General features: G+C 71.8%; 45 protein-coding genes, 2 pseudogenes and 1 riboswitch (1 of these 48 running past the window's edge). Of the genes and pseudogenes, 22 read left to right on the forward strand and 25 right to left on the reverse strand.

The window, feature by feature from the left end; translation table 11 throughout:
- Positions 1-2,322, reverse strand: the 5' portion of a protein-coding gene (locus tag LUTJ29_RS17355) for a two-component regulator propeller domain-containing protein (protein ID WP_343122691.1). 1,251 nt of this gene lie to the left of the window's left edge; only the first 2,322 of its 3,573 coding nucleotides appear in the window; its start codon is at positions 2,320-2,322; its stop codon lies beyond the left edge, outside the window.
- Positions 2,323-2,490: 168 nt separating this feature from the next.
- On the opposite strand from LUTJ29_RS17355, the gene LUTJ29_RS17360 reads away from it, so the two are divergent.
- The 3 genes from LUTJ29_RS17360 to LUTJ29_RS0112370 are packed head-to-tail and all read left to right on the forward strand — an operon-like array spanning position 2,491 to position 4,326.
- Positions 2,491-3,186 carry a YceI family protein gene (locus LUTJ29_RS17360; protein WP_051322988.1) on the forward strand — a complete coding sequence of 232 codons (696 nt, stop codon included), beginning with the start codon at positions 2,491-2,493 and terminating at the stop codon, positions 3,184-3,186.
- A complete protein-coding gene (locus LUTJ29_RS0112365; protein WP_027072785.1) occupies positions 3,183-3,773 on the forward strand; it encodes a cytochrome b in 591 nt (196 codons plus the stop codon). Before LUTJ29_RS17360 ends, LUTJ29_RS0112365 begins: the two co-directional genes overlap by 4 nt.
- The gene (locus tag LUTJ29_RS0112370; protein ID WP_027072786.1) at positions 3,763-4,326 is read left to right on the forward strand and encodes a YceI family protein; all 564 of its coding nucleotides are present in this window, start codon (positions 3,763-3,765) and stop codon (positions 4,324-4,326) included. The genes LUTJ29_RS0112365 and LUTJ29_RS0112370 overlap by 11 nt, the downstream gene beginning before the upstream one ends.
- Before the next feature lie 24 nt (positions 4,327-4,350).
- Here the strand turns inward: LUTJ29_RS0112370 and LUTJ29_RS0112375 are convergent, their stop codons facing one another.
- Entirely contained in the window at positions 4,351-4,578 is a 228-nt protein-coding gene (locus LUTJ29_RS0112375; protein WP_027072787.1) for a glutaredoxin family protein, read from the reverse strand.
- A gap of 104 nt (positions 4,579-4,682) precedes the next feature.
- Here LUTJ29_RS0112375 and LUTJ29_RS0112380 point away from each other — a divergent pair, with 104 nt between their 5' ends.
- Positions 4,683-6,065 carry an L-serine ammonia-lyase gene (locus tag LUTJ29_RS0112380; protein ID WP_027072788.1) on the forward strand — a complete coding sequence of 461 codons (1,383 nt, stop codon included), beginning with the start codon at positions 4,683-4,685 and terminating at the stop codon, positions 6,063-6,065.
- Between the two features lie 51 nt (positions 6,066-6,116).
- Here the strand turns inward: LUTJ29_RS0112380 and LUTJ29_RS0112385 are convergent, their stop codons facing one another.
- From LUTJ29_RS0112385 to LUTJ29_RS0112395, 3 genes are read right to left on the reverse strand one after another with little or no spacing between them, the layout of a single operon-like run.
- Positions 6,117-7,208, reverse strand: coding sequence for a homoserine dehydrogenase (locus LUTJ29_RS0112385; protein ID WP_027072789.1), 1,092 nt, complete (start codon positions 7,206-7,208; stop codon positions 6,117-6,119).
- Complete coding sequence (locus LUTJ29_RS17365) at positions 7,205-8,437, reverse strand: O-succinylhomoserine (thiol)-lyase (RefSeq protein WP_051322989.1); 1,233 nt, start codon at positions 8,435-8,437, stop codon at positions 7,205-7,207. Before LUTJ29_RS17365 ends, LUTJ29_RS0112385 begins: the two co-directional genes overlap by 4 nt.
- Positions 8,434-9,486 carry a homoserine O-succinyltransferase gene (locus tag LUTJ29_RS0112395; protein ID WP_027072790.1) on the reverse strand — a complete coding sequence of 351 codons (1,053 nt, stop codon included), beginning with the start codon at positions 9,484-9,486 and terminating at the stop codon, positions 8,434-8,436. The genes LUTJ29_RS17365 and LUTJ29_RS0112395 overlap by 4 nt, the downstream gene beginning before the upstream one ends.
- A gap of 99 nt (positions 9,487-9,585) precedes the next feature.
- A riboswitch (SAM riboswitch) is annotated at positions 9,586-9,712 on the reverse strand.
- Between the two features lie 93 nt (positions 9,713-9,805).
- Here LUTJ29_RS0112395 and LUTJ29_RS0112400 point away from each other — a divergent pair.
- From LUTJ29_RS0112400 to LUTJ29_RS0112420, 5 genes are all read left to right on the forward strand, one after another.
- Positions 9,806-10,894 carry a hypothetical protein gene (locus tag LUTJ29_RS0112400; protein WP_027072791.1) on the forward strand — a complete coding sequence of 363 codons (1,089 nt, stop codon included), beginning with the start codon at positions 9,806-9,808 and terminating at the stop codon, positions 10,892-10,894.
- Entirely contained in the window at positions 10,891-11,796 is a 906-nt protein-coding gene (locus tag LUTJ29_RS17370) for a M23 family metallopeptidase (protein ID WP_051322990.1), read from the forward strand. The genes LUTJ29_RS0112400 and LUTJ29_RS17370 overlap by 4 nt, the downstream gene beginning before the upstream one ends.
- A 102-nt stretch (positions 11,797-11,898) precedes the next feature.
- Positions 11,899-13,500, forward strand: coding sequence for a peptide chain release factor 3 (locus tag LUTJ29_RS0112410; protein ID WP_027072792.1), 1,602 nt, complete (start codon positions 11,899-11,901; stop codon positions 13,498-13,500).
- Positions 13,501-13,654: 154 nt separating this feature from the next.
- Positions 13,655-14,293: a hemolysin III family protein gene (locus LUTJ29_RS0112415; protein WP_027072793.1), complete on the forward strand. Its 639-nt coding sequence runs from the start codon at positions 13,655-13,657 to the stop codon at positions 14,291-14,293.
- A 76-nt stretch (positions 14,294-14,369) separates the two neighbouring features.
- Entirely contained in the window at positions 14,370-16,334 is a 1,965-nt protein-coding gene (locus LUTJ29_RS0112420; protein WP_051322991.1) for an AsmA family protein, read from the forward strand.
- 15 nt (positions 16,335-16,349) lie between these two features.
- On the opposite strand, the gene LUTJ29_RS0112425 is transcribed toward LUTJ29_RS0112420, so the two are convergent.
- Genes LUTJ29_RS0112425 through mtgA form a run of 3 tightly spaced genes read right to left on the reverse strand, consistent with a single transcriptional unit; the run spans position 16,350 to position 18,562 of the window.
- Entirely contained in the window at positions 16,350-16,778 is a 429-nt protein-coding gene (locus LUTJ29_RS0112425) for a CBS domain-containing protein (RefSeq protein ID WP_027072795.1), read from the reverse strand.
- Positions 16,738-17,766: a glycosyltransferase family 2 protein gene (locus tag LUTJ29_RS0112430; protein WP_027072796.1), complete on the reverse strand. Its 1,029-nt coding sequence runs from the start codon at positions 17,764-17,766 to the stop codon at positions 16,738-16,740. Before LUTJ29_RS0112430 ends, LUTJ29_RS0112425 begins: the two co-directional genes overlap by 41 nt.
- A 49-nt stretch (positions 17,767-17,815) precedes the next feature.
- The gene (gene mtgA, locus LUTJ29_RS0112435; protein ID WP_232221217.1) at positions 17,816-18,562 is read right to left on the reverse strand and encodes a monofunctional biosynthetic peptidoglycan transglycosylase; all 747 of its coding nucleotides are present in this window, start codon (positions 18,560-18,562) and stop codon (positions 17,816-17,818) included.
- Between the two features lie 86 nt (positions 18,563-18,648).
- Here mtgA and LUTJ29_RS0112440 point away from each other — a divergent pair, with 86 nt between their 5' ends.
- The 3 genes from LUTJ29_RS0112440 to LUTJ29_RS0112450 all read left to right on the forward strand — a co-directional run bounded on the left by LUTJ29_RS0112440 (position 18,649) and on the right by LUTJ29_RS0112450 (position 23,626).
- Positions 18,649-19,557 (forward strand): Hsp33 family molecular chaperone HslO, encoded by a 909-nt coding sequence (locus LUTJ29_RS0112440; protein ID WP_027072798.1) that lies wholly within the window; start codon positions 18,649-18,651, stop codon positions 19,555-19,557.
- Between the two features lie 113 nt (positions 19,558-19,670).
- The gene (locus tag LUTJ29_RS0112445) at positions 19,671-20,525 is read left to right on the forward strand and encodes a hypothetical protein (protein WP_043741368.1); all 855 of its coding nucleotides are present in this window, start codon (positions 19,671-19,673) and stop codon (positions 20,523-20,525) included.
- A gap of 236 nt (positions 20,526-20,761) precedes the next feature.
- On the forward strand, positions 20,762-23,626 hold the full coding sequence (locus LUTJ29_RS0112450) for a TonB-dependent receptor (protein WP_027072800.1): 2,865 nt from the start codon (positions 20,762-20,764) through the stop codon (positions 23,624-23,626).
- A 67-nt stretch (positions 23,627-23,693) separates the two neighbouring features.
- Here the strand turns inward: LUTJ29_RS0112450 and LUTJ29_RS0112455 are convergent, their stop codons facing one another.
- The gene (locus LUTJ29_RS0112455; RefSeq protein ID WP_198012682.1) at positions 23,694-24,881 is read right to left on the reverse strand and encodes an ISL3 family transposase; all 1,188 of its coding nucleotides are present in this window, start codon (positions 24,879-24,881) and stop codon (positions 23,694-23,696) included.
- Positions 24,882-25,073: 192 nt separating this feature from the next.
- Here LUTJ29_RS0112455 and LUTJ29_RS0112460 point away from each other — a divergent pair, with 192 nt between their 5' ends.
- On the forward strand, positions 25,074-26,687 hold the full coding sequence (locus LUTJ29_RS0112460) for a sulfotransferase (protein ID WP_051322992.1): 1,614 nt from the start codon (positions 25,074-25,076) through the stop codon (positions 26,685-26,687).
- A 25-nt stretch (positions 26,688-26,712) separates the two neighbouring features.
- Here LUTJ29_RS0112460 and LUTJ29_RS0112465 read toward each other — a convergent pair whose 3' ends face one another.
- From LUTJ29_RS0112465 to LUTJ29_RS0112475, 3 genes are all read right to left on the reverse strand, one after another.
- Entirely contained in the window at positions 26,713-27,060 is a 348-nt protein-coding gene (locus LUTJ29_RS0112465; RefSeq protein ID WP_144774138.1) for a hypothetical protein, read from the reverse strand.
- A gap of 127 nt (positions 27,061-27,187) precedes the next feature.
- The gene (locus tag LUTJ29_RS17375; protein ID WP_051322993.1) at positions 27,188-29,014 is read right to left on the reverse strand and encodes a tetratricopeptide repeat protein; all 1,827 of its coding nucleotides are present in this window, start codon (positions 29,012-29,014) and stop codon (positions 27,188-27,190) included.
- A 22-nt stretch (positions 29,015-29,036) separates the two neighbouring features.
- Positions 29,037-29,513 (reverse strand): hypothetical protein, encoded by a 477-nt coding sequence (locus LUTJ29_RS0112475; protein ID WP_027072804.1) that lies wholly within the window; start codon positions 29,511-29,513, stop codon positions 29,037-29,039.
- A 33-nt stretch (positions 29,514-29,546) separates the two neighbouring features.
- On the opposite strand from LUTJ29_RS0112475, the gene LUTJ29_RS0112480 reads away from it, so the two are divergent.
- Positions 29,547-31,079 carry a sulfotransferase gene (locus LUTJ29_RS0112480; protein WP_084524870.1) on the forward strand — a complete coding sequence of 511 codons (1,533 nt, stop codon included), beginning with the start codon at positions 29,547-29,549 and terminating at the stop codon, positions 31,077-31,079.
- A 14-nt stretch (positions 31,080-31,093) separates the two neighbouring features.
- On the opposite strand, the gene LUTJ29_RS0112485 is transcribed toward LUTJ29_RS0112480, so the two are convergent.
- On the reverse strand, positions 31,094-32,380 hold the full coding sequence (locus LUTJ29_RS0112485; protein WP_027072806.1) for an aspartyl/asparaginyl beta-hydroxylase domain-containing protein: 1,287 nt from the start codon (positions 32,378-32,380) through the stop codon (positions 31,094-31,096).
- Positions 32,381-32,877: 497 nt separating this feature from the next.
- On the opposite strand from LUTJ29_RS0112485, the gene LUTJ29_RS0112490 reads away from it, so the two are divergent.
- Entirely contained in the window at positions 32,878-35,904 is a 3,027-nt protein-coding gene (locus LUTJ29_RS0112490; RefSeq protein WP_027072807.1) for a TonB-dependent receptor, read from the forward strand.
- 87 nt (positions 35,905-35,991) lie between these two features.
- Here the strand turns inward: LUTJ29_RS0112490 and LUTJ29_RS0112495 are convergent, their stop codons facing one another.
- Both LUTJ29_RS0112495 and LUTJ29_RS0112500 read right to left on the reverse strand, forming a co-directional pair.
- Entirely contained in the window at positions 35,992-36,738 is a 747-nt protein-coding gene (locus LUTJ29_RS0112495) for a helix-turn-helix transcriptional regulator (RefSeq protein ID WP_027072808.1), read from the reverse strand.
- Between the two features lie 40 nt (positions 36,739-36,778).
- On the reverse strand, positions 36,779-37,420 hold the full coding sequence (locus LUTJ29_RS0112500; protein WP_043741371.1) for a TetR/AcrR family transcriptional regulator: 642 nt from the start codon (positions 37,418-37,420) through the stop codon (positions 36,779-36,781).
- 158 nt (positions 37,421-37,578) lie between these two features.
- Here LUTJ29_RS0112500 and LUTJ29_RS0112505 point away from each other — a divergent pair, with 158 nt between their 5' ends.
- Together LUTJ29_RS0112505 and LUTJ29_RS0112510 are read left to right on the forward strand one after the other, a co-directional pair.
- Entirely contained in the window at positions 37,579-40,056 is a 2,478-nt protein-coding gene (locus tag LUTJ29_RS0112505; protein ID WP_027072810.1) for an acyl-CoA dehydrogenase, read from the forward strand.
- Positions 40,057-40,165: 109 nt separating this feature from the next.
- Positions 40,166-40,636, forward strand: coding sequence for a hotdog fold domain-containing protein (locus tag LUTJ29_RS0112510; protein WP_027072811.1), 471 nt, complete (start codon positions 40,166-40,168; stop codon positions 40,634-40,636).
- A 182-nt stretch (positions 40,637-40,818) separates the two neighbouring features.
- Here LUTJ29_RS0112510 and LUTJ29_RS0112515 read toward each other — a convergent pair whose 3' ends face one another.
- On the reverse strand, positions 40,819-42,198 hold the full coding sequence (locus LUTJ29_RS0112515) for an MFS transporter (RefSeq protein WP_027072812.1): 1,380 nt from the start codon (positions 42,196-42,198) through the stop codon (positions 40,819-40,821).
- A gap of 74 nt (positions 42,199-42,272) precedes the next feature.
- On the opposite strand from LUTJ29_RS0112515, the gene LUTJ29_RS0112520 reads away from it, so the two are divergent.
- Positions 42,273-43,883: a choline dehydrogenase gene (locus tag LUTJ29_RS0112520; protein ID WP_027072813.1), complete on the forward strand. Its 1,611-nt coding sequence runs from the start codon at positions 42,273-42,275 to the stop codon at positions 43,881-43,883.
- A gap of 22 nt (positions 43,884-43,905) precedes the next feature.
- Here LUTJ29_RS0112520 and LUTJ29_RS0112525 read toward each other — a convergent pair whose 3' ends face one another.
- Positions 43,906-45,798, reverse strand: coding sequence for a M48 family metallopeptidase (locus LUTJ29_RS0112525; protein WP_027072814.1), 1,893 nt, complete (start codon positions 45,796-45,798; stop codon positions 43,906-43,908).
- Between the two features lie 135 nt (positions 45,799-45,933).
- A complete protein-coding gene (locus LUTJ29_RS0112530) occupies positions 45,934-46,536 on the reverse strand; it encodes a LemA family protein (protein WP_027072815.1) in 603 nt (200 codons plus the stop codon).
- 133 nt (positions 46,537-46,669) lie between these two features.
- Here LUTJ29_RS0112530 and LUTJ29_RS0112535 point away from each other — a divergent pair, with 133 nt between their 5' ends.
- On the forward strand, positions 46,670-48,010 hold the full coding sequence (locus tag LUTJ29_RS0112535; protein ID WP_156911576.1) for a serine hydrolase domain-containing protein: 1,341 nt from the start codon (positions 46,670-46,672) through the stop codon (positions 48,008-48,010).
- A 567-nt stretch (positions 48,011-48,577) separates the two neighbouring features.
- Here the strand turns inward: LUTJ29_RS0112535 and LUTJ29_RS18860 are convergent.
- The 7 genes and pseudogenes from LUTJ29_RS18860 to LUTJ29_RS0112565 all read right to left on the reverse strand — a co-directional run.
- Positions 48,578-48,661, reverse strand: a pseudogene (locus tag LUTJ29_RS18860) (histidine biosynthesis protein HisIE); the annotation flags it as partial.
- A 66-nt stretch (positions 48,662-48,727) separates the two neighbouring features.
- Positions 48,728-48,808, reverse strand: a pseudogene (locus LUTJ29_RS18865) (histidine biosynthesis protein HisIE); the annotation flags it as partial.
- A gap of 957 nt (positions 48,809-49,765) precedes the next feature.
- Positions 49,766-50,161, reverse strand: coding sequence for a glycine cleavage system protein GcvH (gene gcvH / locus LUTJ29_RS0112545; RefSeq protein ID WP_027072818.1), 396 nt, complete (start codon positions 50,159-50,161; stop codon positions 49,766-49,768).
- 91 nt (positions 50,162-50,252) lie between these two features.
- Positions 50,253-51,344, reverse strand: a complete 1,092-nt coding sequence (gcvT, locus tag LUTJ29_RS0112550; RefSeq protein WP_027072819.1) for a glycine cleavage system aminomethyltransferase GcvT — start codon at positions 51,342-51,344, stop codon at positions 50,253-50,255.
- A gap of 28 nt (positions 51,345-51,372) precedes the next feature.
- A complete protein-coding gene (locus LUTJ29_RS17385) occupies positions 51,373-52,356 on the reverse strand; it encodes a cation diffusion facilitator family transporter (RefSeq protein ID WP_051322995.1) in 984 nt (327 codons plus the stop codon).
- Between the two features lie 109 nt (positions 52,357-52,465).
- The gene (locus LUTJ29_RS0112560) at positions 52,466-52,927 is read right to left on the reverse strand and encodes an NfeD family protein (RefSeq protein ID WP_027072820.1); all 462 of its coding nucleotides are present in this window, start codon (positions 52,925-52,927) and stop codon (positions 52,466-52,468) included.
- Between the two features lie 9 nt (positions 52,928-52,936).
- Positions 52,937-53,917: an SPFH domain-containing protein gene (locus LUTJ29_RS0112565; RefSeq protein ID WP_027072821.1), complete on the reverse strand. Its 981-nt coding sequence runs from the start codon at positions 53,915-53,917 to the stop codon at positions 52,937-52,939.
- Positions 53,918-54,083: 166 nt separating this feature from the next.
- On the opposite strand from LUTJ29_RS0112565, the gene LUTJ29_RS17390 reads away from it, so the two are divergent.
- From LUTJ29_RS17390 to LUTJ29_RS0112580, 3 genes are read left to right on the forward strand one after another with little or no spacing between them, the layout of a single operon-like run.
- The gene (locus tag LUTJ29_RS17390) at positions 54,084-54,680 is read left to right on the forward strand and encodes a sigma-70 family RNA polymerase sigma factor (protein ID WP_051322996.1); all 597 of its coding nucleotides are present in this window, start codon (positions 54,084-54,086) and stop codon (positions 54,678-54,680) included.
- Positions 54,673-55,230, forward strand: a complete 558-nt coding sequence (locus LUTJ29_RS0112575; RefSeq protein WP_027072822.1) for a hypothetical protein — start codon at positions 54,673-54,675, stop codon at positions 55,228-55,230. Before LUTJ29_RS17390 ends, LUTJ29_RS0112575 begins: the two co-directional genes overlap by 8 nt.
- A gap of 41 nt (positions 55,231-55,271) precedes the next feature.
- Complete coding sequence (locus LUTJ29_RS0112580) at positions 55,272-56,366, forward strand: PDZ domain-containing protein (protein ID WP_027072823.1); 1,095 nt, start codon at positions 55,272-55,274, stop codon at positions 56,364-56,366.
- The last annotated feature ends 28 nt before the right edge of the window (positions 56,367-56,394 follow it).

Below are 56,394 nucleotides of genomic sequence, written 5' to 3' on the forward strand. Positions count from 1 at the left end.
CCACCACGGCTCGCGCACCCGCAGCGCCAGCCGCTGCGGCGGCGTCCAGTCGCCGTCGGCGGTGCGCGCCTGCACCTGCAGCACATAACCTCCGTGCGCCAGGCGCGGGAACAGGCGCTCGCCGACCGAGCCGACCTCGACCCAGTCCGGGTCGTAGCCCTCGAGCAGGAAGCGGTAGCGATGCGCATGGGCGTCGGTAAACGAGAGCAGGCGCGCCGAGACCCGCAGGTCGCGGTCGTCGTGCTCCAGGACCACCGGCGCGTCGGGCGCGAAGTCGATCTCCCGGTCGCCGCGGCGCGCGCCCACCGATTCGATCTCCAGCACCGGCGTGCGCACGCCTTCCTGCACCTGGCGCGGATGGAACAGCACCAGGCCGTCCGCGGTGCCGACCGCGACATAGCCGCGCGCCGAGGGCTCGAAGGGGTACTCGCTGAACTGCTGGCTCGGCAGGCCGTCGAGCACCGTATAGAGGCGCAAGCGGTCCTGTTCGGGGTCGTAGCGCACCAGTCCGCGCGGCGTGCTCAGCCACACCACGCCCTGCCCGTCGACGACCACGCCGCCGGGCGCCACCGCAGGCAGGCCGTGGCGCGCATCGACGGTGCGCTCGGCCACCAGCGCCGCGCCGGTCCAGCGATAGGCCATCAGCACGCCGTTGCCGGCGACCCAGGCCAGGTCGCGATCGCCGAAGCCGAACGCGAACACCTGCCACTCCGGGCCGCCCGGCACCGGCTGGAAACGCTGCTCGCCTTCGTTCCACATCAGCAGTCCGGTGCGGGTCGCGAGCCACAGCGCGCCATCCGGGCCGCGCGACATCTGGCGCAGCGCGTTGTTGGCGGGGAAGCCCTCGGCGCCGCCGGCTTCCAGCACCTGGAGCACGCGCCCGTCCGCCGCGCGCCGCTGCAGCATGTCGTTCGCGCCCAGCCAGACGCTGCCGTCGGGCTCGCCGACGAGGTAGGCGACGATGCCGCCCGGCGCCGCGTCCACCGCGTCGCCGCGGTGCCAGCGCGCGACCTCGCCGGTGCGGGGGACCCAGCGCGTGACCATGCCGTGGCAGCCGATCCACACGCTGCGGTCCTCCATCTCCCGCACGACGTAGGGCAGGCGTTCCCCGCACACGCCGGCGAGGCGGTGCTCGAGCCGCGCGGCATGCGGGTCGAGCCAGTCGAGGACGCCGCCCGTGCCCACGAGCCAGAACCCGCCGTCGCGGGCCGGCGTGGCGCTGTAGACGAACGCGTTCGCGGACGAGGCCGGGTCGTCCAGCACCCGCCGCAGCACGGTGAAGTTGCGCCAGTTCGCGGGCAGGTGCCACAGGCCCATCTCGGAACTGGCGAACCACAGGCCGCCCTCGTGGTCCTCCAGCGCCGCGGACCAGGCCGGCCGCACCAGGCCGCGGCTGGTGCTGCTGTACAGCGGGACGTCGTGGACCACGCCGCCGCGCTCCACCGACAGGCCGCTGCGCGTGTCCAGCCAGTGCGCGCCCTGCCGGTCCTGCACCAGCATGCCCAGCGGCGGCTGCCCGAGCACCGGGTCGCGCCAGGGCGCCGGCTCCACCCGTCCGCTGCCGGCTCGATGCACGAAGGCGCCGGCGACCGTGGCGATCCACATGTCGCCGTCGTGGTCCAGCACCAGCGCGTTGACCGCCGGCGCCGGCTCCAGCTCCGGCATCACGCGTTCGAAGTCGCGTCCGGTCCAGCGCGCGACGCCGTTGTAGGTGCCGACCCACAACCGGCCCTCGCGGTCGGTGCGCAGCCAGGTCACCGACGCGGACGGCAGGCTGCGCGGGTCGCCCGGCTCGGGCATGAAGCGGGTCACCTGGCCCTCGCCGTCGAGCCGGTGCAGGCCGCCGTCGGCGGTGCCGAACCAGATCGCGCCGTCCGGGGTCTGCGCCAGCGACCAGACGTCGTCGCTGCCGATCCCCGGGTGGGTGTCGCGGCCATAGTGGGTGAAGTCGCGGCGGCGTGCATCGAGCACCGACAGCCCGCCGTTCTGGGTCCCCACCCATACGCGGTCCCGGTCGTCGACCAGCACCGTCCAGACATGGTTGTCGCGCAGGCCGTCGCCCACGCGCCAGATGCGGTAACCCACGCCGTCGTAGCGCGCCAGGCCGTCGCGGGTGGCGATCCAGAGGTAGCCCTTGCGGTCCTCGGCCAGCGCGTTGATGCGGTTGGACGGCAGCCCGTCGTAGACGCTGATCTGGCGCGGCATCGGCAGCGGCGCTGCGTCCGCGGCGACGGGCGCCTCGACCGCCGGCGCCGGCGGCGCCCAGAGCGCCAGCGCGACGGACAGCGCGCATGCGCATGCTGTGGTGACGAGTCCCCGCACCCGGCCTCCCGGTCTGTCGTGCCTGTCCCTGGCGCGCGCGGCACGTGGCCCGGCATCCTCGCAACGCAGCGTGGCCGGCGCAAGCCTGCCGGGCCGGCCTAGAATGGCGCGGTGCAGCCGTCCGCCGCCATCGCACCCGCCCGACCGCGTCCGCGCCCGCGCCCGCCGATGGCATGGTGGCTGCTGCTGGCGCTGTCCGCGCTGCCGGCCTGGGCCGGCCCGCCGGCCTGGTCGCTGGATCCGGTCCACACCCGGGTGCTGGTGGCGGTCGACCATGCCGGGTTCTCCACCGCCCTGGGCACGCTCTCGGGCGCCACCGGCGTCCTCCATTACGAACCGGGGGACTGGGCCGGCGCACGGGTCGAGGTCGAGATCCCGCTGCAGCGCCTGGACTTTGGCGACGCGGCCTGGAACCGGGCCGTGCTCGGACGCGGCCTGCTCGACGCCGAGGGGCATCCCGTGGCGCGGTTCCGCTCCACGCGCGTGGAGCCGGTCGACGAACGCCATGCGCGGGTGGCGGGACTGCTGCAGCTGCGCGGCGTGGAGCGCGAGGTGGTGCTCGACGTGCGCATGAACGCGGCCAGGCGCCATCCGATGCCGCCGTTCCGGCGCACGGTCGGCTTCTCGGCCAGCGCGGCGTTGAACCGCTCGGACTTCGGCGTCGACGCCTGGCCGTCGATGATCGGCGACCGGGTCGAACTGCGCATCGAGGCCGAAGCCACGCGCAGCCGGGGCGGCCGCGACGACGCGCCCGACGCCCCCGGTCCCGCGCAGGCTGCGGACGCCACCTCAAGCGACGACGCCAGTCCCGCTTCCCCCTCCTCCGATCCCGATCCCGATCTCGATCCCGAACCCGGACCATGACCCTGAAGAACACACCCGAACGCTGGGGCGCGGTCAGCCAGGCCCTGCACTGGCTGGTCGTGCTGCTGATCCTGGCCGTGGCCACCGTGGGCCTGGTCATGGACGAGCTGCCGCGGACGCCGAAGTACTTCTGGGTGTACACCGCGCACAAGTCGCTGGGCATCACCGTGCTCGCGCTGATGCTGCTGCGGCTGGGCTGGCGCCTGTACGCCGGCGGCGTGCCGCCCGTCGCGGGTACGCCGCGCTGGCAGGCGACGGTGGCCTCGGCCACGCACTGGTTGCTGTATGCGCTGGCGCTGGCGATGCCGCTGTCGGGCTGGCTCTACGACTCGGCCAGCGGCCTGCGGCCGTTCCGCTGGTTCGGGCTGTTCACCATGCCCAAGCTCACCGGCCCGAATGAATGGCTGGCCGACCGCGCGCGCGACGCGCATGAACTGCTGTTCCTGCTGCTGGTCGCACTGGTGGTGCTGCACGCCGCCGCGGCGCTGTGGCACCACCTGATCGTGCGCGACGAAACCCTGGCGCGGATGCTGCCCCGACGCCGCACGCGCACCCCCGAACCCGAGGACCCGGACCATGACGCCTAGGCTCACCACCCCCGCCGCCGTCGCCGCCATGCTGGTGGCGATGATGGCCGCCCCCGCCCGCGCCGCCGACTACGTGCAGGCGCCGGGCTCCTCGCTCGCCTTCGCCACGAAGTACGACGGCGAGGTGTTCAGCGGCCGCTTCGGCGGATTCGACACGAAGCTGCGCTTCGACCCCGAGCGGCTCGACGACGCGCGCCTCGAGGTGACGATCCAGCTCGCCGGCACCTCGACCGGCAACGCCGACCGCGACTCCACGCTGGCCGGCAGCGACTTCTTCAACGTCGGCAGGTTCTCCCGCGCGACGTACGTGGCCGAACGCTTCCGCGCCGTGGACGACGGGTACGTGGCCGACGGCACCCTCACCCTGCGCGGGGTGAGCCGGCCGGTCGCGCTCCACTTCACCTGGACGCCGGGCAACCCGGCGCTGCTGTCGGGGCGGGCGACGGTGAAGCGACTGGAGTTCGGCGTCGGCGGCGGGGACTGGGCCGATACCGCGCTCATCCCCGACGAGGTCGCGATCAGCACCCGGGTGTTCCTGCATCCCGCGCCCTGATCGGGGACCAAGGGCGGCGTGCGTTCAGCGGGCCCAGTCGCGCACGGTCCCGGGGTCGAACGGCCAGTCCAGCTCCCGCCCGGTCTCGACCTGGCGCAACACCGGCACCCGCGTGCCGTAGCGCGCCTCCAGTGCGTCGTCGCCGTCGATGAACACGCTGCGCGGCTCCGGGAACCGGGCCCGCGCCAGCAGCTCCAGGGCCTGGTCGCACAGGTGGCAGTCGTCGCGCTGGTAGAGGATGTAGCGGTCCATGGCCGTTCGTCGCACGGGGCCGGCGAGTGTAGCGGCCGCCGGGTCGCGCCGACAGTTGCGACGGCAACCAATACAATGCGGGCCAGGACTCCACGGATTCCGCCATGGCCGTCAGCACCTTCGACATCTACAAGATCGGCATCGGACCGAGTTCCTCGCACACGGTCGGACCGATGCGCGCGGCCGCGCGCTTCGTCCAGCGCCGCCTGGCCGAGCCGGGGCTGCTGCCGCGGGTGGCGCGCATCCGGGCCGAGGTGTTCGGATCGCTGGCGCTGACCGGGCGCGGCCACGGCACCGACAAGGCGCTGCTGCTCGGGCTCGAAGGCCACCAGCCCAACCTCATCGACCCCGACATCATCCCCGCCGCGCTCGAACGCATCCGCGGCGAGCGCCGGGTGGTGCTCGGCGGTACCCATCCGGTCGCGTTCGAGGAAAAGCGCGACCTGGTGATGAACAAGCGCCAGAAGCTGCCGCACCACCCCAACGGCATGCGCTTCACCGCCTACGACGCCGGCGACGCCATGCTGGCCACCCAGGACTACTACTCGGTCGGCGGCGGCTTCGTGGTCAACCAGGACGAGGCCGCGCGCGACCGCATCGTCGCCGACACCACGCCCCTGCCGTACCCGTTCTCCAGCGGCGCGGAACTGCTGCGCCAGGCCGAGGGCAGCGGCCTGGGCATCGCCGGGCTGATGATGGCCAACGAGCGCGTGTGGCGCAGCGACGGGGAGATCGTCGCCGGCCTGCGCGAGCTGTGGGCGGCGATGCAGGCCTGCGTGGCGCGTGGCATCCGCGAGGAAGGCACCCTGCCCGGCGGCCTGCACGTGCCGCGGCGCGCGCCGGCGCTGCACCGCGAGCTCAGCTCCCGCCCGGAGGCCTCGCTGCGCGACCCGCTGACCGTGCTCGACTGGGTGAACCTGTACGCGCTCGCGGTGAACGAGGAGAACGCCGCCGGCGGCCGCGTGGTCACGGCGCCGACCAATGGCGCGGCCGGCATCATCCCGGCGGTGCTGCACTACTACGACCGATTCTGCCCGGCCAGCAGCGAACAGGGCGTGTTCGATTTCCTGCTCACCGCCGCGGCGGTGGGCATCCTCTACAAGGAGAACGCCTCGATCTCCGGCGCCGAGGTCGGCTGCCAGGGCGAGGTCGGTGTGGCCTGCTCGATGGCCGCGGCGGGCCTGACCGCGGCGCTGGGCGGCACGCCCGCGCAGATCGAGAACGCGGCCGAGATCGGCATGGAGCACAACCTCGGCCTGACCTGCGACCCGATCGGCGGCCTGGTCCAGATCCCCTGCATCGAGCGCAACGCGATGGGCGCGGTGAAGGCGATCAACGCCAGCCGCATGGCCCTGCGCGGCGACGGCAGCCACAAGGTCAGCCTCGACAAGGTCATCCGCACCATGCGCGAGACCGGGCGCGACATGCAGGACAAGTACAAGGAAACCAGCCGCGGCGGGCTCGCGGTCAACATCATCGAGTGCTGAACGGGCGCGGGTCCGTGGACCCGCACCCGTGGGGCTGCCCCGCTGCCGCGGTCAGGCGCGCGGCGCGGCGCGGGCGATGCGCAGCACGTCGTCGAGCAGCGCCGCCGCGGTCACTTCCGCGCCCGCGCCCGGGCCCTGGATCACCAGCGGCCGCTCGCGGTAGCGGTCGCTGAAGATGGCCGCCCGGTTCTCGGTGCCATGACCGCTCACCAGCGGATTGGACAGCGGCAGCGCGCGCAGCCCGACCGAGGCGCCGCGCTCGGCATCGAAACGGCCGACGAAGCACAGCCGCGCATCGCTGCGGTGGGCGGTGACGAAGCGCTCGCGCAGCGGCGCATCGAGCGTGGTGAGGCGGGCATCGACTTCCCCGGGCGCTGCATCGCGCAGCGCGTCCGGGACCAGCGAGGACACGCGCACGTCGCGCGCCTCCAGCATCACGCCCGAGGCGCGGGCCAGGATCAGGAGCTTGCGCCGCACGTCCTCGCCCGACAGGTCGACGCGCGGATCCGGCTCGGTGTAGCCGGCATCGCGCGCCTCGCGCACGAGGTCGGAGAACGGGCGGCTGTCGTCGAAGCGCGACAGCAGCCAGCCCAGCGAACCGGAGAGCATGCCTTCCACGGCGTGGATGCGGTCGCCGCCGGCGACCAGTTCGCGCAGCAGCCGCAGCAGCGGCAGGCCCGCGCCGACCGTGGCCGAATCGCCGTAGCGCCCCCCCTCGCGCTGGGCGTCGATGATGGCCTGGGCCCGGGTGGCGTCGGCGCCGGCGCCGAGCTTGTTCGCGGTGACCACGTGGATGCCGCGCTGCAGCCATTCCGGATGCCAGCCAGCGACGGTATCGCTGGCGGTGGCGTCGATCACGATGTCGCCGCGGGCCAGCGCCTCGCCCTCGGCCCAGGGCGGCACGCCCGTGGCGCGCCGCGGCGCCGCGTGCGCCTGCGCCAAGGCGTCCTCGAGCGAGCCGTCGTTGACCACCTGCACGCGCGAATTGCTGAGCCATGCGAACGGCGGCAGTGCGACCCCGCGTTCGGCGAGCTGGCGGTAGCGCGCGACCACGGCGCTGCCGACCACGCCGGTGCCCAGCAGGGCGATGCGGCCGCCGCGCGTGCCGGCGGCCGGGGTCGGGATCCTCGTCACCTTGCTCATGCGTCCACCCGCTGCAGCGCGTGGGCCTCCCCGGCGACGACCCGCGCGACCCGCTCGAGCGCCGCGGCGAGGTCCGCCTGCAGGTCGGCCTGGGCCTCGATGCCGACCGACAGCCGCAGCAGCCCGTCCGGGATGCCGGCCGCGGCGCGGGCCTCGGGCGTCATCGCCGCGTGGGTCATCGAGGCCGGGTGCGCGACCAGGCTCTCGACGCCGCCCAGTGACTCGGCCAGGGTGAAGTACTGCAGGCCGTCGACGAAGGCGCGCACCGCTTCGGTGCCGCCCTCGAGCTCCAGCGACAGCATCGCGCCGAAGCCGGCCTGCTGGCGCGCGGCCAGGGCATGGCCGGGGTGCGATTCCAGCCCCGGGTAATGCACGCGCGCCACCGCCGGATGCGCCTGCAGCTGTTCGGCGATCGCCTGCGCGTTCTCCTGGTGCACGCGCAGGCGCGCATCGAGCGTGCGCAGGCCACGCAGGGTCAGGAAGGCGTCGAACGGCGCGCCGGTGATGCCGAGCGCGTTCGCCCACCACGTCAGCCGCTCGTGCAGCTCGGCGCTGGCCGCCACCACCGCGCCGCCGACCACGTCGCTGTGGCCGTTGATGTACTTGGTGGTCGAGTGCACCACCACGTCGGCGCCGAACGCGATCGGCTTCTGCAGCGCCGGCGACAGGAAGGTGTTGTCGACCACCGCCAGCGCGCCGGCGCGGTGCGCGGCCTCGATCACGAAGCGCAGGTCGGTGATCCGCAGCAGCGGATTGGACGGGGTCTCGATCAGCACCAGCTTCGGCGACTGCGCCAGCGCCGCGGCCAGCGAGCGCGGATCGGTGAGGTCGGCGGTGACCAGGTTGAAATGGCCCTTGGCCGCGAGCGCGTTGAACAGGCGCCAGCTGCCGCCGTAGGCGTCGTGCGGCACCACCAGCGTATCGCCGGCCTCGAGCAGGGCGTGCAGCACCAGGGTGATCGCGCCCATGCCGGTGGCGGTGACCACGCCGCCGGCGCCGCCCTCGAGCCCCGCCAGGGCCTCGCCCAGCAGGTCGCGGGTGGGATTGCCGCTGCGGGTGTAGTCGTAGTCGCGCTTGTTGCCGAAGCCGTCGAAGCTGAAGTTGCTCGACAGCACCAGCGGCGGGGTGACGGCGCCGTGCGCGCGGTCGCAGTCGATCCCGGCGCGCACGGCGCGGGTGGCGGGACGACACCCGCCCGGCGTGGCGGCGGACGTGGGGCTGGCGGTCATGCGGACTCTCCTTGTTGGCGCAGCACGCCGGCGAGAATGGCGTCGATGCGGTCGGTTTCTTTCAGGAAGGCGTCGTGGCCGTAGGGCGAGCGCAGCACCCGCAGCTGGCCACGCGGGCCGAGGCCCTCGAACAGGGCCACCGAATCGGACAGCGGCACAAGGCGGTCACCCTCGACCGCCACCACCACCGTCGGTACCCGGACCTGGACAGGATCGACGCGGTGCAGGTCGATCGATTCGGACAGCCGCAGCCAGGCGGTCACCGGCGTGCGCGCGACGAAACGCGCCCCGGCGACGTCGAGGTAGTCCTCGGCCGCCACCCGCACCCGGCCGTTGGCGACCTGGGCAGGCGCGTCGAAGCGCTCCTCGAACTCCTCGGGCGTGCGGTAGCTGAGCATCGCGAACTGGCGCGCCAGCGACAGGCCCTGCACGTCGGCGCACTGCAACTGCCCCAGCGCCACGGCCTTGCGCTGCAGCGCGCGCCAGGCGGCGGCGTAGGGATGCGCGCGGTGCGCGCCGCTGACCGCGACCAGCGCCGCGAGCCGCTCCGGATGCCGGGCGGCGACCTGCAGCCCCACCAGGGCGCCGTACGAATAGCCCACGAAGGCCTGCAGCCGCCCGATGCCCAGCGCGTCGAGCAGCAGGGCGACGGCGTCGGCCTGGTCGGTGGTGTCGATCGGCGCGTCGAGGCGGCCGTCCGCGCCGACGTAGTCGAAGCCGAGCACGCGCACCTGCGCGGGATCGAGCGTGCGCCCGGCGCGCACCAGGTCGCCGGCCCAGCCGGGTTCGGGGAATTCGGGATTGGCGCTGACGTGGCGGTGGGCGGAGATCCCGCCGGCCACCAGCACCACCGGGGCGCCCTCGGGCCCGGCGAGCTCCCACGCGATCCGCACCCGCGGCGTGCCGCCGTGGCGCAGCGCCAGAGTGGCCTCGAACTCGCCCCGGCGCGCGGCCGCCCCGGCAACGGCCGGCACGGAAGCGGCGGCCTGGGCCGGCGGCGCGGCGGCCTCGACGGGCAGGATGCGGGCGGTGGGATCGGCAAGGCTCATGGCGGTTCCGGTCGGGCGCTGCCAGCGAGTGCATGCGGGGACCGGAAGGGCCGGCAGCGCCGGCCAGATGCCTGTCGACCACCTTGCCGGGGCGACACGCAACCATCTTCCGGTGGACGCACAGGTCCCCGCAGGACTTGGCACCGCGACGGGCACGGCCAGTGGCCGTTCCCATCAGGTTGCCCCGGCGTCTCAGGGCCTGTCCCTCAGCCGGTCTCGATGGATGCCGCGCAGATTGCATGCGCCGCCGGCGTTTGTCAATCGCTTCATGCCGATGAAGCGATATGCGTTCCGGACCAGGCCTGGGCGATAATGGGCCATGCGTACTGCCCTCCCCCTCCTGGCCGCCCTGGTGCTGGCCGCCTGCGCGACGCGCACGATCCCGGTCCAGGCCCCCGGCCCCGCGGCCGCCGCTGGCGCGACCACCGTCGCCGAGACCTTCCTGACCATCGAGAACCCCGGCGACGAGCTGGACTCGCTGGCCACCTGGCCGACCGAGGACGGCCGGGTGTGGCTGGTCGCGAGCGCCAAGAACGTGCACCAGCTGGTGGTGTTCGACGCCGACAGCGGCGAGCTGCTGCAGCGCGTCGGCGGGCGCGGCGACGCTCCGGGCCGGTTCCTGCGGCCCAATGGCGTGTTCGTGCACGGCGACCTGCTGCTGGTATCGGAGCGCGACAACCGCCGCGTGCAGATGCTCGCCCTGCCGGGATTCGAGCCGCTCGGCAGCTTCGGCGAGGGCCTGCTGCGCAGCCCCTACGGGGTATGGGCCTACGAGGCCGCGCCGGGCGAACTGCACGTGTACGTCACCGACAGCTTCATGCTCGGCGCCGCCTACGACATCGTTCCGCCGCTGGACGAGCTGGACCGCCGCGTGCGGCGGTTCCGGATCCGGCTCGACGACGGCGGCCATCCCCGGGCCGAGCCGATCGACACGTTCGGCGACACCAGCGAGGCCGCGGCGCTGCGCATGGTCGAATCGCTCGCCGGCGACCCGGTGCACGACCGGCTGCTGGTGGCCGACGAACACCGCGGCCACGGCACCGCGCTGCGCGAATACACGCTCGACGGCCGCTATACCGGCGGCGGTGTCGCGCCGGGCGTGTTCACCGCCGAGCCGGAAGGCCTCGCGCTCTGGGCCTGCACCGCCGAGTCGGGCTACTGGATCGCGGCCGACCAGCTGCACCCGCGCACCGTGTTCCGGGTGTTCGACCGCACCACGCTCGCACCACGCGGCCAGTTCTCCGGCACGGTCACCGGCTGGACCGACGGCGTCGCCCTGCACGCCAGCCCCACCGCGCGCTTCCCCGCCGGCGCGCTGTACGCGGTCCACCACGACCGCGCCGTGGCCGCGTTCGACCTGCGCGACATCGTGGCCGCGCTGCAGCTGGATCCGGCCTGCCTGGAATGAAGCCCGCGCGGGCCGGCGCTGTCGCCCTGGCGCTGCTGGCCGCCGCGGCCCCGGCAGGGGCGCAGTCGCTGCGCTGGTCCGACTTCCGCGACCCGCGACCGGGCGTCGCGTCATCGACCCCGGCCGGCACAGGTCCTCGCGCCGGGGGCTTCACGACGTCCGGGGGCGCGCGGCTGCGCCTCGTGCAGCGGGACGACGGGGTGGAAGCCTGGGTCGACAATCCGCTTGCCGGGCCGGTCGAGGCGATGCTGCACGCCGACGAAGCGGTGCCGGGCAGCGATCCCCCCCTGCCCGCCCGCGGCACCGTGCCCGCGCAGTCGGGGGCGCTGCTGGCGCGCCTGCCGCACGCCCGCCCAAGGCTGCGGCTGGAGGCGGTCCCGGGCAGCCCCAACGCGCGACCCCGCGACGTGGAGTACGGCTGGCCACTGCGGACCGGCAGCCTGCGCATCCAGCAGGCCTGGGGCGGCAGGTACAGCCATGCCGACGATGCCAACCGGTACGCGGTGGACCTGGCCGCGCCGGCCGGCACCCCCGTCCTGGCGGCGCGCGAAGGGGTGGTGATGCAGGCCGAGGGCGGTTTCCCGGACGTCGCGGCGGGCGGCGACGAGGCGCCGGGCGATCGCGCCAACTTCGTCCGCGTCCTGCACGACGACGGCACCATGGCCCTGTACGCGCACCTGCAGCGCGGCGGTGTGCTGGTGGAACCGGGCCGGCGCGTGCGCCGCGGCGACGCGATCGGACTGTCGGGCAACAGCGGCCGCAGCACCGCGCCGCACCTGCACTTCGTGGTCCAGGCCAACCGCGGCATGCGCCTGCACTCGCTGCCGTTCCGCATGTTCGGGCCGCAGGGGATCCTGCGCTTCCGCGAAACGCCACCGGACGACGCGCCGCCCTCCCCTTGAGGACCCGGCGTGCGCGGGCCGCCGCAGGTGGCCCGCATCCCGGAGTCCGTATAATCCGCGGCCTCCCCACACCGTCCCGACGCCACCGCGGCGGGTCAGGCCATGCCCGACGTTTCCACAGAAGCCGCGCGCCGGCGCACCTTCGCCATCATCTCCCACCCCGACGCGGGCAAGACCACGCTGACCGAGAAGCTGCTGCTGTTCGGCGGCGCGATCCAGATGGCCGGGTCGGTGAAGTCGCGCAAGACCGCGCGCCACGCCACCTCCGACTGGATGGCGCTGGAGAAGGAGCGCGGGATCTCGGTCACCTCGTCGGTGATGCAGTTCCCCTACGAGGGCCGCATCATCAACCTGCTTGACACCCCCGGCCACGCCGACTTCGGCGAGGACACCTACCGCGTGCTTACCGCGGTGGACAGCGCGCTGATGGTGATCGACGTAGCCAAGGGCGTGGAGGAACGCACGATCAAGCTCATGGAGGTGTGCCGCATGCGCGACACGCCGATCATGACCTTCATCAACAAGCTCGACCGCGAGGGCAAGGATCCGATCGAGCTGCTGGACGAGGTCGAGAGCGTGCTGAAGATCCAGTGCGCGCCGGTCACCTGGCCGATCGGCATGGGCCAGCGCCTGAAGGGCGTGGTCCACCTGCTCACCGGCGAGGTGCACCTGTACGAACAGGGTCGCAGCTTCACCCGCCAGGACTCGACCATCTTCCCCTCGCTCGACGCCCCCGGCCTGGAGGAGAAGATTGGCAGCGAGATGCTGGCCAGCCTGCGCGACGAGCTGGAACTGGTGCAGGGCGCGGCCGATCCGTTCGACAAGGACAAGTACCTGCGCGGCGAGCAGACCCCGGTGTTCTTCGGCTCGGGCGTGAACAACTTCGGCGTGCAGCCGCTGCTGGACTTCTTCGTCGAGCACGCGCCCTCGCCGCGGCCACGCGCCACCACCAGCCGCGAGGTCCGGCCCGACGAGGAAAAGCTGACCGGATTCGTGTTCAAGATCCAGGCCAACATGGACCCGCAGCACCGCGACCGCGTGGCATTCATGCGCGTGTGCTCGGGCCGCTTCACCGCCGGCATGAAGGCCTTCCACGTGCGCAGCGGCAAGGAGGTCAAGCTGGCCAATGCCCTGACCTTCATGGCCAGCGACCGCGAGATCGCCGCCGAGGCCTGGCCGGGCGATGTCATCGGCATCCACAACCACGGCACCATCGCGATCGGCGACACCTTCACCGAAGGCGAGCAGCTCTCCTTCACCGGCATCCCGAACTTCGCGCCGGAGCTGTTCCGCCGCGCCCGCCTGCGCGATCCGCTCAAGCTCAAGCAGCTGCAGAAGGGCCTGGCCCAGCTCTCGGAGGAAGGCGCGACCCAGTTCTTCCGCCCGCTGATGAGCAACGACCTGATCCTCGGCGCGGTGGGCGTGCTGCAGTTCGACGTGGTCGCCTACCGGCTCAAGGACGAGTACGGCGTCGACGCGATCTTCGAGCCGGTGCAGGTCGCCACCGCCCGCTGGGTGAAGTGCGAGGACGAGAAGACGCTCGTGGAGTTCCGCGACAAGCACGCGATGAACCTGGCCATCGACGCCGCCGGCGAACTGGTCTACCTGGCGCCGACCCGGGTCAACCTGCAGCTGGCCGAGGAACGCTCGCCGGCGGTCCGGTTCCTGGCCACCCGCGAGCACGCGCACGCCGTCGCGGCCTGATCCGGCGGCGGGTCAACCCGCCCGGCGGCCTGAGCACGGATTGAATGCGGATGGCGCGCGCCGCCCGCGCCGGCGCCAATGCGCTAACGTATGGAGCGTGGGCAGTCCCTCCGGCGAGCTTCAGGATCCGCGCCAGCAGGTGCGTGAGCGCCGCCTGGCGCTGCGCCTGGCGCGCGTGCGCGACGAGATCGCCAGCGCCCTGACCCACGGCGTCGGCGCGGCCGCCGCGCTCGCCGGTGGCGCGGTGCTGATCACCTTGGCCGCCATCCACGGCGACGCCTGGCAGCTCGGCGCCGCGATCGTGTTCGGCGTCTCGCTGCTGCTGCTCTACCTGGCCTCCACCCTCTACCACGCCATCCGGCACCCGGTCGCCAAGGGCCGGCTCAAGGTCTTCGACCACTGCGCGATCTACCTGCTGATCGCCGGCACCTACACGCCCTTCACCCTGGTCGGCCTGCGCGGCCGCTGGGGCTGGGGACTGTTCATCGCGATCTGGACCCTGGCCCTGGCGGGCGTCGTCTTCAAGCTGTTCTACACCGGCCGCTTCAAGCGCCTGTCTACCGCGATCTACGTGGCCATGGGCTGGCTGGTGCTGGTGGCGATCAAGCCGGTGATGGCCTCGCTCGATGCCTGGACCTTCGGCTGGCTGATCGCCGGCGGCGTGTTCTACACCCTGGGCACCTACTTCTACCACCGCGAGTCGATTCCCTACGCGCACGCGATCTGGCACCTGTTCTGCATCGCCGGCAGCGTCTGCCACTACGTGGCGGTGATGGCGCAGGTGGTGCCCTGACCACGCCCGCTTCGCGAAACTGAACCTTCGCGCCGCGTTCGCGCGGGGATGACGCCGCGCGCGCAAGCCTAGCGGCATGGCAACCGAACCGGACATGGCCCTTGCCGGGCCGCACCCACGGTTTCGCTGGCGCCGTCCGTCACGGCGCGCGCTCGCGCTGGCGGGTGCGGTGATCGCCGTGGCGGTCGTGGTCCTCGTGCTGCTGTGGGACTGGAACTGGTTCAAGGGCCCGGTCGAACGCATCGTCGAGGCGCGCACCGGGCGCAGCTTCGAGATCGGCGGCGACCTCGACGTCGATCTCGGCCGGATCACCACGGTCACCGCCGGGCGGCTGCGGCTGGGCAACGCCGGCTGGTCGAAGCAGGAGGACATGGCCACGGCCGAGCGGCTGGCGCTGCAGGTCGAAACGTGGCCGCTGATCATCGGCCGCGTGCGACTGGCCGAACTGCGCCTGGACGCACCGGACGTGCGGCTCGAAGCGCACCCGGAAGGCGGACCCGGCAACTGGGACTTCGGTTTCGACGGCGGCGGCGAGCCGCTGCAGCTGCGTCGCCTGTGGGTCACCGACGGCCGCTTGCGCTACGAAGACGCGGGCCGCGACACCGGCATCGACATCCACGTCGCCAGCCGCGAGGCGCGCCGCGAGGACGCCGCGCCGCCGGTCGAGCTCGAGGGCGGGGGCCGCTGGCGAGGCGCCGAATTCAGCCTCGAGGGCCGCGCCGAATCGCCGCTCGAACTGCGCGACAGCGACCGCCCCTACCGCCTCGACCTGCGCGCCCGCGCCGGCGCCACCCGGGCCCGCGCGCGCGGCAGCCTGACCGCGCCGTTCGATTTCCAGACCTTCGACGTCGCGTTCGCGCTGGCCGGGCGCAACCTGGCCGATCTCTACCCGCTGTTCGGCGTGGCCATGCCCGACACCCCGCCCTACGCCTTCGACGGCCGCCTCGAGCGCGAGGGCGCCACCTGGCATTACCGCGGTTTCACGGGCGAGGTCGGGCAGAGCGACCTGGCGGGATCGGCGTCGCTCACCACCGGTGGCGAGCGCCCCGTGCTGGTCGCCGACCTGGTATCCAAGCGCCTGGACTTCGACGACCTGGCCGGCTTCCTCGGCGCCGCGCCCGACGCGGAGGGCGAGGAACTCGACCCGGAACTGGCCCGCCGTGCGCAGGAGCAGCGCGCGCGCGGCAAGGTGCTGCCCGACACGCCCTACGACCTGGCCAAGCTGCGCGCGATGGACGCGGACGTGCGCCTGCGCGCGCAGCGCATCAACGCGCCACGGCTCCCGCTCGACGACATGGACGCGCACCTGGTGCTGGAGAACGGTCTGGCACGACTGGAGCCGGTCAACTTCGGCGTCGCCGGCGGCGAGATCCGCGCCGACGTGCGCATGGACGCACGCAGGGACGCGATCAGCACCCGGCTGCGCGCCCAGGTGCGGGGCATCGAACTGGCGCAGCTGTTCCCGGACGCCGAGCTCACCCGCGACGCCGCCGGACGCCTGGCCGGCAACATCTCGCTCACCGGCGGCGGCAATTCGATCGCGGCGATGCTCGCCAGCGCCGACGGCGACGTCGCGCTCGGCATGGGCCGCGGCGAGATCAGCAACCTGCTGCTGGAACTGGCCGGCCTCGACATCTACGAGTCGCTCAAGTTCATCCTGGGCCGCGACCGCAAGGCGCAGGTCCGCTGCGCCTTCGCCGACTTCGGCGTCGAGTCGGGCACGATGCAGGCACGCGCCCTGGCCTTCGACACCAGCGACACGATCATCGTCGGCCAGGGCCAGGTCGACCTGGCGGGCGAAACGCTGGACCTGGAGCTGCGCCCACGGCCCAAGGACCGCAGCATCCTGGCCCTGCGCTCGCCGCTGCACCTGGGCGGTACCTTCGCCAACCCGAGCTTCCGGCCGGACTTCGCCCGGCTCGGCCTGCGCGGCGCGGTCGCGTTCGCGCTGGGCAGCATCGCGCCGCCCGCCGCCCTGCTGGCAACGCTGGAACTGGGGCCCGGCGAGGACAGCGACTGCGGCGGCCGCTACGCGAAGTAGCCGCCGGCGCGGCGCTCAGCCCGCGATGTAGCGCTGCAGCTGCTCGAGCTCGTGCTGCTGGTCCTCGATCACCGCCTTGACCAGGTCGCCGATCGAGATCATGCCCACCACCTGGCCGCGCTCGAGCACCGGCAGGTGGCGGATGCGCCGCTCGGTCATCAGCTGCATGCACGTCGGCACCACGTGGTCCGGCGTCACCGTGACCACGTCGCGGGTCATGATCTCGCTGACCGGCGTGTCCTTCGAGGAGCGGCCTTCGAGCACGATCTTGCGCGCATAGTCGCGCTCGGACAGGATCCCGCGCACCCGCTGGTCCTCGGTCACCAGCACCGCGCCGATGCCCTTGAGCGCCATCAGCCGGATCGCCTCGATCACCGGCGCCTCCGGCGCCACCGCATAGACCTCAGGACTCTTGCCGTCCAGCAATTGCCGCACCGTACGCATCCCGGCTCCCTCCTGTTGCCTGCGACACCGCCGAGGATACTCCCCCGGGCGCAGGGCGCCAGTCGTCAACCAGGTACAGCGGACGCTGCTTGGACTCCTCGTACAGGCGGCCCAGGTACTCGCCAATCATGCCCAGCGCGACCAGCTGCACGCCGCCCAGGAACAGGATCACGACCATCATCGTCGGCCAGCCGGCGACGCGGTCGCCGTAGAGCAGGGCCTTGAGCGCGATCCAGACCGCGTACACGAAGGCCAGCAGCGCCGCGCCCAGGCCGACGTAGGTCGCCAGCCGGAGGGGCGCGGTCGAGAAGCTGGTGATGCCCTCGAGCGCGAAGTTCCACAGCTTCCAGAAGCTGAACTTGCTGCGCCCGGCCACGCGCGGCTCGCGCCGGTACGGGACCGCGACGCGGTTGTAGCCGATCCAGCCGAACAGGCCCTTCATGAAGCGGTGGCGTTCGCGCAGCTGCGCCAGCGCCGCGAGCGCGCGCGGCGACAGCAGGCGGAAGTCCCCGGTGTCGGTCGGCACCGGGGTGCGCGACAGGCGCTGGATCACGCGGTAGAACAGGTGCGCGGTCAGGCGCTTGAACCAGCCCTCGCCGTCGCGCCGCTCGCGCATGCCGTAGACGTCGTCGTAGCCTTCGCGCCACTTCTCCACGAAGCGCGGGATCAGTTCCGGCGGGTCCTGGCCGTCGGCGTCGAGCAGCACCGCCGCGCCCTCGGACACGTGGTCGAGCCCGGCGGTGAGCGCCGCCTCCTTGCCGAAGTTGCGCGACAGGCGCAGCAGCGCGACGCGCCCATCGCCGCTGGCCAGGCCGCGCATCACCTCCCAGGTGCCGTCGGTGCTGCCGTCGTCGACATACAGGATGCGGCCGTCGACGCCGTCCTCGCGCAGGCCGTCGAGCACCCGCGCCACCCGCGCGTGCAGCAGCGGCAGGGCGTCGGCCTCGTCCCGGGCGGCCACCACGACGGTGAGCAGTTCGCGCTTCATGGGCCGCATCGTATCCGTTCTTCCGGCGCGCGCGGACCCCGCCGCAGGCTCAGTCCAGCGCCTCGACGTAGGCGCTGCCGCCGATCTGGCGCATGTTGCGCTCGATGGCGCGGGTGCGCTGCTGCACGTAGGGACCCGGCCGGGTCGCGCTGTAGCGCCTGGGGCTCGGCAGCACCGCGGCCAGGCGCGCGCACTGGGTCGTGGAGAGCGCGCTGGCGTCGCGGCCGAAGAAGCTGCGCGCCGCGGCCTGGGCCCCGTAGACGCCGTCGCCGAACTCGGCCACGTTGGCGTAGACCTCCAGGATCCGCCGCTTCGGCCACAGCAGCTCCAGCAGCACGGTGTACCAGGACTCCAGCCCCTTGCGCGCCCAGCGCGAGGCCGGGCTGCGTCCCTGCCAGAGGAACAGGTTCTTGGCCAGCTGCTGGCTGATCGTGCTGCCGCCGCGCAGCCGGCCGCCGCGCGCGTTGCGCTCGCGCGCCTGGCGGATGGCCTCGAGGTCGAAGCCCGAATGGGTGGCGAAGTTCTGGTCCTCGGCCGCGATCAGCGCCACCGGCAGGCAGGGCGCCATCGCGTCGAGGCCGCGCCAGTCGTAGGCGATGCGGAAATCGCGCTGCCCGGCGCGCCAGGCGTCGACCTGCCGGATCGCCATGAACGCGGAGAACGGCGGATCGACGAACCGCAGCACCAGCACCTGCATCACGCTGGCCAGCAGCAGCCACGCCGGCAGCCACAGCAGCCGGCGCCACCAGCGCCGGCGGCGTCGGCTCCCGGCCGGCGGCGGCCCGGCTTGCGCCATCATCATCACGTCCCCATCTGTCACTGGCGCCGACGATGGCGCTTCCCTATTCGACCATGCCCCGCGCGAGGGCGCGATCACGTCCCATGACCGACTCCCCCATCGCCGGCGGCGACCGGCTCACCCGCTTCCTGCTCCCCGGCGCCGGCGTGCGCGGGGTCCACGTGCGCCTGGAGCGCAGCTGGCAGCGGATCCGCTCCAACGACGACTACCCGCCCGCGATCGCCGAACTGCTCGGCGAGGCGGTCGTCGCCTCGGCCCTGTTCACCGGCCACGTCAAGGTGGACGGCCGCCTGTCGGTCCAGCTCCAGGGCGGCGGCGCCGTGCGCACGCTGTTCGCCGAGTGCACCGCGTCCGGCACGCTGCGCGCCATCGCCCGCCTCGCCGAGGACGAACCGGTGCCGGCGAGCCGCGACCTGCGCCAGCTCGGGGCGGACGCCGTCCTCGCGATCACGATCGAGAATCCCGGTCTGCACGGGCGCGAGCCGGTGCGCTACCAGGGCCTGGTCCCGCTCGAGTCGGACTCGCTCGCGGGCGCCTTCGAGGACTACTTCCGCCAGTCCGAGCAGTTGCCCACCCGGCTGCTGCTCGCGGCCGGGGAGGAACGCGCCACCGGCCTGATGCTGCAGCGCCTGCCCGGCGACGAGGGCGACGCGGACGGCTGGACCCGGGCCTGCGCCCTGTTCGACACCCTGGGTCCGGCCGAACTGCTGGAGGCGCCCGCCGACGCCCTGCTCCAGCGCCTGTTCCACGAGGACGGGGTGGAACTGCTCGGTGGCCGGGACCTGGCGTTCGGCTGCTCGTGCTCGCGGGACCGGGTGGCGGCGATGCTCGGCGCGCTCGGGCCGGACGAGGCGCGGGCGTCCGTGATCGACGGGGCCGCGCGCGTGCGCTGCGAATTCTGCGGCGAGCGCTACGAGTTCGACCGCGCCCAGGTCGAGGCCCTGCTCGCGGACCAGGCGGCCGCGGTCGAGGCCCCGGCGCGCGTTCAGTAACCATGCAGGATTGTTATGATTGGCGCATTGTTAAATATACATAAATGCGCTAGCCTGCATGCAGGACCGTCCCTGGGGAACTCCGGCCGCACGCAGCGGTCACAAGACCGGCCATGCAACGCACCCTCGCGCGACTGACGACCACCCTGCTCCTGGCCCTCGGGCTGGCGGCGGGCGCGCATGCCCAGGTCAAGCGCGACCAGCAGACCGTGCTCCCCGTGGTCGACAACAGCAGCGGCAGGGTCCAGGCCTATCTCCTGCTCGAGCCGACCACCGAGGGCTCGCTCGCGGGCGCGCGCTGGCGGTCCGGGGATTCCTCCCTGGACGCGACCTTCGGCCTGGAGGCCGGCGATTCGCTCGCCCTGCTTTGCAACCGCCAGACCGGCGTGTTCAGCGCGGTCAGCAGCCTGGTCAACAACTGCCAGCTGGCCTCGCTCGGCGAACGCTCCAGCGGGAATGGCCGCGCCAGCGCCACGGCCGCCTTCAGCCGGCCCGGTGGCAGCTTCGGCCTCACCCTGGGCCAGGGCAGGGACAGCCTGCCGGCCTGGCTGACCCGCGACGGCAGCCGCCAGCGCGACGTCGACCTGAACGACCTGACCGTCTTCGCCCAGAAGAACCTCGGCGATGCCGCCTACGTGAGCATCGCCGGCACGGTGGCCAAGGCCACCCTGATTCCGTTCGCCGAGGCGCCGGCGGAGTTCAGCGACCAGTGGAGCAGCCGCAGCCTGTCGCTGGGCGGCGGCTACGGTGCCTTCAGCGCCAACATCATCGGCCGCGTCATCGAGACCCCGGGGCAGCCCCGCTTCGAGGGCGTGGGCCTTGGCGTCACCTGGCGCACCCCCTGGAGCGGCCAGCTGACCGTCGGGGCCGAAAACGTCCTGACCCGGGGCAAGAGCCCCTTCTCACCGGCCGGCGAGACCGAGGACGAGGGCGCCGTGCCCTACGTCCGCTACGAGCAGGATCTCTGACTGCGCTGAGACCGGGACGGTGGCGCTGGCCATGACGGCCGGCGCCGCACGCTTCCGCCTGTCCCGCCACGGCTCCGGCACCGCCCACGGAGCCAAAAAACGGATGTGTTAACGACACTTTAATTTCTCTCCATGCCCTTGTAGTATCGGGCGCAACCTTGCCGGGCTTGGCGTCTGCGTTGATTCCACCGGGGAGGTTTCCATGGGAAACACCCATTCCACGTTGGAGAGAGAGAATGAGATTGAAGCGAAACAAGCTCCGGGACGCCATTGCGATGTCCCTGGCGGTGAGCGCTGTGACCCTCGCGGGTAGCGGTGCCGCCCTCGCGCAGGAAACCGAAGAAACCCAGCCCCAGCAGAGCGCCACCGTCCTCGACGCGGTGACCGTCACGGGTACCCGCATCAAGAGCCAGACCATGACCGCGGCCAGCCCGGTCGTGGAGATCAGCGCCGAAGAGTTCCGTTTCGCGGGCGCCACCACGGTCGAGGACCTGGTGAACCAGTACCCGCAGCTCGACCTCAGCTTCGACAACTTCATCAACAACGGCGCCGGCACCTACGCCACCGTCGACCTGCGTGGCCTGGGCGTCGAGCGCACGCTGACCCTGCTCAACGGCCGCCGCATCCCGAAGGGCGCGAACGAGACCCCGGACATCTCCATCGTCCCGGCCGCCCTGATCAAGCGCGTGGACATCCTCACCGGCGGCGCCTCGGCGGTGTACGGTTCGGACGCGGTCGCGGGCGTGGTGAACTTCATCCTCGACGACCAGTTCGAGGGCGTGAGCGTCAACGTCGGCTACTCGGCCTACCAGCACGACAACGACAACAAGTACATCCAGGGCCTGATGGACGCCGCGGGCTTCGACTACCCGACCGGCAACTCGGGCTTCGACGGCATCTCGCGCAACATCGACCTGGCCTTCGGCCGCAGCTTCGGTGACGGCGGCCATGCGATGGGCTGGCTGACCTGGCGCGAGAACAAGGCGCTGCTGCAGGGCGAGCGCGATTACTCGGCCTGCGCCCTGAACGCGGCCGGCACCTCGTGCGGCGGTTCGGCCACCGCCGATCCGGCCAACTTCTACATCGTCGCCCCGGGCAGCGGCTTCTACGGCTACGTGCTGCCGACGGCGGGTGGCGGCTGGACCGCGACCGACGACATCAACATCTACAACTACGCGCCGGTCAACTACTACCAGCGTCCCGACAGCCGCATCACCGCCGGCTTCAACCTGAAGTACGAGATCAACGAACACTTCCAGCCGTACATGGAAGCGATGTTCGTCAACCGCAAGACCAAGACCCAGATCGCGCCGTCGGGTGCGTTCTTCACCGACATCACCGTCAGCTGCGACACCGACGTGATCGGCACCATGTGCGCCGACGTCGGCATCACCGACGACGAGTTCACGGTGTACGTCGCCAAGCGCAACGTCGAGGGCGGTCCGCGCGTCTCGGCCTACGATGCCACCAACTTCAGCTTCACCTCGGGGCTCGGCGGCCTGATCAACGAGAACTGGTCGTACGACGCGGCGTTCACCTACGGCCGTTCGACCTCGCGCAACGAGAACATCAACGACTTCGTCACCACCCGCGTGCGTGACGGCCTGCTGGGTTGCCCGGCCGGCTCGTTCGATGGCTGCATCCCATACGAGGTCTGGACCGATTCGATCACCCCGGAGCAGGCGCAGGCGCTGCAGGGCGTCGGTATCGTCAACTACGCCACCCGCCTGATGGACTTCACGGCGTACGCCAGCGGCGACCTGGGCATCGGCCTGCCGTCGGCCAACGGCGAGACCATCGGCCTGGTGGTCGGTTACGAGTGGCGCAAGGAGCAGTACGAGCGCGTCGCCGACACCAACATGCAGACCGGCAATTTCACCGGCCTGGGCGGCCCGACGACCAACCTCGCCGGCGAGCTGCGCGTCGAGGAGTTCTTCTTCGAGAGCAACATCCCGCTGGTCGTCGACGCCGGTCCGCTGACCCGCCTGGACGCCGAGCTGGCGTACCGCTTCTCGGACTACAGCACCTCCGGTTCGGTCGACACCTACAAGGCCGCGCTGAGCGCCGCGTTCCTCGACGAGCGGTTCCGCCTCCGCACCGGCTTCAACCGTGCGATCCGCGCGCCGAACATCGGCGAGCTGTACCTGGACAACCAGATCGCGCTGTGGGCCGGTGACGACCCCTGCGCCGGCCCGACCCCGGAGTACAGCCCGGCCGAGTGCGCCCGCACCGGCGTGCCGGTTGACCGCTACGGCACCGTGGCCGCCAACCCGGCCAGCCAGTACAACCAGTTCATCGGCGGCAACCCGAACCTGGAGCCCGAAGAGGCCGAGACCTGGACCTTCGGCTTCACCGCGTCGCCGATCGACAACCTGGACATTGCTGTCGACTACTACGACATCAAGCTGGAGAACGCGATCAGCACGATCGGCGCCCGCACGATCATGGACCTGTGCGCCACCGGCCAGGACGAGATGTGCTCGCTGATCCGCCGCAACGCGACCACGCTCGATCTGTTCCGTGGCAGCGACCCGAGCTCCTCGGGCATGGTGATCAACACCAACGGCAACTTCGGTGGCCGCCGCTTCCGCGGCATCGACCTGAGCGGCGCCTACGGGTTCCCGCTGGGCAACGGCCGCATGAGCCTCTCGTTCTCGGGCAACTACATCCTCGAGAAGGAGTACTCGCCGGTGCCGGGTGACGATTCGGCCACCTACAGCTGCGAAGGCCTGATCAACTCGTCGTGCGCGACGCCGAAGTGGCGCCACATCGCGTCCGCCCGCTACTCCTTCGACCGGTACACCGTCGGCCTGCGCTGGCGCCACATCGGCGAGATGGACTACGAGGACGTCGACGGCAACCCGCTGAGCTCCGACTTCTTCCTGCGCGACAAGGGCAAGGTGGACGGTTACGACTACCTCGACCTGTCGGGCTCGGTGGAGCTCGGCGACTACGCCACCTGGACGCTGGGCGTGAACAACGTCCTGGACAAGGAGCCGCCGATGGTCGGTGGCGGCCTTGGCCCGCTGAACGGCAATGCCCTCGGCGGCTACGACCAGGCCGGTCGTTTCATCTTCACCAGCGTGAACTTCAAGTTCTGATCCCTGGCGAAGCGCCACTCGTGGCGAAAGGCGGCGGGCCCATGGCCCGCCGCTTTTTTTTGGTTCTTCACCCAAGTCCGGGGAAGGCCGCCCGGATCTTCAGGAAGAAGTAGGCGTCGTCCCGGTAGCCGTAGGCCACCCGCTTGATGACCTTGATCTTGTTGTTGATGCCTTCGACCAGATTGGTTCCCAGCGGCCAGCGGCAGTGGGCCAGGATCCCCGACAGGTAGGGCTCGAGCCGCCGCACGAACACGCGCAGCGGCTCCAGGCCGCTGCGCAGGGCTCGTCGCTTCCAGCTCTTCCACGCTTTCCAGGCCCATGCCTCGCGCCGGTAGCGCCATAGCCCCTTCAGGCCTTCTTTCAGCAGGTAGACCGTCAACAAGGCCTTGTTGGCCGCCAGCAGCTCTTCCAGCCGCACCACCTGCTCGTCGGGCACGTTCTCCCGATTACGAAGTAGCAGCCAGCGCGATGTCTTGACCACCCGCCGGGCCGGCTTATCGGCGCGCAGCCGGTCTGCCTCGTCCACCCGGACCCGGTCGATCACCTCCCGGCCGTACTTGGCCACGACATGGAACAGGTCGTAGACGACCTCCGCGTTCGGGCAATGCGCCCGAACCTCCAGGTCGTAGGCGGAGTTCATGTCCATCGCCACGGCGCGGACCTGGGCGCAGCGCACCGGGCCCAGCAGCTCAAAAAACGGCCTGATTTCCGCTCTCGAACGCCCGCGCCCCACCCACAGCACCCGCTTGCGCTCGGGGTCGACCACCACGGTCGCGTACCGGTGGCCCTTCTGGATCGCGAACTCGTCCATCGCCAGCAGCCGCACGCCGTCCAGGTTCGGCGGGCCCAGCGAGCGCTCCAGATGCCGGAAGTCGATCGCTTTGACCGTCTTCCAGTCCAGCCCGAACCACCGGGCGGTGTGCCGCACCGATGTCCCGGCGCACAGCCGGGCCACGCTCTCGGCCAGCCGCCGGGTCACCCGGGCGTGGGGGTCTAGCCAGTCCAGTCGCTCAAGCCTCGGGCCGCAGCGCGGGCAGGCCAGGCGCAGCCGCGGTACCCACAATTCCACCGCGTATTCGAACAGCGGCAGGTCCCGGATCCGGCGAACGGTCTGGTCGTGGATGGCCGCTACCGGCTGGTCACAGCCCGAACAAAGGCGCTCTGCGCCTTCTACGGGCCAGTTCCAGCACCGCCCAGGACTGGCCGCCCCGATCCTCCTGACGCCAATCCCATACGCGATAACCCTTCCAGCCACCCAGCTGGGACATACAATCCACTTCGGCCACGTCCGGCCCCGTTTTGTTGCCTCGAGAACAACAATTCTGCCGGGTCGGCCGTGCGCCTCTCTCCCCTCAGTTGGGAGAAGAACCGTTTTTTTCGCGTCCGGACTGCGCCGGACCCGTATCCGCTACGATAGGCGGCAGCCAACGCCACACAGCGGAACAACATGAGCGCAGCACCCCCCAGGCCGCCCGTCGATCCCGTCGCGCAGGCCGTACAGGCGATCCGCACCGGTTACGCGATGATCGCCAACGGCAGGGCCGCGGACGCGCTGGAGGTGTCGCGCCGGCTGCTCGATGCCTTCCCCGCGAGCGTGCAGGTGCTGGTGTTCGCCGCCGAGGCGTCGCTCGCCAACGGCGACCCGCACGCCGCCCTGGCGCACCTCGACGCCGCGCTGCAGGCCAGCAACGGCGACAGCGCCCTGAAGATCAAGAAGGCCGAGCTGCTGCAGCAGATGCGCCAGCGCCGAGCCGCGATCGCGCTGGTCGCCGAGGCGGCGGCCGAACTTCCCGGTGACGGCAGGGCCAGCTGGCGCGCCGGCGCCATCACCAACAGCTGCAACGACCCGCGCGCGGCGATCGCGCACTACGAACGGGCCCGCTCCCTGCTCGGCGACCCGCCGCCGCTGCTCTACGACCTGGCCGTCGCCCAGTTCTTCAGCGGCGAGTTCGACGATGCCGAACGCAACCTCGACCGGATGCTGGCGGCTGATCCGCAGGCCGGGCACGCCCTCTACCTGCGCTCGACGCTGCGCCGGCAGACGCCCGACCGCAACCACGTCGCCGACCTCGAGCAGCGCCTGGCGGCCGGGTTCGAGCGCCCCGCCGCGGAAGCGGCGGCGCGCTACGCGCTCGCCAAGGAACTCGAGGACCTGGGCGAGCACGAGCGCTCGTTCGCGGAACTGTCGAAGGCGGCGTCCACGCTGCGGGCGACCTTCCAGTACGACCTCGCCAGCGAACTCCAGGCGATGGACGACATCTGCCGCGCCTACACGCCGGAGGTGATGGCGGACGCCGCGGACGGGGACGAGGGCGCCGACGCGATCTTCATCGTGGGCATGCCGCGGACCGGCACCACCCTGGCCGAACGCATGCTGGCGCGCACCGGCCATGTCGCCGCGGCGGGCGAGCTGCTCGACTTCGGCAACCTGCTGGGGCTGATGACCGGGCGCGTGGACCCGGCCGCGGGCGCGAATCCCGCCGAGCGGTCGCTGCACGTCGACTTCGCCTCGCTCGGCCGCGAGTACCTGCGCGGGGCGCGGGACACGGCAGGCCCGTGCCGGATGTTCATCGACAAGATGCCGATCAACTTCCTGTACCTCGGCGCGATCCGCAAGGCGCTGCCGAAGGCCCGCATCGTGCACCTGAGCCGGGATCCGCTCGACACCTGCTACGCCGTGTACAAGACGCTGTTCTTCAGCGCGTACAAGTTCTCGTACGACCAGTCGGAACTGGCGGACTACTACGCCGGCTACCGGCGCATGATGCGGCACTGGCACGAGGTCATGCCGGGGCAGATCCTCGACATCCGCTACGAGGACCTGGTCCGGAACCCGGAGGCCGAATCACGGCGCCTGCTCGAATGGTGCGGGCTGGAATGGCACCCGGGCGTGCTCGAGGCCGGTGGCGCCGACGCCGCGGTCGCCACGGCAAGCGCGGCGCAGGTGCGCGAACCGGTGCACAGCCGCTCGATCCACAGCTCCCGCCGCCACCTCGACGGGCTGGCACCGCTGCGCGAACGGCTCGCCCTGGCGGGCCTGGATCCGGTCGGCGCGAACTGAACGCCGGCGGCCGGCCGGGGTTACGTCAGTTGGCCTTGACCGGGATCGGCTGGCTGTCGATCTCGCGCATCTTGTTGCGCGCCGCCAGTTCCACCTCGTTCCAGTAGGCGCGCGTCTTGCAGACCTTCGCGCCCATCCGGCTGCCGGTCTGGACGATGTACTTGCATACCCGCTGGTTCGGATCGTCGTCGCGGGCGCGCGCGGCGCGCCCTGCCCGGGCCGGGGCGGCCTCTGTGGCCTGGGGCGCCGCCGCTTCTCCGGCGGTGGCCGCCGCCTCGTCGGCCTGCGCCGTTGCGACGGTCTGCGCGGGTGGATCGCCGCCGAGCATCCCGGCGAGCAGGACCACTGGAACGAAGAGCAGGTGCGGAGTCATGGCGGGGGTTCGCTGCGGGCTTCCACGGGACCGTGCGACCGGCGAGCCCGTCGCCCGGCTGACGGCAAGTCGGTGCAGGCGGGCGCCTGCGGGCCTGTCCTCCTTCTAGCACAGCAGGCCCGGCGTGTCACAGCGGCGCCGGGGCCGGCTGGGCGTCGAAGGCGATGGTCAATCGCGGCCGGTCGTCGCTGAACGGAATGGTCCCGTGCCACATGTAGGACGGGAACAGCACCAGGCGTCCCGGGCGCGGCCGGATCACCCGGCGCGGGGGAAGCTCGAGGCCGAGCTCCTCCAGCGGCTGGCCGAACTGGATCCAGCCAGCGTGGTCGCCCTCCTCCTGCGCCAGCATCGAGGGCGGGAGGGCGACGTAGAACGCCGAACTCAACCAGCCCTCGTTGTGGATGTGATTGGCATGGCGTCCCGAGGACTGCAGGCGAACGGACCACGAGCCGCAGTAGCGGATGCCGCGGTCCACGCGCGACAGGAACGGATGCGCGGGGTCCCGGGGGAGCGCGGGCAGCCAGGCCTCCACCGCGCGCCGGATCGCGACCGCCGCGGCCCCGAGGACCGGGTCGTCCCGGCCGAACAGGCGCCCCGGGGTCTGCGATCCGGTGCGTACGCTTTGCGCCATCGGCTCGCGTGCGGCCTGGTGCAAGGCGTGCAGGCGTTGCTCGAGGCGTTCCAGCGCGCCTGGCGCGTGAGCCGGGTCGAGGTCCACCTCCACCTCCGCGATCAGGCGTTCGTAGTCGCACAGCCACCATTCGCGCGGGTCCCCGGCCAGGCGCCAGCACACCGACAGCAACGCCCAGCCTTCCTGGTTGCGTGGATCGAGCGCCACCGCCTGCGCCGCACAACGCCCGGCCAGGCCTGGATCACCGGTGCGCAGCGCGTGGCGGGCGCAGGCGTCGAGGAACGCGGGACTGGAGCGTTCGAGCTTCGGTCGCGCCGCGGCGTACAGCCGACCCGCCTCGTCGAGCCGGCCGAGCCGGGCGTGCGCGTCGGCGCAGAACCATTGCAGCACGGGGTCGTCGCGGTCGCGGTGCATTGCCGGTTCGAGAAGCGCCAGCGCCTCGGTGGCCCGGCCGGCGCTCGTCAGCATGCCGGACAGGCGCAGCAGCAAGCCGCGATCGCCTGCGCGGCGGCGCGCCGCGCGCACGAACGCGGCGAACGGGTCTTCCCCGGGAGCGAGGCCGGGACCGTGCTCCCAGAGCAGGTGGGCCAGCGTGGCGTGTCCATCCACGTAGTCGGGATGCCGCTCGACCAGCTGGCGCGCGTGGGCCAGCGCCGCGCTGGCCTCGCCGGCGTCGTGGAGGACGCCGACCAGGACATCGTCCAGCTCCGGGCCCGCGTATCCCAGCCGCCGCGCCTGATCGAGGCACGCCCGGGCCGGCCCGAGCCGGCCGAGCAGGCGCAACACGACCGCACGGCCGATCCAGGCCCGGGGGTTCTCGGGGGCGAGCGTCGTGGCGCGCTCGAATGCCGCGTCGGCCGCCTCGGGCTGGTCGAGCGCGCGCAGCGCGTTGCCCAGTCCATGCCAGGCCCTGTGCGAACCCGGGTCGAGGCGCGTCGCCTGTTCGAACGCAACCCGCGCCCGTGCATGCTCGCCGGCGCGGGCGGCGACCAGCCCGCGCTGCAGGCACACCGGTGCGCTGTCCGGCAGCGCCTCGAGCACCTGTAACGCATCCTGGAGGCGACCGTCGCGGGAGAGCCAGCGCGAGAAGTTGAGGCCGACCTCGGCCGATCGCGGCGCCAGCTGCAGCGCGCGGCGAAAGGCCTGGTCCGCGCCTGCCCGGTCGCCGAGCTCGGCCAGGCCCATCGCCACCACGTGCCACGCGTCGGCGCTGCCCGGGACGGCGGACGCGAGTTCGCGCGCCACCGCCAGGGCGCGGCGGGGATCCCCCGAGCGCAGCGCCTCGAATGCAGCGCGCAGGCGCTTGGTCTGTTCCGGCGTCAACGACGGCGACGCCGGCATCCCCTCAACGCACCCGCTTGACCCGGAGCCCGACGCCGGCCGCGGTGACGAGGATATAGCTGCCCATCGCGCCCTTGCGGACCGTCACCTCGTCGCCTTCGTTCGTGGGTCCGCGCATCGTCGCCTCGGTCAGCGTCCATACCTGGCCGTTGTCCAGGGTGATCGTCCGCCCTCCGTTGGCGTGGACCACGCGCGTGATCGTGCTGGTGATCCGGTCGGCCTCGTCCGCCTGGGGCGGGGCGGCCGGATCGCGCATCGGCGGCGGCGGCTCCTGGCGCCCGAACCGGTCGAGCACGCGTTGCCGCGCCGCCTCGCGCACCGACTCGGACGGCGGGAAGGCGCGGTCGTAGCACGCCAGCCGCTGCTCGGGATCAGGCACTTCGGCACAGGGATGTTCCGCGGACTGCACCGCGCCCGCCAGCAGGACACCGGGCAACAGCCATGCCATTCGCATCGCAAACACCGCCACCGGGCGCTCCATCCGATTCGACCGCCGGTAGCATACTACCGGCCGATGAGCACACGCACGCCTCCGCCGAGCAGCGCCGACGCGACCAGGCTGGCGGCCGCGCGCGCGGACGCGCTGCTCGCCGCGCGTCGCTGGCAGGAGGCCGAAGCCGCCTACCGCCAGGTGCTCGCCGGCCAGCCCCGGTTCCCCGACGCGTGGTTCAACCTCGGCTACGCATTGCGCCGCCAGGGCAGGTTCGACGCCGCGCTCGAGGCCTATGCGCGCGCGCTCGAGCACGGCGCGAGTGCGCCCGAGTCCATCCACGTCAACCGCGCGGCGATCCTCAGCGACCATCTCCGCGACGACGACGCGGCATGCCGCGAGCTGGAGGCCGCGCTGCGGCTGGCACCGGGCCATGGGCCCGCGCTGCTCAACCTCGGCAACCTGCACGAGGAACTGGGGCGGCGCGACGAGGCGATCGATTGCTACGAACGCCTGCTCGGCCGCCCCGGCGCCGATGCCGACGCACTGGCTGCCGAAGCGCTGGCGCGGCTGGTACAACTGCGCGCCCCTGCGTCACCCGCCGACCCGCTGCTCGCGCGGCTCGACGCCGCGAGCGCCGACGGCCGGTTGCCCGCCGCCACCCGGGCGACGATGCTGTTCGCGCTCGGCCGCGCTCGCGACGCCCTCGACGACGCGGATGGCGCATTCGATGCGTTCTCGCGCGCCAACGCGCTGGCGCACCAGGGCTTTGCTCCCTACGACCCGGCGCAGGCCGAACGCAGGACGCGCGCCCTGGCCGCGACCGCCGCCCCCGCCCCCGCCCGCGGCGGCGCGGCGCCGGCGCAGCGCCCGCGCCCCGTGTTCATCTGCGGCATGTTCCGCTCCGGCTCGACGCTGGTGGAACGGGTGCTGGGTGGACATCCCGGGGTCGTGGCCGGCGGCGAACTCGACCTGCTTCCGCGCATGGTCGCCGGTCCGCTGGCGCCGTTCCCGGCCTCGCTGGCCCGGCTCGACGACGCGGCCTGCTCCGCGCTGGCCGGCGCCTACCTGTCCGACGCCGGCCGCCGGCTGCCCGTGCGCGAGGGCGAGGCGCCGCGCTGGTTCACCGACAAGCGTCCCGACAACTACCTGCTGGTCGGCCTGGTGAAGCGCCTGTTCCCGGACGCGAGGATCGTCCACACCGTGCGCGATCCGCTCGACAACGCCCTGTCGATCTACATGCAGCACCTCAACCCGCGCGCGTTCCCGTACGCGGGTAGGCTCCAGGACATCGGCCACGCGTTCGGCGAGTACCGGCGCCTGATGGCGCACTGGAAGGCGCTGTACCCGGGCGACATCCACGACGTGGACTACGACGCCTTCGTCGCTTCGCCGCGCGAGGTGCTCGCCCCGCTGCTCGGGTTCCTCGACCTGCCGTGGCACGAGGCGTGCCTGGACTTCCACCGGCGCGCGGGCAGCGTCAGGACCGCGAGCTACTGGCAGGTCCGCCGCCCGCTGTATCGCGAGGCATCGGGCCGGTGGCGGCGCTATGCGCACCTGCTCGGACCGCTGCGCGAGGCGCTCGCACGGCAGGGGGTCGACCTGCCGTCCGACTGAGCGCCGCCCCGGGGTCAGGTCGCCGGCGCGGCCTCACGCCAGTCGCGCATCGCCGCCGCCAGGGCGGCCGCCAGTTCGCGCTCCTCCAGCGCCAGCAGCGGGTTCCAGACGTCGAACATCAGGATCACGCGCAGCTGCTGGCTGTCGTTGCGCGCCTCGTGCTCGATGGTGTCGTCGAACACCCAGCACTTGCCCTCGCGCCAGGCGCGGGTGTCGTAGCCGACGCGGAAGGTGCAACCCTCGGGCACGACCAGCGGCAGATGCGCTACCAGGCGCGCGTTGGTCTCGCCGGTATGCGGCGGGATGTGCGCGCCGGGGGCGAGCGCGGAGAACATCGCGTTCGGGCACAGCCCGGCGATCTCCACCGCGTCCACCAGGGCCAGCGCCTCGGCGGTGTGGGGGCACTCGGCCAGGTGCTCCTCCACCGGCTTGCCGTGCGCGTAGAGATGGAAGCCGCTCCAGTTGCGCGAGTGGTTAAGCTTGTCCCACTGGTTGACCGGGTCGCCGGGCTTGTACTGGATGTAGGGGACGAACTCCTCGCCGCGGCGGGCGAGCATCTCCTGCAGTTCCGACTTGATCACGTCGGTGCGCGATTCGAGCTCGCGCATCCACGGGAAATGGGCGTCGTCGTAGAAGGTCAGCGCCGGGAGCCTCGGCACGTGCAGCTGGTTGCAGATCGACGGGTACGGCCGGGTGCGCCCGGCCAGGATCGAGACCGCCTCGTCCCAGCGCGCCGTCAGCGCCTGGTCCACGGTCGTCCGCCTGGCGGCGACCCGCTGGCCGAGGAACTCCACCAGCTCCTCGGTGTCCCGCTGCACGGCGTCACGCGCATGCTCGAGCCGCCGGCGCAGCGCCGGGGGCCACTCCGGCTCCGGCGGGGCGACCCTGAGCACGTCGCGGAACGTGGCAGCCGCGGCTCGCGTCCTGCCCTGCCGCTCGATGTACTCGGCCTTGCCCAGCAGCGCCGGCAGGAAGTACGGATCGATCTCCAGCGCGGCGATGATCGCCGCCCACTCCTGCTCGGGCTTCCCGGTTTCGCGGAACACCCTGCCGAGCGTGAGCAGGATCATGGGGTCGCGCGGCGCGCGCTGCCGCGCGCGCTGCAGCAGTTCGAGCGCCGCCGCCGCGTCGCCACGCTGGAACGCGTGCACGCCGAGGCTGAAAAGCGCCTGCACGTGGTCCGGATCGAGGGCGTGCACCCGTCCCCAGAGATGCTCGGCCTCCTGCCAGCGCCCGCCCGCGGCGGCCGCCCCGGCAGCCTTCACCAAGGATGCGACATCTGCCTGCACGCTCCCCTCCAGCGTGGCCCGTCAGCCGATTCTATAGGCGATCCGCGCGCGGCGTGCGCCTTGCGCCGATGCTCCCTGCGTGCGAACCGCCGGACAGGGGAGCCCCGGGTGGCGCCCGATGTCCCGGCCTCCAGCGCGACCCCACTGCCCGGGGTCGGCGGCCTTCCGGCGCCGGCCGCCGGGTCCGGCCGCCACCCGTCGCGCGGGAGAGCGAGCACCCCGGCGCACGCCGTCCCCTTCCCGCCCGTCGGCGGGGGTTACGACGAAGCTTCGCGTCGGGCGTCGGCCAGGGGCCGCCATCTGGCCACCCAGGCAAGACCCTGATTTCAAACGCTTTCCACGCCGGGCCGGCCGCCAGCTCACACAATGCCGGCCATTTGTTAACGATGCTTTAAGTCCTCTATTCGAGCTTGTAGTATCAGGCGCAACCTTACTGGTTCTGGCCATTTCCTTGACCGGTACGGTTCCCCCCGGGGGGGTTGTCGAGACCAACTTGCTCGGAGAGAGAGATGACCCTGAAGACGACGAAACTCCGCGACGCGATCGTCCACGCGATCGTCGCGGGTGCGGCCGTGGCCGCATCCGGCAGTGCGTTGGCCCAGGACGAGGGCCGCAGCCAGCCCACCGAACTCGACCGCATCCAGGTCACCGGCTCGCGCATCCGCCAGGTCGACCTGGCGACGCCCGCGCCCGTGGTCCAGGTGTCGCGCGAAGAGATCGACCGCATGGGCTTCCAGACGGTCGGCGACATCCTGCAGAACCTGCCCGTCCTCGGCTCGCCGCCGATCAGCCGTGCCAATGCGCTGTCCGCGGGCGAGGGCAACGGCGGCACCTTCGTCAGCCTGCGCAACCTCGGCGCCGAGCGCAGCCTGGTGCTGCTCAACGGCAAGCGCCTGGGCGTGACCACCACGGGCCTGGCGGACATCTCGCTGATCCCCGCCGCCGCCATCGAGCGCATCGAGGTGCTGAAGGACGGCGCCTCGGCGATCTACGGCGCCGACGCGATCGCCGGCGTGGTCAACCTGATCACCCGCAGCGGATTCGACGGCGCGCAGGGCTCGGTCTATTTCGGCCAGTACGGCGAGGGCGACGGCGACACCACCCGCGCCGACATGGTGCTGGGCATCAGCGGGGAGCGCGGCAACCTGACCATCGCCGCCGAGTGGGGCGAGGAAGAAGGCGTGTGGGCCAAGGACCGCCCGTACAGCGCCTATCCCCGTTCGCACCTGCACCCCGACGACAGCTGGACCACCGTCGGCGCCTACGGCGGCTTCGTCGCCACCTACGCCAACCGCGCGCTGTTTCCGCAGATCACCTTCCCGGACCCGACCGACACCAACCCGAACCCGGGCGTGCGCGTGATCTGGGACGGCGTGGGCGACCCGACCCTGCCCAGCAGCTACATCGCCCAGGACCAGAACGTCGGCACCTGCGCCGGCGCCACCCCGACCACGGGCTGCTCGCCGGGCAGCACCCTGCACAAGAGCAACTCGAACGAGCAGATGTACCTGCGCACGCCGCGCGACTACAAGCTGCTGTTCATCGACGGAAGCTATGACCTGGCGGACAACATCCGCTTCCGCACCAACCTCGGCTACAGCACCCGCACCACCGAGCGCCAGATCGCGGGCTATCCGTTCCAGGGCCCGACCTTCGGCGTGAGCATCCACGCCGACAGCTACTTCAACCCGACCGGCGAGACCATCACCAACTGGTGGCGTCGCCTGTGGGAGGTCCCGCGCGCCTCCAGCACGACCACCGACACCTACCGCTTCACCGCGGCGCTGGAAGGCTCCTTCGAAGTCGGCGAACGCTACTTCGACTGGGACGTGAGCTACCTGTTCAACGAGAACCGGCTCAACCGCAGCGATCGCGGCGACATTGCCCTGATCCCGCTGCGCGAGGCGCTGGGCCCGTCGTTCCTCAATGGCGACGGCGTCGTGCAGTGCGGCACCCCGGCCAATCCGATCCCGCTGTCGTCCTGCATCCCGTGGAACCCGTTCCTGCACTACGGCGCCACCGGCCCGAACGCGCTGACCGGCAACGACGCGCTGATCGAGCGGTTCTTCCCGGTCTACCACGACACCGGCAAGACCAACACCACGGTCTTCTCGGCGAACATCACCGGCAACCTGTTCAGCCTGCCGGCAGGCGACCTGGCGTTCGCGGCCGGCGTCGAGACCCGCAAGGAAGAAGGCGAGTTCGAGGCCGACGCGCTGAAGATCATGGGCGAGACCTCGGGCCTGGCCAGCCAGCCGACCCGCGGCAGCTACAAGGTGGACGAGGTCTACCTCGAGCTGAGCGTGCCGCTGCTGCGCGGGGTCACCGGCGCCCACGAACTGACCTTCGACGCCGCCACCCGCTACTCCGACTACGACGTCTTCGGCGACACCACCAACAGCAAGTTCGGCCTGAAGTGGCGGCCGATCGAGTCGCTGCTGGTGCGCGCGACCTACGCGGAAGGCTTCCGCGCGCCGACCATCTCCGACCTGTACGGCGGCGGCTCGCAGACGTTCTCCACCTACGCCGACCCGTGCGACACCGTGTTCGGCGTGGCGGCGAACAACGCGCAGGTCCGCGCGAACTGCGCGCAGCACCTGGGCGCCCTGGCCGACACCTTCCGCCAGCTGCAGCAGGGCTTCGTGCCGTCGACGACGGCGTCGGTCCAGACCCCGGTGCCGTTCTTCTCCGGCGCCGGCAACCCGACGCTGCTGCCCGAGCAATCGACCTCCAGGACCGTGGGCATCGTGTACAGCCCGCACTTCCTCGAAGGGTTCAACGTCGCCGTCGACTGGTGGAAGATCCGCGTCGAGGACACCATCGTCGCCGACTCGCCCGGGCTGATCCTCAACGACTGCTACGTCCAGGCGATCGCCAGCCGCTGCTCCAGCGCGCTGTTCACCCGCGACCCGGTCCAGGGTTACGTGAACAACCTGCGGTTCGGCAACCGCAACGCCGGTTACCGGGAGGTGGAAGGCGTCGACTTCGACTGGAGCTACCGCTTCGATCTCGATACCTTCGGCTCGTTCTCGCTGGTCTCGAACAACACGTACGTGATCAGCGACGTGCTGATGAGCACCAACGACCCGCGCGTCCCGCTGTCCTCCGTGAGCAACGGCGGCAACCACCGGATCCGCTCCAACACCAGCCTGAACTGGAACCTGGGCGACTGGAGCGCGACCTGGTCGGCCCGCTTCTACTCGCGGACCAAGGAAGCCTGCGCGTACTTCGTCCCGGGCTCGACCGAGCCGAACCTGGAGTGCGACGAGATCGTCTACGCGCCCACCGGCGCGTACCTGCCCGACGGGTCCCCGGCGTCGGCGATCTCTCGTCGCCGCCTGATGGGGTCGAACACCTTCCACGACCTGCAGATCCGCTACAACGCCCCGTGGAACGCGGTGATCGCCATCGGCGCCAACAACGTGTTCGACCACGTCGGCCCGGTGACCTACGTCAATACCAACGGCGACTTCACCTACAACGGTGCCTTCGACATCGGTCGCTTCGTGTACATGAAGTACACGCAGAAGTTCTGATGCCCTCGGACCAGGCATCGTGAAGCTGCTGCGGCCCCGCAAGGGGCCGCAGTTTTTTCGGGGGCCCGTGTCGGGAACCGTGCCGGGTCAGTGGTCCTGGCGTGCGCGGCGGTAGGCCTCGAACAGCCGCAGCAGCCACGGCTTCTGCGCCAGCACCAGGCTCACGCCCACCCTCTGCTCCGCCGGCAGGCTGGCATCGCGCGCCAGCAGGCCGTCGAACTCGCGCGCCACCTCGTCCAGGCGCAGCTTCATCTGGCGCGCGCCGTCGGGGCCAAGCGAGCCGCTGAGCAGCAGCAGCCGGTCGAGCTCGCCGTCGAACGGATCGGAGAAGTAGTCGCCCAGCAGGGTGGTCCGGAAGTAGCGCTCCATCGGACCGTCGGTCAGCCAGCGGAAGTTGCGCGCGGTCAGCGGCCGCACCCGGTTGCCCGGCTGCAGTTCGATGATGCCGAGCCGGTCCAGGCGCGCCAGCAGCGCCGTCCACTGCGGCAGGGTGAAGGCGAAGTGCGCCATCACGTCCTCCTGCCGCCAGCGGTTGATGCCCAGGAACATCGCCAGCATCAGCGCCGGGTCGTCGACCAGCGCCTGCTCCTGCGCCTGGGTCAGCCGCGCCATCGGCTCGGCGCCGCGGCCGGCCTCCGCGCCGAGCTCGGCCAGGCCCACGCCCAGCACCTCGCAGATCTGCTCCAGCCGCAGCAGGCTCATCGCCCGCCGCGAGAACATGCGCTTGACCGCGGCCTCGCTCAGGCCGATGCGCTGGGCGAGTTCGCGGTAGGTGAGGCCCTGCGCGCGCAGGCTGCGCTTGAGGGCGTTGACCAGGTCGACCGAGACGCTCATGGGCGGACGGTACCCTGCGCGCGCGCCGCCGGCGCCTCGCTCAGGCCGGGACCAGGGTCCTGGTCAGGTGCTCGACGTAGGCCTCGAACTCCTCCTGCGGCATCCGTGCCTGGTGCAGCTGCAGGTTGAGCTGGAGGAAGCCGACGTAGGCGGCATAGGTCAGGCGCGCGCGGTGCTGGGCGTCCTCGCGCCCGAGGCCGGTCTGGCGGAACGAGGCGGTCAGATAGTCGAGGCGGCGCTTGGACACGCGGTCGATGACCGGCTGCACCACCGGATGGTCGAGCGCCTTGAGCAGCGCGCTGTAGATCACGTGCGACTGGTACTCGTGCGCCACCATCTGGAACAGCGCGCGCAGGCGCTCGCGCGGGTCGGGCACGCGCTCGAGGGCGCCGAACACCGCCTGCTGCTCGACGCTCTCCCAGCGCTCGAGCGCGGCCTGCAGCAGCGCTTCGCGCGACGGGAAGTGCCAGTAGAAGCTGCCCTTGGTCACGCCAAGCCGGCGCGCCAGCGGTTCCACCGCGACCGCGGCCACGCCCTGCTCGGCGATCAGGTCGAGCGCGGCCTGGGCCCAGTCGTCGGCGCTCAGTCGGCCGCTGCGCTCCGGCCTGGCGCGGGTCCCGGACCGGGACGCGGCGCCTTCTTCATCGGTGGAGGCCGGGGGATTGGCGTCGGCTTTGGGCATGTCGATCGCTGTCCATACGCTTGGTTCAAGAATCGTATCGTGAATGACCCGGGGCGCGTTGACAAGCCTGTACGGGCAATTCCATACTCGCCCGTACGGTCAGATCGTCACGCGCGCGCTTCGCGCGTGGCGCCAACATCGAGCTGGAGACATTCGAGATGAGCGTCGTGATTCCATTCCTTGCGGTGCTGCTGGCCGGCGCCTTCGCTGCCTACCATCGACTGCGGCTCGTGACCTGGGTCGCCATCAGCGCCGCATTGCTGGCCGCGTGCTGGTTCCTCGGCGCGCACCCGACCGCCACCCTGGTGGCCGCGGGCATCGTCGCCGCGGTCGGCGCGCTGCTGCTGTTGCCGTTCCTGCGCAAGCCGCTGGTCACCGCGCCGCTGCTGAAGTTCTTCCGCAAGGTCCTGCCGCCGCTGTCGCAGACCGAACGCATCGCGCTGGAAACCGGTTCGGTCGGCTTCGAGGGCGAGCTGTTCACGGGCGACCCCGACTGGGACAAGCTCCTCGGCTACCCGAAGCCGGTGCTCACCGAAGAGGAGCAGGCGTTCCTCGACGGCCCGGTCGAGGAACTGTGCCGGATGGTGGACGAGTGGGAGATCAACCACGTCCGCGCCGACCTGCCCCCGGCGGTGTGGGACTTCATCAAGCAGCACCGCTTCTTCGGCATGATCATCCCGAAGGAGTACGGCGGCCTCGGCTTCTCGGCGCTCGCCCACCACAAGGTGATCCAGAAGCTTGCCTCCGTGTCGAGCGTGGTCAGCTCGACCGTCGGCGTGCCCAACTCGCTCGGCCCGGGCGAGCTGCTGATGCATTACGGCACCGAGGAGCAGAAGCGCTACTACCTGCCGCGCCTGGCGGTGGGCGAGGAGATTCCCTGCTTCGCCCTGACCGGCCCGTTCGCCGGGTCCGACGCGACCTCGATCCCGGACTACGGCATCGTCTGCCGCGGCGAGTGGAACGGCGAGCAGGTGCTGGGCGTGCGCCTGACCTTCGACAAGCGCTACATCACCCTGGCGCCGGTGGCCACGCTGATCGGCCTGGCCTTCCGCATGTACGACCCGGACGGCCTGATCGGCGACAGGCGCGACATCGGCATCACGCTCGCGCTGATGCCGCGCAGCACCCCGGGCCTGGAGATCGGCCGCCGCCACTTCCCGCTCAACTCGCCGTTCCAGAACGGGCCGGTGCGCGGCAAGGACGTGTTCCTGCCGCTGGACCAGCTCATCGGCGGCGTGGACAAGGCCGGCCTGGGCTGGAACATGCTCAACGAGTGCCTGGCCGTGGGCCGCTCGATCACCCTGCCCTCCACCGCCAGCGGCGGCGCCAAGTGGGCGGCGGTGGTCGCCGGCGCCTACGCCCGCATCCGCAAGCAGTTCGGCCTGTCGATCGGCCGCTTCGAGGGCGTCGAGGAGGCGCTGGCGCGGATCGGCGGCAAGGCCTACGCCACCAGCGCGCTGTCGCAGGCCACGGCCGCGGCGGTGGACCGTGGCGACGTGCCGTCGGTGCCCTCGGCGATCGCCAAGTACCACTGCACCACGATGGGCCGCGAGGTCGCCGGCGACTTCATGGACATCGTCGGCGGCAAGGGCATCATCCTCGGGCCGCGCAACATCGGCGGCCGCGCCTGGCAGGCCTCCCCGATCGCGATCACGGTCGAGGGCGCCAACATCATGACCCGCAGCCTGCTGATCTTCGGCCAGGGCGCGATCCTGTGCCATCCGTGGGTGATGAAGGAAATGAAGGCGGCCCAGGACCCGGACCATGCCGCCGGCCTGCGCGAGTTCGACCGCAACCTGTTCGGCCACATCTCGTTCGCGATCTCCAACGCGGTGCGTTCGTTCTGGTTCGGCATCACCGGCGCGAAGATCGGTTCGGCGCCGGGCGACGACTACACCCGCCGCTACTTCCGCAAGCTCGACCGCTACTCCGCCAACCTGGCGCTGATGGCCGACGTGTCGATGCTGATGCTGGGCGGCAAGCTCAAGTTCAAGGAGTCGCTGTCCGGGCGCCTGGGCGACGTGCTCAGCCACCTGTACATGACCAGCGCCATGCTCAAGCGCTACCACGACGAGGGCGCGCCGCAGTCCGACCGCACCCTGCTGGCGTGGGCGTTCCACGACAGCGTGCACAAGATCGAGACCGCGCTGTCGGCGGCGCTGCGCAACTTCCCGATCCGTCCGGTCGGCTGGCTGCTGTGGGCCCTGGTGTTCCCGCTCGGCCGCCGCGCGGTGCCGCCGGGCGACCGCCTGAGCCATCGCGTCGCCGCGCTGCTGATGGCGCCCAACGAGGCCCGCGACCGCCTGGCCCAGGGCGTGTTCCTGACCCCGGGCCCGAACAACCCGGGCGGCCGGATCAACAGCTACCTGGCCAAGGCCATCGCCGCCGAGCCGGTGGAGCGCAAATTCCTCAAGGCGCTCAAGAGCAGCGACATCGAGGCCCTGGACTTCAGGTCGCAGCTCGACGAGGGCGTGCGCGAGGGCTGGATCACGGCCGAGGAACGCGCCCAGCTCGAAGAGCTGCGCGAGCTGACCCTCGACGCGATCATGGTCGACGACTTCGACACCGAGGAACTGCGCTCGGCCGGCTACCGCAACCTGCCCGGGTCCGAACGCGCGCGGCGCGAAGCCGCCTGACCGGCCCGCGATCCGCGCGGCGCGCGCCGCGCGGACCGTTTCCGCGGCCCGCGGCATCCCGTGGGCCGCTCCACCACTCCGGCACCGCGCAGACCAGGGACGCCACGCCATGGCCCCGCAAGTCCTCCGCCTGTACCAGTCCCTCGAGCGCCGGCCGCTCGGCAAGTGGCTGTTCTCGCGCCTGGTCTGCCTCAAGGCGCCCTACTTCTCGGGCATTGCCCCGCGCATCGTCGCGCTGCGCCCCGGGCGCGGCGAGGCCACCATCGCGCACCGCCGGCGGGTGAGCAACCACCTGGGTACCGTGCACGCGATCGCGCTGTGCAACCTGGCCGAGTTCATCGGCGGCCTGACCACCGACGTGAGCCTGCCCGCATCGATGCGCTGGATCCCGCGCGGCATGCAGGTCGAGTACCTGGCCAGGGCGGTCGGCACGATGCGTGCCGTGGCCACCCCGGCCTTCGCGCCCCACGAGGCCGCGCAGGGCTACGAACTTCCGGTGGACGTCGAGGTTGCCGATCCGTCGGGCAAGCCCGTGTTCCGGGCACGGATCGCGATGTGGATCTCGCCGCGCAAGGCCTGACGCCCGCCGCGCCCAGGCCCGCGCGCAATGGCGCGGCGCTGGCGGGGACGGCTGGCTCTGCTGCCCCCGCCCTGGACCATTGCTGGAGCGGCTTCAGCCACGATTTCGGCGGTGAAGCTGGATGCATGCCCGGTCGCGGCTGAAGCCGCTCCTACAGTGCTGGAAGCGAGCCGGGACGCCCTTCAGGCGCGTTCCGCCGCGTCCGCCGCATCGGCGCGTAACGACCGCTCCGACGGCAGCTTCGCCTCCTCGCGCAGCAGCCGCCAGGCGCTGAAGGTCATGGCGGAGGCGATGACGATGCCGGCGCCGAACACGAGGTTCGAACCCAGGGTCGAGAGCGCCTTGTGCACCCAGACGAACACCAGGTCGCCGCCGCGGTAGATCACGGTGTCGATCGCGGCGCCGGCCTTGTAGCGCCATTCCCGGCCGACCCGGGTGTAGATCGTCTCGCGCGCGGGCTTGGCCAGCGAGAATTCGCTGGCGCGGGTCACCACCTGCACGATCGCCACCAGCACCGGCAGCGGCGAGGCCGCCAGTAGCGAGAAGCCCAGCACCACCGCGCCGGCGGGGATCAGGAGCGCCGGCGCGATGCCGAAGCGCGACAGCAGCGCGCGCGTCACCAGCAGCTGCACCACCAGGGTGAGCGTGTTCACCGCCAGGTCGATGCGGGAGAAGAACGCGGTGCGCCGCTCGGCGTCGGCGAAGGCCGAACGCGCGATCAGGATCTGCTCGTTGTACAGCAGGGTGCCGACCCCGATCCCCAGCACCACCATCAGCGCCAGCCAGCGCAGCAGCGGCTCGCGCGCGACCAGCTTCAGCCCCGCCCAGACCTCGCCGCCCATCGGCACCTCGCCGCTGCGCCGGCCGTCGGCCTGCTCGCGCTGCACGGCGTACGGGCGCAGGCGCAGGATGCAGAGCATGCACACCGCGAGCAGCGCGCACGAGACCAGCATCATGTTGGCGATCCCAAGCCGCTGCACCAGCAGCCCCGTCAATACCGGGCCCAGGAACGCGCCCACGGTGCCGGCGGCGCCGATGTAGCCGTAATAGCGCCGCGCCTCGGCATTGCTGTAGACGTCGGCCATGAAGCTCCAGAATACGGCGACCGCGAACAGGTTGAACACGGTCAGCCACAGCACGAAGGCCAGGCCGCGCCCCGCCACCCCGCTGTCGAACAGGGCGTGGAACACCAGCAGCGTGGCAATGAAGAAGCCGTAGATCACCGGCAGGAACACCCGCCGCGGGAACCGGCTGACCAGCCAGCCGTAGGCCGGCTGCAGCGCCAGCATCACCACGAACACCGAGGTGAAGATGAACTGCGGCACGAAGTCGCCCAGGGCCACGCCACGACTGGCGAAGAACTCCACCAGTGCCGGCGGGAACACCGCGGTGACGTCGCTGGAGGCCACCATCGCCTCGCGCACCGGGCGCAGCACATAATAGCCGCTGAGCAGGCAGAAGAAGTACAGGAACGACCACAGCAGCGGCGGCGACTCGGCCAGCGCGGCGCGCAGGCGCGCGAGACGGCCGGTGCCTGCGGGTTCGTCGATCGGAGTTGCCATGCCCAGGCCCGGAGCCGCGAAAACGTTGGCCAATTGTCCCACCATCCGCCACTGGCGCGGATATGCTGTGCGCCATGGCCCGGCACGACCCCACGCACCAGTACGACTACGTGGTCGTGGGCGCCGGGTCCGCCGGCTGCGTCCTGGCCGCGCGGCTCTCGGAGGATCCCGGGGTGCGCGTGCTGCTGCTCGAGGCCGGCCCGCGCGACTGGCACCCGTTCATCCACATGCCGGCCGGCCTGTCGAAGCTGGTCAACCGCAAGGACGTCAACTGGGACTACAGCACGGCGCCCGAGCCGGGACTGCGCGGACGGCGCCTGTGGTGGCCGCGCGGACGGGTGCTGGGCGGATCGAGCTCGATCAACGCCATGTGCTACATCCGGGGGGTGCCGGCCGACTACGACGCCTGGGCCGCGGCCGGCGCCACCGGCTGGCACTGGGACGCGGTGCTGCCCTGGTTCCGCCGCAGCGAGGGCAACACCCGTGGCGCCGATGCGCTGCACGGCGGCGACGGCCCGCTGACCGTGTCCGACCTGCGCCACGTCAATCCGCTCTCGGAAGCGTTCATCGAGGCCGCAGCCCAGGCGGGCTATCCGCGCAATGACGACTTCAACGGCCCCGAGCAGGCCGGCGTCGGCCTGTACCAGGTCACCCAGCGCGGCGGCGCGCGCTGTTCGGCCGCGGTGGCCTACCTCCACCCCGCGCGCACGCGACCCGACCTCGAAGTGGTGACCGGCGCGCTGGCCCATCGCGTGACGTTCTCCGGTGGGCATGCCGACGGCGTGGACTACAGCGTCGGCCGGCGCATGGTCCACGCCCGGGCCAGGCGCGAGGTGCTGCTGTGCGGGGGCACCGTCAATTCGCCGCAGCTGCTGATGCTCTCGGGCATCGGCCCGGCCGACCACCTGCGACATCACGGGATCGAGGTGCTGCACGACGCCCCCGGGGTCGGCGCCAACCTGCAGGACCACCTCGACATCTGCACCCTGTACCGCGCCACCAAGCGGGTCACCTACGACCGCGCCAGCGAACTGCGCATCGCCTTCGACTACTACCTGCGCGGCCGCCGCGGCGCCGGCACCAGCAACATCGCCGAGGCGGGCGGCTTCGTCCGCTCGGCGCTGGCGCCGGACGCGCGCGCCGACATCCAGTTCCACTTCGTCCCGGCGATGCTCGACGACCACGGCCGCAACCGGCTGCCCGGCGACGGCTTCACCCTGCACGCCTGCTTCCTGCGCCCGCGCAGCCGCGGGCGCATCGCCCTGGCCAGCGCGAACCCGTCCGATCCGCCGCGGATCCAACCGCGGTACCTGTCCGACCCGGAGGGCTTCGACCTGCGAATGATGGTCGAGTGCGCGCGCGTCTCCCGCGACATCCTGACCCGGCCCGCCTTCGCCCCCTGGCGCGGCGCGCCGATCTACCCGGACCGCGAGGACCTCGACGACGCCGGCCTGGCCGCCTTCGTCCGCGCCAAGGCCGAGAGCGTGTACCACCCGGCCGGCACCTGCCGCATGGGCGGCGACGAACTGGCGGTGGTCGATCCGCAGCTGCGCGTGCGCGGGGTCGAGCGGCTGCGGGTGGTGGATGCGTCGGTGATGCCGACCCTGCCGGGCGGCAACACCAACGCGCCGGTGATCATGATCGCCGAGCGCGCGGCCGACCTGATCGCCCGGTCGCGCGGTTGAGGGCGGCCCGCGGCACCGCCGCTCAGGCGTGCTCGAGCATCGGCGGCAGCGGGCAGTGGAACACGCCGCAGATCGTGCGCAGCAGTTCGGCCTCGGCGACCGTCACCTTGCCGTCGTGGGAGATCGCGTCGGTGATCGCCTCCACCGCCACCTGCTTGGCCAGCGGGTCGAGCGCGTCGAGCGGTTCCCACACCGCGTCCAGCGCCAGCACGCCCTCGGCCGGGGGCGCGTACGGCAGGTGGTCGCGCGGCAGCACCCGCTGCATGCCGGCCAGGTAGGCGCGCCGCGCGGCGTCCGGATCGCGCGGATGGCCCGCCTGGGCCACGACCGCGAGCAGGGTCGCGAACTCCTGGCGGACGTTGCCGGGCTTGCGCCGGCCGAAGCGCGCATAGCGCGACGGATCCAGCGCCTCGCGCAGCTGCACTTCCAGCAGCCGCCCGAGGCAGTACTCGAACAGCGACACCCGGCCGTCGGCGTGGACCACGGCATGCACGGTATCGAGGAAGGTCGCCAGCTCCGGGCGCGGGCGCAGGCGCAGGGTCGGGAACGCGAGCGAGGCCAGCGGCAGGCGCAGCATCGGATGCAGCGACGCCAGCGGGCCGTCGCGCAGGCGCCGGGCCTCGGCCGCGACGCCGACCCCGAGCCGGGCGACGATCTCGCTGCGCTGCAGGTCGGCGACCTCGTCATCCGGCGCCAGCAGCAGCCCCAGCAGCAGCGGCATCGCGCCCTCGCGCAGCGAGGCCATCGCGCGCAGCTGGCCGGGCAGCCCGGCGACGATCGCGTCGGCGCGGCGGTAGTCCTCCTCGTCGGGCTCGGCCACCTGGGCGGCGACCATCGGCGGGGTGACGTCGATGTCCGCGCCGAGCGCCGGCAGCGGCCCGCGCTCGGCGGGCGTCGCCAGGCCCAGGCGCAGGTCTTCCTCCAGGCCGTTGGGCGGGCGCGTGAGCCACTGCGCCTTCAGCTGCTCCAGGCCTTCGGGCCGGAAGCCCGGCTCGAGCGCGCGGATGCGCTCGAGGATCGGCGGGTGGGTGGCGAACAGGCCGCTCAGGCCGGTGCCGTCGCCGAACAGCATGTGGCTGACTTCCTCGGCCTCGGCGCGCGCGGTCAGGCGCGAGCCGTCGTGCAGCCCGGCGATCTTCTTCAGCGCCCCGGCCAGCCCCGTCGTCTGCCGGGTGAACTGCACCGCCGAGGCGTCGGCCAGCACCTCGCGGCTGCGGCTGACGCCGGCCTTGATCATGCGGCCGAAGAACAGGCCCACGTAGCCCACCACCAGCGCCAGCAGCGCGGCGACCAGCAGCGGCATCGCATTGCGGCCGCGCACCGCGGCGCCGTGCTGGAGGATCTTGCGCCCGATCAGGCCCAGCATCAGGATCCCGAACAGCACCCCGACCAGGCGGATGTTCAGGCGCATGTCGCCGTTGAGGATGTGGCTGTACTCGTGCGCGATCACGCCCTGCAGTTCGTCGCGGTTGAGCCGGTCGAGCGCGCCGCGGGTGACCGCGATCACCGCGTCGGAAGGCGAATAGCCGGCGGCGAAGGCGTTGATCCCCGGCTCGTGCTCGAGCACGTAGACCCTGGGCACCGGCACGCCCGAGGCGATCGACATCTCCTCGACCACGTTGCGCAGCCGGCGCAGCTGCACGTCGGTGGTGTCCTCGGGCACCGGCACCCCGCCCATCTGCAGCGCCACCGAGTCGCCGCCGCCACTGAGCGATGCGGTGCGGTACATCGAGCCGATGCCGATCACGCCCAGCGCGAGCAGGGTGGACACCGCGAGCAGGGCCGGGTCGCTGCCGAACACAAGCATCACGCCCAGGTCGACGGCCACCACGATGCCGACCACCGCGAGCGCGAACAGCACCACCAGCCGGGTGGTGTTGCGGCGAGCCCTGGCCTGGCGTTCGAAGAAGTTCATCGCGATGCGGTGGCGGGTGGCTGTCGGATTCGTGGCATGGGCGCGCATGGGGGCGCGGCGACCGGGTCCACGGCCGCCGCCCTCGCGCCGCCCGGCCGGGTCATGCCCGGACGGGGCGGCGCGCCACGCGGAGGATCAGAACTGGACCTTCGGCGCCTCGCGCACCTCGGCGCGATCGGCCGGGATCTCGAGCAGGGCGGCCGGGGCGAAGTTGAACATCCCGGCGATGATGCTCGACGGGAACACCTCGCGCCTGTTGTTGTACGCCATCACCGAGTCGTTGTAGGCCTGGCGCGCGAACGCCACCCGGTTCTCGGTCGACGTGAGCTCTTCCGTGAGCTGCATCATGTTCTGGTTGGCCTTGAGCTCGGGATAGGCCTCGACCACCACCATCAGGCGGCCCAGCGCGCCGTTGAGCGCGCCCTGGGTCTGGGCCAGCTCGGCCATCGCCGCCGGATCGCCGGGATTGGCCTTGGCCGCCGCGAGCCCGGCCTGGGCCGCGCCGCGGGCCGCCGTCACCGCCTCGAGCGTGCCGCGCTCATGCGCCAGGTAGCCCTTGGCGGTCTCGACCAGGTTGGGGATCAGGTCGAAGCGGCGCTGAAGCTGCACGTCGATCTGCGCGAAGGCGTTCCTGAACGCGTTGCGCGCGGTCACCAGGCCGTTGTAGATGCCGATCGCCCAGCCGCCCACGACTACCGCGAGGCCGATCAGGACCGCCAACAGAATCAATGCACTCACGGTGATTCCTCCACTTGTTCATGCAAGTCCGGGAACAGGCGCCTATGATCGCCTGCAGCGAGAGCATACGCAGGGGACTGACCCGATGAAAGCGAAGCACCGTCGATCCCCCGGCACCCGCCTCGCCCGCGCGATGCTGGTGGGGATGCTGGCGGCGATCGCCCTTTCGAGTGCTGCCCAGACTCCTCTTGCCTGGAGACAGGACGCGCGCGGCGCGGCGGATGTGACCGCCACCGTGCAACCCGTGCCGGGCGACCGTCCGGCGCCCCTGCCCGCCGACATCCAGCGCAGGCCCCTGGCCAGCAGCTTCGACGTGCGCGTGTTCGAGGCGATGGCGCAGGCCCTGGTCGCCGACCAGCGCGTGCCGGGCCTGGCGATGGCGATCGTGCACGACGGCCAGGTCCTCAGCGCACGCGGCTACGGCATCACCGACGTCAACAACGCCGAGCCGGTGGACGCCCACACCGTGTTCCGGCTCGCCTCGCTGTCGAAATCCTTCGCCGGCACCCTGACCGGCATGCTGGTGGCCGAGGGCGCGCTGCGCTGGGACAGCCGGGTGGCCGACTTCATGCCGAGCCTGCAGCTGGCCGACCCGGACGCCGCCAGCCAGCTCACCGTGGCCGACGTCCTCAGCCACCGGGTCGGCCTCAGGCACCACACCTTCGACCGCGACATCGAGGCCAACGCCGACTACCACACGCTCGTGCAGCGCCTGTCCTCGGCGCCGATGGTGTGCCGGCCGGGCGAGTGCTACGGTTACCAGAACGTGGCCTTCAGCCTGGTCGGCGACGTGGTGTTCGGCGCGAGCGGGCAGTTCTACAACGAGGCGTTGGCGCGGCGGATCTTCAAGCCGCTTGGCATGGAGGACGCGAGCGTCGGGCTGGAAGGCATCCTCGCCAGTCCGCGCTGGGCCAAGCCGCACGTGCGCGCGGGTGCCGGCTGGAAGCCAGTGATGCCCAAGCCGACCTACTACCGCCTCGCCCCCGCCGCCGGCGTCAACGCGAGCATCAGCGACATGGCGAAGTGGCTGCTCGCGCAGAGCGGCCGCCGCCCCGACGTGCTGCCCGCACCGCTGCTGGCCACGCTGCAGTCGCCGATCGTGGGCACGCCCGGCGAACTGCGCGGCACCTCGTGGCGGCGCGAACGCCTCAATGCGGCGGGCTACGGACTGGGCTGGCGGATCTACGACTACGCCGGGCACCGCCTGGTCTTCCACGGTGGCGCCGTGCAGGGCTACCGCGGGCTGATCGCGATGCTGCCCGAGCGCGACCTCGGCGTGGCGATCCTGTGGAACAGCGACAGCGCCCTGCCCTCGGGGCTGCTGCCCACCATCCTCGACCGCGCCATCGGGCTGCCCCCGCAGCAGTGGCTCGACGTCGATCCGGGCATCGAGACCATGTTCGCCTCCGAGGACCGGGACTCGCCTGCCAGCGGCGGCCCGCAGTCGGGCTCCTCGAACGCGCGCCCGCAATAGTCTTCCGGCGGGGCCTGCGTCGCGACCGCGTCGGTCGGGCCGCCCGGCCGGACTCCGCGGCGGGCACCGGCGCCCGCCCCCCCCCCGCGTCGACGACGAAGCGGCCATCGGCCGGATGCCGTCCACACCCCTGGTCGCCAGCTCCCTGCGACGCATCCGGAATCGCCGACGCGTCCGCGCGCCGGCGGGGGGATGACCCCGCGACGGATGCGCGGTCGCGGGCGGGCGCCCAACCCCGGCGCCTGCCCCCCGATCCTGCCGCGCCTGTCGTCGCGGGCGGCCGGCCGCGCCGGCCGCGTCCCCGCCCCAAAAAAAACTCCCTCTCCGCCTGGGCAACGCGGAGAAGGAGCCTGGATGTACGGCTAATCGGGTTTTTTCTTGTCAGATGAGCGGAGTCGGCACCGGCGGAAGCGCCTGGGCCGAGCTCTTCCTGGTGGCCTTCCTGGCCTTCTTCTTGGTGGCCTTGCGGGCCGGCTTCTTGGTACCCGCCGCCTTCTTCTTGGCCGCCTTCTTGGTCGCCTTCTTGGCGGCCTTCTTGGCGGCCTTCTTGGCGGGGCGCTTGGCAGCCTTCTTGGCTACCTTCTTCTTGGCGGCCTTCCTGGTGGTCTTCTTGGCTACCTTCTTCTTCGCAGCCTTCTTGGTGGCCTTCTTCGCGGCCTTCTTGGCTGGACGCTTCGCGGTCTTCTTGGTGGCCTTCTTGGCGACCTTGCGGGTGGCCTTCTTGGCGACCTTCTTCTTCGCGACCTTCTTCTTCGCGACCTTCTTCTTGGCTACCTTCTTGGTGGCCTTCTTGCCCGCGGCCTTCTTGGCGGGCTTCTTGGCCGCCTTCTTGGCGACCTTCTTCTTTGCAGCTTTCTTCGCGGCCATGTGATGGCTCTCCTCGTCAGTGGACTTGCGGTACTACTGCCCAGTTCAAGCGGCGCGCGGGTATCGGACCCGCGCACGACCGCCGGCGCGCCACGCGCACCGGAACGGATCCTGCAGGGACGACGCGATCGGGGAGTCGCAGTCCCGGGAATGCAAAAACACCTGCGGCCTGGAGCGTCGCAGGTGTCGGATGGGGAGTTCGTTGGCTTTCGCAGCGGAGACGGTGCCTGAATCCACCTTGTCGTAGTCCGGGGCGGATGTCTTATGTTTGCTGCGCGTTTTCGCCGTGTGCTGACTCACTCGCTTCTGTGCAACCGTCTGTTGGGCGAAACCTAATCACGGTTTTTTCGGCTGTCAACACCCCGCGCGAAAAATCCTCCCGCCCGCGACCGCGCCGTTCGCACCCGTCGCCACCCGCCAGCCACCCGGCCGCACGCGCGAACGGTTGCGGAGCATTCGCGTCGCACGTTCGCGCGTCGCGCGAAAGCACGCAAAACAAGCACTTTTCCGCAAGCGTCGCATCCGCGTGCGACGCGTCGCACGCTGCGCACGCAACGCCGTCGACGCCGTCCCCGCACCCGTCGGCGCGTCCTTCGAACCCGTGACGCGAGTTCGACCGGAAGCGTTCGCCGACGCGCCGCACAACCCGGTTTGCGCCCGAACTGCGCAAACTTTTCCGCCCGACCGAACGCCCGGCGGCGGGGATTCTCCACGCGCGGTCGCCGATGCGATGCGCGAAGCCGCCACGCGCATCGACCGGCGAAGGAAGAAAGGAAGGGGAAGAAGGAGTCGGAAGAAGGCGCGGACCGGGTCCGGCCGGCGGCGCGGTCGCCGCCTGCGGCAACCGCGCGCGGGAAACGGCGGGCGCATCGCACCCGCCACAGGAAGTCAGTGGTCGTCTTCCTCGATCAGCTCGGCGTAGTCGTCCGGGCCGAGCAGGTCGTTGAGCTGGTCGGGCTCGCTCGCCTCGACCACGAACAGCCAACCCTCGCCGTAGGCGTCCTCGTTGATCGTCTCGGGCTTGTCGGCCAGCGCGGTGTTGACCGCGGTCACCGTGCCCGACACCGGCGCGTAGACGTCCGACGCCGCCTTCACCGACTCGACCACGGCGCAGGCGTTGCCCGCCTCGACCGTGTCGCCGACCGCGGGAAGCTCGACGTAGACCAGGTCGCCGAGCAGGCCCTGGGCATGGTCGGAGATGCCGACGGTGACCTTGCCATCGCCTTCGATTCGGGCCCACTCGTGTGACTTCATGAACCTCAGGTCGCCAGGGATCTCGCTCATGCCGCTCTCCGGTCGTGCGGTGCAGGGGGGAAGTGGGGCTAGTGTATCGAAGCCCGGGTGGGCGGCCGCAAGCCGGACCGCGCTCCCGGACTCAGGCGGGCTTGCCGTCGCGGACGAAGGGGAACTTCGCCACCCGCACCGGGACGTCGCGACCCCGGATGTCGACGCGCACGCCTGCCGACAGGTCCCCGGCAGGCACCCGGGCGAAGGCGATCGCCTTGCCCAGCGTCGGCGAGAACGTCCCCGACAGGATCTCGCCGTCGCCCAGCGCGGTACGCACCGCCTGGCCGTGGCGCAGCACGCCCTTCTCGTCCATCACCAGGCCGACCATCTGCCGCGGCGCGCCGTCGCGCTTGTGCGCCTCGACCACCTCCCGGCCGATGAAGTCGCGGCCCTCGTCCAGCGACACCGTCCAGCCCAGCGCCGCCTCGAACGGGCTGGTGGTCTCGTCCATGTCCTGGCCGTAGAGGTTCATGCCCGCTTCCAGGCGCAGGGTGTCGCGCGCGCCCAGGCCGGCCGGCTTCACGCCGGCGCGCAGCAGCGCGTCCCACAGCGCCACCGTCCCTGCCTCGGAGGCGACCACTTCGAAGCCGTCCTCGCCGGTGTAGCCGGTGCGGGCGACGAACAGTTCGCCGAACGGAGTGGACGGGACTTCCGCGGCCGCGAACCTGCCCAGCGCGGACACCTTCGCGGCGGCGTCGCCGTCGAGCAGGCCGAGCAGCCGCTCGCGCGCGTTCGGTCCCTGCACGGCGATCATCGACAGCTCCGGCCGTTCGCGCACCTGCACGTCGAAACCGGCAGCCTGTGCACCGATCCACGCCATGTCCTTGTCCCGGGTGGCGGCGTTGGTCACCATGCGGAAGGTGTCGCCGCCCCGGTCGTAGACGATCAGGTCGTCGATCACCCCGCCCTGCGGGTTGAGCATGCACGAGTACAGCGCCCGGCCCGGATTGATCCTGTCGATCGAGTTGGCGAGCAGCCGGCGCAGGAAGGCGCGCGCGCCGGGGCCGTCGATGTCGACCACGTTCATGTGGCTGACGTCGAACATGCCGGCGTCGCGCCGCACCTGGTGGTGCTCCTCGATCTGGGAGCCGTAGTGGATCGGCATGTCCCAGCCGCCGAAATCGACCATGCGCGCGCCCAGGGCGCGATGGCTGTCGTTGAGGATGGTCTTGCGGATCATGGCGCCGTTCCTGCCTGGATTGGCGCAATTATCCCCGATCGCCGCGCGGACCGGGTCGCCAGGCGTGGCCGCCGGCGTGCCCGGCGCCGCAGTCGGGGCCGTGGCATGGCCCGGTCTCGACCTGCAGCGTGGCGTGGCCGATGCCGAAACGCCCGTGCAGGAGTTCGCCGGCCGCGTGCCGCAGCGCGCGCGCGTCCACGGCCTCGTCCACCACCAGGTGCGCGGTCATGGCCGCCTGGCGCGAGGCCAGCGCCCAGACATGCAGGTCGTGTACGTCCTCCACGCCCGGCAGCCCGGCGAGCGCCCCGCGCACCTGCTCCAGGTCGATGCCCTCGGGCACGCCCATCATCAGCACGTTGCCGGCCTGGCGCACGAGGACCCACGCGCGCGGCAGCACCCACAGGCCGATCGCCGCGGCGATGAGCGGGTCGGCCAGGCGCCAGCCGGTGAAGTGGATCACCAGCGCGCCGGCGACCACCCCGAGCGATCCGATCATGTCGGCCCAGACCTCGAGGTAGGCGCCCTTGACGTTGAGGCTCTCCTCGCTGCCGGCATGCAGCAGCCGCATCGCGACGAGGTTCACCAGCAGTCCGGCGACGCCGACGGCCAGCATCCCGAGCGATGCCACCTCGGGCGGCTCCACGATGCGCATCGCCGCCTCCCACAGGATGTAGCCCGACAGCGCGAACAGGAGCAGGCCGTTGAACAGCGCCCCCATCGCCTCGGCGCGCACGTAGCCGAAGCTGCGGCGCGCATCCGGCGGGCGCCGCGACAGTCGCACGGCGACCAGGGCGACGGCCAGCGCGAACGCGTCGGTGACCATGTGCGCCGCGTCCGACAGCAGCGCCAGGCTGTTGGTGGCGAAGGCGGCGGCCGCCTCGACCGCCGCGAACAGGACGATCAGCGCCAGCGCCCACCACAGCGGGCGCTCATGGCGGATGCTGGCCGCCGATGCGTGCTCATGGTGATGGTGGGCGTGGCCGCCGTGGCCGGGGTGGTGGTCGTGCGCCATGCGCGCACGCTAGCCACGACCGGCGCTGTTACACAATCGCGTGCGGTGCGTCGCCGCCGGCCGGGCGGGCGCCCCGGGCGACGCAGCGCAGCCGCGGCGTACGCTGCGGCTACGCCTGCGGTGCGGCTGGCGTCACCTCGGGTTCGACGTGCAGGATCTCGCCATCGGTCCCGGTCACGCGCACGGGCGTGCCGGCCGGCAAGTCCGGACCCTGCACGGTCCAGAACGCGTCCCCGATCTTGACCCGCCCACGCCCGGCCACGATCGGCTGCTCGAGCGCCACCACGCGGCCGACGTGGTGGTAGGCGCGCTTGTTGAGCGTCGGGCGGTCGCTCTCGCGCTCGCGCCCGCGCCCGCGCACGTACTTGCGGTACACCTGGATCGACACGAAGCTCAGGACCACGAAGGCCGCGACCTGGGCCAGCAGCGGGATCCCCGGCACCAGCAGCACGGCCAGGAACACCGCCGCGGCGGCCAGCCCCATCCAGAGCATGAAGGCGCCGGGCGCCAGCGCTTCCGCCGCGAACAGCAGCAGCGCCACCGCCGCCCAGCCGACCACGTCCCAGCGCAGCTCCACGGCTCAGCTCCCCGCCGGGAAGGTGGGGCGCGGCGGCGGCGGCTGGTTGCCGCCGCGCGGGGCGGACTGCTGCTTGCCGAGCGCATCCTTCGCCAGCTCGGCGATGCCGGCGATCGAACCGATGATGCCGCTCGACTCCATCGGCATGAGCACGAACTTCTGGTTCGGCGCGGTGGCGAGCTTCTCGAACGCCTCGACGTACTTCTGCGCGACGAAATAGTTGATCGCCTGCACGTCGCCCTGGGCGATGGCCTCGGACACCATCTGCGTGGCCTTGGCCTCGGCCTCGGCCAGCCGCTCGCGCGCCTCGGCCTCGCGGAACGCGGCCTCCTTCTGGCCCTCGGCCTCGAGGATCGCCGCCTGCTTCTCGCCTTCGGCGCGCAGGATCTCGGACTGGCGGTGGCCCTCGGCCTCGAGGATCACCGCGCGGCGGTCGCGCTCGGCCTTCATCTGCCGCGCCATCGCGTCGACCAGGTCGCGCGGCGGCTGGATGTCCCGGATCTCGATGCGGGTGACCTTCACGCCCCAGGGGTTGGTGGCGTGGTCGACCACGTTCAGCAGCTGGGCGTTGATCGCCTCGCGTCCGCTCAGCGACTCGTCGAGGTCCATCGAGCCGATCACGGTGCGGATGTTGGTCTGGACCAGGGCGATCATGGCGATCTCGAGGTTGGAGACCTCGTAGGCCGCCTTGGCCGCATCCAGCACCTGGAAGAACACCACGCCGTCGACCTTGACCACCGCGTTGTCCTTGGTGATCACGTCCTGGCTGGGCACGTCCAGCACCTGCTCCATCATGTTGACCTTGCGCCCGACGCCGTACACCACGGGGATCAGGAAGTGCAGCCCCGGGTCCAGGGTGTGGGTGTACTTGCCGAAGCGCTCGACCGTCCACTCGTAGCCCTGCGGCACCATCCTGACGGTCTTGAACAGGATGATGATGCCGGCGACCAGCAGCACCGCGGTCAGAAACATGCCTCCGCCCATGGAATCGCTCCTCCCTCGTCAGGTTCCAGTATAGGGTGGGGACGGCACGCGGGGCCCGGATGTGACCGCCCCCGCCGGGCCCGGCACCGGCCGGCGCAGCCCGACGGGCCGATACCCGCGGCCCGCGCTGCGACCATTCCGCCTCCGCCCGCATCCAGACTGGGGAATGCCTGCCACGAACGGACCCGCGTCGAGCTTTGCCATCGACCTGCCCGACGCCCTCCTGGCGCGGGCCAGGGCCGGCGACCGCGTGGCGTTCGAGCAGGTGTACCGCTGGTTCGAGCGCCCGGTGTTCTCGCTGGCGCTGCGCATCTGCGGCGACCGCGAGGAGGCGGCCGAGGTGCTGCAGGAGACGATGTTGAAGGTGTTCGACCGCATCGGCGGCTTCCGCGGCGACAGCCCGTTCTGGGCGTGGCTGCGCCAGATCGCGGTGAACGAGGCGCTGATGAAGCTGCGCCGCGCCCGCCGCCTGGCCGACGAGCTGCCGATGGAGGACGGTTTCGACGCCGCCGACGAGCTCGCGCCGCCGCCGCCCGCCGCCGCCGACGCCGCCCTGCTGCAGCGCGCCCTGGCCGCCTTGCCCGCGACCACCCGGAGCGTGCTGTGGCTGTACCACGCCGAGGGTTACACGCACGAGGAAATCGCTGCCGCCATGAACCGGACCACCAGCTTCTCCAAGTCGCAACTCGCGCGCGGCACCCGCCGCCTGCGCATGCTGCTTGGCTGCGACGCCAGCGCGGCAAGGGAGGCGGCCCATGCGTGACGCGGACCTGCACCCGCCGCGCGTGCCGGCCAGCTGGGGCGAAGCATTTGCCGCGCTGCCCCAGGAATCGCCGCCCGATGGTGGCTGGAACGCCGTGGCCGGGCGGCTGGACGCGCGCCGCCGCACGCGTGCGCCGCTGTGGCTGGCGATGGCCGCCGCGATCGCGCTGCTCGCGATCGCGCTGCCTTGGCGGATCGCCGGGCCGGGCGGAGACGGCCCGGCGCCGCAGGACGCAGGGCTTGCGCAGGCGCAGGGCGACCCGATGGAAGCCCTCTACGCCGAATCGGCCCGGCTCGAGACCCTGCTCGCGGTGGCGCGCGACGACCGCTTCGGCAGCGGCACCGCCCTCGCGCTCGCCAGCGAGTACGAGTCGCGGCTGGCCGCGATCGACGCCGCCCTGAGGCAGCCCGGACTGTCGCGCGAGCAGCGCCAGGCCCTGTGGCAGGAACGCGTCGACAGCCTGCGCACGCTTGCCGGCTTCGAAAGCAACCGCCGCTGGCTGCAGTCGCAGGGCACGGTCTACGACGCCGCGCTGGTGCTCATCGACTGAACGTTTCCCATGCGGATCCCCGCCCCATCCCCGAGGTCGACATGAAATCACTGCCCCGCACCCTCCTCGCCGCCTCCCTGTCGCTGCTGCTGGCCGGCGGCGCCGTCGCCGCGGACGACGGCAAGGCCGCGACCGAACGCGAGATCGCCGCCGCGCGCGCGGAACTCGAACGCGCCGCCAGACGCTACGCCGAACTCGCGCGCGGCCAGGCGCGCGATGCCGGGCGCCTTGCCGAGGAGGCGCGGAAGCTGGCGGAGGCGACCGCGGCCGAGTTCGCCGCAGCCCGCGGACGCCCGGTGCTCGGGGTCCTGCTCGAAGGCGACGACCAGCCCGGGGTGCGCATCGCCGGCGTGACCCCCGGCAGCGGCGCCGCCGAGGCCGGGCTGCGCACCGGCGACCGCCTGGTCTCGGTCGACGGCAAGGAGATCCTCGGCAACACCGGCGAACTGCGCGTGGGCAACGCGCGCAAGCTGCTCGGCGGGCTCGAGGCGGACAAGCCGGTGCGCATCGGCTACCTGCGCGACGGCCGCCGCGCCACGGTCGACGTGACGCCCCGGCGCGACCGCCGGCTGGCGGTGATCAGCGCCCCGGGCGGACTCGGTTTCGTGGGCGATGGCGATGTGTTCGAGTTCGAGCGCCTGCCCGGCATTACCCCGGAGGTGCGTGCGGAACTGCAGCGGGTGATCGAAGGCGAGACGAGCCGGCTCGCGTCGGCGTTCCGCTGGCGCGGCCTGCACCTGGCGACGGTCGATCCGGAGCTCGGCCGCTACTTCGGCACCGAGCGGGGCGTGCTGGTGCTGTCGCCCGGCGGCATGGAGGGCCTGCAGGCGGGCGACGTGATCCAGCGCGTGGACGGCAAGGCGGTGGCGACGCCGCGCGAGGTGATGGACGTGCTGCGCGGCAAGGAGGAAGGCGAACGCGTGAGCGTGGACTACCTGCGCGACCGCAGGAGCGCGCAGGCGCGCGTCGCCGTGCCGAAGGCGATGGCGTGGCCACCGGCGCCGCCTGCGCCACCCGCGCCGCCGCCGAAGCCGGCCGCGTCGGCGGTTCCGCCCCCGCCCGCCCCGCCCCCGCCGCCGGACACCGGGCGGACCGTCGCCATCCTGGCCACCGGCGCAACCGCGGCCGGCCGCTGAGCACTCCGTCGCCCCGCGCGCCGGTCGC

It is taken from the genome of Luteimonas sp. J29 (assembly GCF_000472505.1).
In the GTDB taxonomy this organism is placed as follows: Bacteria; Pseudomonadota; Gammaproteobacteria; order Xanthomonadales; family Xanthomonadaceae; genus Luteimonas.

What these genes read in the sequence shown, in the direction of transcription:
- LUTJ29_RS0112375 (WP_027072787.1), bottom strand. Translation starts at nt 4,578, where the DNA reads ATGGACCGCTACATCCTCTACCAGCGCGACGACTGCCACCTGTGCGAC.
- mtgA (WP_232221217.1), bottom strand. Translation starts at nt 18,562, where the DNA reads ATGGCGCAAGCCGGGCCGCCGCCGGCCGGGAGCCGACGCCGCCGGCGC.
- LUTJ29_RS0112370 (WP_027072786.1), top strand. Translation starts at nt 3,763, where the DNA reads ATGACGCCTAGGCTCACCACCCCCGCCGCCGTCGCCGCCATGCTGGTG.
- LUTJ29_RS0112510 (WP_027072811.1), top strand. Translation starts at nt 40,166, where the DNA reads ATGGCCCCGCAAGTCCTCCGCCTGTACCAGTCCCTCGAGCGCCGGCCG.
- LUTJ29_RS0112500 (WP_043741371.1), bottom strand. Translation starts at nt 37,420, where the DNA reads ATGCCCAAAGCCGACGCCAATCCCCCGGCCTCCACCGATGAAGAAGGC.
- gcvT (WP_027072819.1), bottom strand. Translation starts at nt 51,344, where the DNA reads ATGATCCGCAAGACCATCCTCAACGACAGCCATCGCGCCCTGGGCGCG.
- LUTJ29_RS0112525 (WP_027072814.1), bottom strand. Translation starts at nt 45,798, where the DNA reads ATGAACTTCTTCGAACGCCAGGCCAGGGCTCGCCGCAACACCACCCGG.
- LUTJ29_RS0112430 (WP_027072796.1), bottom strand. Translation starts at nt 17,766, where the DNA reads ATGAAGCGCGAACTGCTCACCGTCGTGGTGGCCGCCCGGGACGAGGCC.
- LUTJ29_RS0112420 (WP_051322991.1), top strand. Translation starts at nt 14,370, where the DNA reads ATGGCAACCGAACCGGACATGGCCCTTGCCGGGCCGCACCCACGGTTT.
- LUTJ29_RS17370 (WP_051322990.1), top strand. Translation starts at nt 10,891, where the DNA reads ATGAAGCCCGCGCGGGCCGGCGCTGTCGCCCTGGCGCTGCTGGCCGCC.
- LUTJ29_RS0112440 (WP_027072798.1), top strand. Translation starts at nt 18,649, where the DNA reads ATGACCGACTCCCCCATCGCCGGCGGCGACCGGCTCACCCGCTTCCTG.
- LUTJ29_RS0112575 (WP_027072822.1), top strand. Translation starts at nt 54,673, where the DNA reads ATGCGTGACGCGGACCTGCACCCGCCGCGCGTGCCGGCCAGCTGGGGC.
- LUTJ29_RS0112450 (WP_027072800.1), top strand. Translation starts at nt 20,762, where the DNA reads ATGAGATTGAAGCGAAACAAGCTCCGGGACGCCATTGCGATGTCCCTG.
- gcvH (WP_027072818.1), bottom strand. Translation starts at nt 50,161, where the DNA reads ATGAGCGAGATCCCTGGCGACCTGAGGTTCATGAAGTCACACGAGTGG.
- LUTJ29_RS0112475 (WP_027072804.1), bottom strand. Translation starts at nt 29,513, where the DNA reads ATGGAGCGCCCGGTGGCGGTGTTTGCGATGCGAATGGCATGGCTGTTG.
- LUTJ29_RS0112445 (WP_043741368.1), top strand. Translation starts at nt 19,671, where the DNA reads ATGCAACGCACCCTCGCGCGACTGACGACCACCCTGCTCCTGGCCCTC.
- LUTJ29_RS0112365 (WP_027072785.1), top strand. Translation starts at nt 3,183, where the DNA reads ATGACCCTGAAGAACACACCCGAACGCTGGGGCGCGGTCAGCCAGGCC.
- LUTJ29_RS0112480 (WP_084524870.1), top strand. Translation starts at nt 29,547, where the DNA reads ATGAGCACACGCACGCCTCCGCCGAGCAGCGCCGACGCGACCAGGCTG.
- LUTJ29_RS0112410 (WP_027072792.1), top strand. Translation starts at nt 11,899, where the DNA reads ATGCCCGACGTTTCCACAGAAGCCGCGCGCCGGCGCACCTTCGCCATC.
- LUTJ29_RS0112515 (WP_027072812.1), bottom strand. Translation starts at nt 42,198, where the DNA reads ATGGCAACTCCGATCGACGAACCCGCAGGCACCGGCCGTCTCGCGCGC.
- LUTJ29_RS0112580 (WP_027072823.1), top strand. Translation starts at nt 55,272, where the DNA reads ATGAAATCACTGCCCCGCACCCTCCTCGCCGCCTCCCTGTCGCTGCTG.
- LUTJ29_RS0112465 (WP_144774138.1), bottom strand. Translation starts at nt 27,060, where the DNA reads ATGACTCCGCACCTGCTCTTCGTTCCAGTGGTCCTGCTCGCCGGGATG.
- LUTJ29_RS0112535 (WP_156911576.1), top strand. Translation starts at nt 46,670, where the DNA reads ATGCTGGTGGGGATGCTGGCGGCGATCGCCCTTTCGAGTGCTGCCCAG.
- LUTJ29_RS17385 (WP_051322995.1), bottom strand. Translation starts at nt 52,356, where the DNA reads ATGGCGCACGACCACCACCCCGGCCACGGCGGCCACGCCCACCATCAC.
- LUTJ29_RS0112490 (WP_027072807.1), top strand. Translation starts at nt 32,878, where the DNA reads ATGACCCTGAAGACGACGAAACTCCGCGACGCGATCGTCCACGCGATC.
- LUTJ29_RS17360 (WP_051322988.1), top strand. Translation starts at nt 2,491, where the DNA reads ATGGCATGGTGGCTGCTGCTGGCGCTGTCCGCGCTGCCGGCCTGGGCC.
- LUTJ29_RS0112380 (WP_027072788.1), top strand. Translation starts at nt 4,683, where the DNA reads ATGGCCGTCAGCACCTTCGACATCTACAAGATCGGCATCGGACCGAGT.
- LUTJ29_RS0112520 (WP_027072813.1), top strand. Translation starts at nt 42,273, where the DNA reads ATGGCCCGGCACGACCCCACGCACCAGTACGACTACGTGGTCGTGGGC.
- LUTJ29_RS0112460 (WP_051322992.1), top strand. Translation starts at nt 25,074, where the DNA reads ATGAGCGCAGCACCCCCCAGGCCGCCCGTCGATCCCGTCGCGCAGGCC.
- LUTJ29_RS0112400 (WP_027072791.1), top strand. Translation starts at nt 9,806, where the DNA reads ATGCGTACTGCCCTCCCCCTCCTGGCCGCCCTGGTGCTGGCCGCCTGC.
- LUTJ29_RS0112565 (WP_027072821.1), bottom strand. Translation starts at nt 53,917, where the DNA reads ATGGGCGGAGGCATGTTTCTGACCGCGGTGCTGCTGGTCGCCGGCATC.
- LUTJ29_RS0112395 (WP_027072790.1), bottom strand. Translation starts at nt 9,486, where the DNA reads ATGAGCCTTGCCGATCCCACCGCCCGCATCCTGCCCGTCGAGGCCGCC.
- LUTJ29_RS17390 (WP_051322996.1), top strand. Translation starts at nt 54,084, where the DNA reads ATGCCTGCCACGAACGGACCCGCGTCGAGCTTTGCCATCGACCTGCCC.
- LUTJ29_RS0112385 (WP_027072789.1), bottom strand. Translation starts at nt 7,208, where the DNA reads ATGAGCAAGGTGACGAGGATCCCGACCCCGGCCGCCGGCACGCGCGGC.
- LUTJ29_RS0112425 (WP_027072795.1), bottom strand. Translation starts at nt 16,778, where the DNA reads ATGCGTACGGTGCGGCAATTGCTGGACGGCAAGAGTCCTGAGGTCTAT.
- LUTJ29_RS0112505 (WP_027072810.1), top strand. Translation starts at nt 37,579, where the DNA reads ATGAGCGTCGTGATTCCATTCCTTGCGGTGCTGCTGGCCGGCGCCTTC.
- LUTJ29_RS17365 (WP_051322989.1), bottom strand. Translation starts at nt 8,437, where the DNA reads ATGACCGCCAGCCCCACGTCCGCCGCCACGCCGGGCGGGTGTCGTCCC.
- LUTJ29_RS0112495 (WP_027072808.1), bottom strand. Translation starts at nt 36,738, where the DNA reads ATGAGCGTCTCGGTCGACCTGGTCAACGCCCTCAAGCGCAGCCTGCGC.